Source organism: Rhizobium cauense (assembly GCF_019511525.1).
GTDB lineage: Bacteria > Pseudomonadota > Alphaproteobacteria > Rhizobiales > Rhizobiaceae > Rhizobium > Rhizobium cauense.
This window is the reverse complement of the sequence record NZ_JAEUAT010000007.1, coordinates 225,363-281,767: the sequence shown is the minus strand read 5'-3', so window position 1 is coordinate 281,767 and position 56,405 is coordinate 225,363. Positions and strand designations below refer to the sequence as shown.

Genomic DNA, 56,405 nt, shown 5'->3' with positions numbered 1-56,405 from the left:
GAGTTCTACAAGCTCGGTATCGTGCCGAAGCAATTGAACACCGGCGATATCGTTTGGCGCGCGAAAGCAAGCTGATTTCAGTCCGACAATAAGGAAATACCGTCCATGACCGGCAAACACGATCCCATCAACTTCCTCTGGTTCATCCCGACGTCAGGTGACGGCGCCTATCTGGGCTCGGATGAGCAGACGCGGGCTCCCGAGATCGGCTACCTCACGCAGATCGCTCAGGCCGCCGATCGTCTGGGCTATTCGGGCGTCCTGCTGCCCACAGGCGTTGCCTGCGAAGAATCCTTCGTCACGGCGGCGGCACTCGCTGCCAAGACGGAAAAGCTGCAATTCCTCGTGGCTATTCGACCCGGCACTGCGTCGCCGGCCTACTATGCGCGCCTGACGACGACGCTGGACCGGATCTCCAACGGGCGCCTGTTGCTGAACATCGTTGTCGGCGGCAGTCCTGCCGAGCTTGCCGGCGACGGAATTCATCTTGCGCATGACGAGCGCTATGCTCATGCCGATGAGTTCTTTACCGTTTTCCAAGAACTGCTCGAAAAGGGTGTCGCCAGCTATGACGGCAAGTACATCAAGGCGACGAACGCGCGACTGGGCTTCCCGTCGGTGCAGAACCCGCGGCCGCCGCTCTATTTCGGAGGTTCCTCGGATGCCGGCATCGACTTCTCGGTCGGTCGCGTCGACAAGTACCTGACCTGGGGCGAACCACCCGCACAGGTCGCCGAAAAGGTCGAGAAGGTACGTGCCGCCGCAGCGAAGAAGGGCCGCGACGTCAGCTTCGGTATTCGCCTGCATTTCATCGTCCGCGAGACGGATGAAGAGGCATGGGCAGCAGCCGACCGGCTGATTTCGAAGCTTGACGACGAAACGATACGCGAGGCGCAGGAGCGGTTCGTCAACGAATCCGATTCTGTTGGCCAGAAGCGCATGGCGGCATTGCATGGTGGCCGGCGGGACAAGCTGGAAGTCTCGCCGAACCTGTGGGCCGGCGTCGGCCTGGTGCGCGCTGGCGCAGGCACAGCGCTGGTTGGCTCGCCGAAAACGGTCGCCGCCCGTCTGCGCGAATATCAGGACGTCGGCATCGATACCGTCATTGGCTCGGGTTACCCGCACCTTGAGGAGGCATACCGTGTTGCGGAACTGTTGTTCCCCGAGCTTGGGATCACGCGCCAGGAGCAACGCCACGGCTTCCAGTCCGATTTCGGCAAGCATCAGGTCTTTGGCGGCGGTAGCCACGGCGGCAATCTCAAAGTCGTTTCCGGCTCCTGACCTGCTCTTTTCTGCGCCGCCTGCTTGCCGCCGGCGGCGCAATCACGATCACGCTGAGGGTATCTGCGTGAGGCTTCGATTGACCCCGCGAAAGCAGCACTAGCGAGGAAATCTCATGTCGACATTCGATACGCCAATCGGCCGCGCACTGACCGAACGCGCGGAGGGCAGGGCGAGACCGAGCATATCGCTCCCGGGGCGCGAACGGCTGCTGCCGTATCTCGTACCGATCGCGATCATCGCGGCCTGGCAGCTTGCATCATCGGTCGGCTGGATTTCCTCCCGCATCATGCCATCGCCCGTCGACGTGGCCGCAGCCTTCTGGTCGACGACCGTCACCGGACAGCTTCCGCATGATATTCTGGTCAGCGCCGCTCGCGCCTTTGCCGGTCTGCTGGTCGGCGGCTCCATCGGCTTCCTTCTCGGCATCGCCAACGGCGTCTCGAAAATCTCGGAGCAACTGACGGATACGACGCTGCAGATGCTGCGGACGATCCCGCATCTGGCAATGATCCCGCTCGTGATCCTGTGGTTCGGCATCGGAGAAGAGTCAAAGCTGTTCCTGACATCGCTCGGCGTGCTGTTTCCCGTCTATCTCAACACCTATCACGGCGTTCGAAACGTCGACCGCGATCTGATCGAAATGGGCAAGGTCTACGGGATGGGAAGCTGGACCTTGTTCCGGAAGATCATCTTCCCCGGTGCGCTGCCGTCGATCTTCGTCGGTCTGCGTTATGCGCTCGGCATCATGTGGCTGACGCTGATCGTCTCGGAATCGATCGCAGCTTCGTCAGGCATCGGCCATATGGCGAACAACGCCCGCGAGTTCATGATGACGGATGTCGTGGTGCTGGCGCTGGTGATCTACGCCGTCCTCGGCAAACTTGCAGACGTCATTGCCCGCAGTCTCGAGCGCCGCGCGCTCAAGTGGAACCCGGTTTACCAGAAGTAGGAGAGGCGCATGACCATCGTCGCGCATGAGCGGTTTCAAGGGGCTGCAAACGAGGCAGAATATGAGATCGATCGCAGTGTGCCTGCCGGCACTGGGGCCGTGGCTATTACGGTGAACGGGCTCGAGAAGAGCTTCGGCAGCAACCGCGTTCTGCGCGGCATCAACCTCCACATTCCGGCCGGTCAGTTCGTCGCGGTGATCGGCAAGAGCGGTTGCGGGAAGAGTACCCTTCTGCGGATCCTTCTGGGCCTCGACGAACCGACAAGCGGCGGTCTGCATTTCGAGAACGCCGACGGCGCCGATGCCGAGGCGAATGCGCGGATCGTGTTTCAGGAGCCGCGCCTGCTGCCCTGGCTCGATGTCGCGGAGAATGTGGCAGTCGGTCTCGGGGAAGGGATCGACAAGCGAGCAGCTCGTGCCGAGGCCGAGGCCGCGCTTGCCGAGGTGCAGCTTTCGGAGAAGGCCGCCGACTGGCCGGCCCGTCTTTCCGGCGGGCAACGGCAGCGTGTCGCTCTCGCGCGGGCGCTTGTCAGCAGGCCCGGCGTTCTGGCGCTTGATGAGCCTCTCGGGGCGCTCGATGCCTTGACGCGGATCAGCATGCAGGAGCTGCTCAATCGCGTTTGGCAAGAACTGGGCTTTACCGCAGTGCTCGTAACGCACGATGTCAGCGAGGCCGTACATCTTGCGGATCGTGTCATCGTGCTCGACGAGGGGCGGGTTGCGCTTGACCTGGCTATTCCCTATCCGCATCCGCGCCGACACGGCAATCCTGAACTCGCGGAGCTGGAAGGTCGGCTGCTCGCAGCGATCCTGGGGACCGACGTCGCTCATTGAGCTTCGCCGGTCGGCCACGTCCAGTCGGCTACCTCAGATCGCGCCGTCGACAATGACCATCGGCGTGCCCTGTGAGCAGCGCTCGATACGGGCGTTGATCTTGTAGATGTCTCGCAGCATCGCGTTCGTGATGACATCAGCGGTCGCACCGCTTGCTGCCATCGCGCCATCGGAGATGACGATGGTGTTCTCACAATAGCGCAAGGCATGATTGAGGTCGTGGAGGGCAATGAGCACGATCATGCCTTCCCGGCGGGCAAGATCCGCGACGAAGCTCAGCACCTCGACCTGCCGGTGGAGATCGAGTGCCGATGTCGGCTCGTCCATCAGCAGAACTTCCGGCTTGCGGACGAGGGCCTGGGCGAGGGATACGAGCTGACGCTGTCCCCCGGACAGTTCCCCAAGACCGCGAAAGGCCAGGTTCTGGAGCCGCAGGGCCTTGAGAATTTCGTCGATGCCGTCGAGCTCGTCATCGGCGACACGCCAGCCGCTTCCCTGTTTGGCGGACAGCAGAATCGACTCGTAGACGGTCAATACGGCGTTGGCGCCCGTATCCTGCGGCATGTAGCAGATTGTTCGCGATCCGCGGTCGGTATCGGAAAGCTCGACCAGGCCCGGACCTTTCACCAGGGAAGCAATCCGCTTGAACAGGGTCGACTTGCCGGCGGCGTTGGGGCCGATGATGGCGGTGACGCTCCCGCCCTTGAGGTCGTCGATGCTCACGTTCGACAGAACTTTCGTCCGTGCGTACGAGGCACCGACATCAGTGAGAGCCAGCGCTACCATGCCCGTTTCCTGTTGCTGAAGATGAGGACGAAGAAGAACGGAACACCGACGAGCGCCGTAATGACGCCGATGGGCAGGATCGCACCCGGGATGAGCATCTTGCTGACGACCGATGTCACCGACAGGAGAAGTGCGCCGCAGATGACCGAACCCGGCAGGAAGAAGCGCTGATCCTCGCCGACGACCATGCGGGCGATATGCGGGCCGACAAGTCCGACGAAGCCGATTGTGCCGACGAACGACACCGGGATAGCAGCCAGAAGACTGACGATCATCATGGTTTGGAGACGCAGGCGGCGGACGTTCACACCGAGGCTGGCTGCCTTGTCGTCACCGAGGCGGAGAGCCGTTAGCGCCCAGGCCTGCCGCATGAAGAGCGGTACTGTGACGACGAGAACCGCAGCGGTGAAGTAGACCTTGGGCCAGGTCGCCTTGGTCAGGCTGCCCATGGTCCAGAAGACGACGGCCGCGAGTGCCTGTTCCGAGGCCAGGTACTCCAGCAAGGAGAGCGCGGCGTTGAAGGTGAAGACGAGGGCAATGCCGAGCAGCACGATGGTTTCGACGCTCACCCCGCGCATCGTCGAGGCGAAGTGAATGAAGAGGGCTGCCGCCATCGCCATCAGGAAGGCGTTGAGCGGCACCATGTATTGGATCGCGCCCGGGAAGATCGCAACGCCGGCAACCAGCGCCAGGGCGGCGCCGAAGCTCGCCGCGGCTGATATGCCGAGTGTGAAGGGGCTCGCCAGCGGGTTGGAAAGGATCGTCTGCATCTGCGCGCCGGCGACGGACAGCGAGGCGCCGACCGTCACGGCCATCAAGGCAATCGGCATGCGAATGTCCCAGATGATGACGCGGAGCTGGTTGGCAACCTCCGCGGGATTAAAGAGCGCAGAGAGGACGTCGGACAGGGCATAGTTTGCAGGCCCAAGCGCCATGTCGGCCGAGATGCTGAAACAGAGCGCCACGGTTAGCCCGACGAGGATGAGGATACGGCGAAACGCAAGGGCGCGATATTGCTCGCGCCCTGTCGATTCGGCCTGGACCTGGCTGAACGAGGCCATCAGTTGGAACCCTTTTCGAGAGAAACGAAATATCCCGGCTGGTAGGTTACCGGCAGGAACCGCTTGTGGAATTCCCTGAAATTCGCTTCGGGATCGAGATCGGCGAACAGATCCGGGTGGAACCACTTGGCGAATTGCTGGATTGGGAAGAACTCGTAAGGCGCGCCGTAGAACTGATGCCAGACGGCGTGCACGTTGCCGTCCTTGACAGCTTTCAGTTCCGGGAAGGGCGTGCGCTTCATAAGATTTGCCAGCCGCTCGCGCGCCAATGTCATATCGGCGCCGCGGCCAACGGGCACGAACTGGTTGACATCAGACTCTGCCGCCCAGTTGGATCCGGTGGCGATGATGTGCTCCGGATTGGCAAGCACGAGCTGTTCGGGATTGAGATCGCCGAAGGTGGTCTTGATGACGTCGGCGCCGATGTTGTGTCCGCCGGCCTGTTCGACCATGGCACCGAAATTGATCGGTCCGAAGGTGCGGCAGCAGGTATTCTCGCCTGATATGCCGGGCGAACGTTCGATGAAGACGTTCGGCCGCTTGAGATCCTTTACGGTCGCGAGCCTGTCGGTCACGCGCGCAATCTCGGCGCGGCGGTAGGCGGTAAACTCCTTCGCGCGCTCCTCGGCTCCGAAGAGCCGGCCTAGGATCTCGATCGAAGCCTCGCTGTTCCTGTCGGGATCGATGCGAAAATCGAGGTAGATCACCTTGATGCCGGCGGCTGCCGCCTTCTCCTCGAAACCGCTCTCCTTGGCGGATTTTTCCGCTTCGAGATTGAGCGTGATGACATCAGGTGAGAGCGAGATCGCTGTTTCGAGGCTGAAATCCCCCTGCGGCACATAGCCGAAACGCGGTAGCTTCTCGATTTGCGGGAAACGCTCTGCGTAGGCCTTGTAGCTGTCGGGATCTTTCTTGATGAGGTCGTCGCGCCAGCCGACGATGGTGTCGAATGTCTGCTCGCCCTTGAGTGCTGCAATCACATGGATCTGACGCGCCTCGCCAACGATCATCCGCTTGGCCGGCAGGTCGACCTCGACGGTGCGACCGGTGACATCCGTGATTTCCGCCGACAAGGCGGGCGTGTTCAGGAGCGCAAAGGCAAGAACGGCAATGTGCCGGAGTGTCGTGAGCCGCATGGACACCTCTAGATCTGAAAAAGAAACAACGGAGCCGCTACTTCGCGGCCCCGTCTTGCTATGCCGGCGGGGACCCTCAGTCGTCCCGCCAGGGTCTCTTACTGGCCGTCCTTCAGAGAGACGAAGTAGCCGGGCTTGTATTCCAGAGGCAGGAAGCGTGCGTGCAGTTCCTTGAAGGTCGCTTCGGGATCAAGATCGGCGAAGAGATCAGGATGCAGCCACTTGGCGATCTCCTGGATGGCCACGAACTGGTAGGGGTTGTTGTAGAACTGGTGCCAGATGGCGTGGACGTTCTTGTCTTCGACGGCCTTGACGCCGGTGAAGGCAGGGCGCTTGGTCAGCGCCTCGAGCTTGCGGTGCGCTTCCTTGAGGTCCGAGCCATAACCAACGCCGACCCACGCGCCGCCGGGCACATACTTGTCCCAGTTGCCGCCGGTGATGATGATCTGCTCCGGATTGGAGGCGATGATCTGCTCGGGATTGACGGTGCCGAAGGTGCCCGGAATGATGTCCTTGGCCATGTTCTTGCCGCCCGCGATTTCGACCATCTTGCCGAAGTTCTCGTCGCCGAAGGACATGCAGCAATCGTCGGAGTAGCCACCGGCACGCTCGACAAAGACGACGGGCTTGGCCGGGTTGTTCTTATCGAGAACGTCGGTCACACGCTTGATGCTGTCCGCCCGGAACTTGATGAAGTCCTCGGCTACAGACTCCTTGCCCATCAACTGGCCCATGATGCGCATGCTGGGCTCGGTGTTTTCCATCGGCTTTTCACGGAAATCCACGTAAACCAGCGGAATACCGACCTTGCCGAGCTTTTCGATGTAGCCGGCTTCTTCGGTGGCGGTCTTGGCATCGACGTTCATCAGAATGACGTCCGGCTTGAGCGCCACGGCCTGCTCGATATCGAAGGTGCCGTCCTTCATGCCGCCGAAGGTCGGAAGCTTGGCGATGTCAGGATACTTCGCGAGGTAGGCTGCGTAGGATTCGGGATCCGCCTTGGGCAGGTCGTCGCGCCAGCCGACGACGTGTTCAAACGGCGCTTCCTTGTCGAGGGCGGCCAGGAAGTAGATCTGCCGTCCTTCACCGAGAATCATGTGATTGACGGGCGCGTTCACTTCCACGCTGCGGCCTGTGACGTCCTTGATCGTGATCTTGTCGGCCAGAGCGGGCCAGACCGCGGAGACGAGAAACCCCATTGCAAGCGCTGCAGTTTTGCCTGTAAGTCGCATCGAAAAGTATACCCCCGTGGAAAACTTTTCGTCGTCTAGGATTTTATGACTTAGGTAGTCAAGTTATATCTATTAGAACAATTTCAAACTGGAATCGCATGAGCATGACTGAAACGGGTATCGCGAGCGGACACAATTACGGTCTTCGAGAGGAGATCAAGGCTTATTGGTCGGTGCGCGCGGCGACGTTCGATCTGTCACCTGGACACGAGATTTTTTCCGAACCTGAGCGTCTCGCTTGGCACCGCCTGATTGTGAAACATCTGGGGCCGGGTGACGGCAGGCTGGCACTCGACCTTGCAAGCGGTACCGGCGTGATTTCTCATCTGATGGACGATTTGGGCTTCAAGGTCACCGGGTTGGATTGGGCAGAGCCGATGCTGGACCGCGCACGCGCAAAAGCAAAGGCGAGGGGACGCTCGATTTCGTTCAAGATGGCGGACGTCGAAAACACCATGGAGCCGGACGCCACCTACGACGTCATCATAACCCGCCACCTGGTCTGGACGCTGGTGGATCCGAAGGCGGCGTTTGCCGAATGGATGCGCGTGCTGAAACCCGGCGGGACGATCCTGATTGTCGATGGCGACTTCGTCAATGTCAGCCGTGCGGAGCGGATATTGAAGGCGCTTGCGAAGGCCATGGAGAAAGCCGGGCTCCTGAAGGCCGATCCGCTGCACGCGCCCGCGGAGCTGATGCAAAGCCATAACGACATCGTTTCGCGTGTTCATTTCTCCAACGGCGCGCGCGCAGATCTGGTCGCATCGATGCTCGGGGATGCCGGGTTCGAAGGCATGACGATCGACACGAACCTGCGCGACATCCACAAGAGCCAAGCCAAGCACTGGAATTATCTGAAGGCGCTGTCGCGGGGCATCCAGCATCGCTTTGCCATCAGCGCGCGCAAGCCCGAAGGCTGAAGGCAATCATAGGGAACTGACCTCGGAGACGCGCTGTTAGAATAGCAATGCGTTGAGCGTCACGATCACGACAAAAGCAACGATGACCAAGGAAGCGGCCCAGACAACCGTGCGGTTGGCATTCGCGAGGACTTGCGGTCTCGGGCCGCGCTTCGGATTGAATTTGTGACGCCGTTTCAAGGCGGATCCCGTTTGTGAATGTTGCTTCTCTGCTGTCATGCCACCTCGCTTGCAGCCGAATGAATGTCGTGGTGCAACCTAGCATGAAAGCGGCCCAATATTTAGTGCGCGGTGCTGCCGGGGCGCTCGACATAGGCCTGGATGCGATCGACCAGGATTTCGGTACCCTGCCGGCGAGAGCCGCCGTCGGCGTAGCCGTCGAGGAAGGCGACCTGTTCCGTGAAGAGCATGGTTGTTCCCGAAGACGTTGCCTCGAAGGTGACTGTCGCAAGCGACGCGGAAATACGTGTTTCTCCGAGCTTCATGTCGTAGGCGTAGATGATGCGGGCCTGCGGTACGATATCGAAATAGCGTGCCTCGTAGACGTGCGGAACGCCGTCGCTATCGGCGACACGGTTGTGCTCCTGACCGCCGACGCGGAAGTCGAGGCCGTAGTCGAGGGGAACCCACTCGTCATGGCAGGCAAACCATTGGCGCTTGGCCGCTGGATCGGCCCAGGCACCAAAGACGCGTGAAACCGGTGCCCGGATCTTTCGTTCGATTGTGAATGTCTCGTGTAGGGCGGAATGCCTCGTCATGTCGTTCGTCACTCCGGTTGTTGTTCGTCTGCAAGGAACTGTTCCAGTCGGTCGAAGGCTCTGTTCCAACTTGCCTTGTGTGCCACAAGCCAGCGCTCCATCTCGGCAAGCGCATCCTTTTGCAGCCGGTATGTACGCACGCGGCCACTCTTTTCCGAGCGGACGAGGCCGCTCTTTTCAAGGACCGCGAGGTGCTTCATCACGGTGGGAAGCGCCATCGACAGGGGCTCAGCAAGTTCCGATACCGAGGCAGGACCATGGCCGAGGCGATCGACCATGCCGCGCCGGCTGCGGTCCGAAAGCGCGTGGAACATCTGGTCGAGAACGGCAGGTTCGTGCATCATTCAGCAGCTTCTTCCGGCCGGAAGCGGGCAGGCAGGCGCTCTCGGTAGGGATAAAACTTGAAGTAGGGGCGCGCCTCCTCAAGGACCCGGGCAAAGGCCGGGCGCGTCAGAAGCCGCTCATGGTAGCGCTGCAGCTTCGGCTGGTCTGCGAAGGGAACCAGAGTCTCGGCGTAAAAAAGGGCGGGAGCGGCCGCGCAATCGGCCATCGTGAAGCTATCTCCTGTGATCCACGGGTGATCGCCGAGCTGCCGCTCGATCATTGAGTAGGCTTTGATCAGGGCCGCCTCGGCCTGGCTCACGCGGGTTGGATCTCCGCCACCGCGAAGACGCTCACCGACGATCTGCTGCATCGGTTCCTGGACATGCAGGTCGAAGAAGCGGTCCCACAGTCTGACCTCCAGCGCCGTGTCGAAGTCATCCGGGATAAGGGTCGTCGCGCCCGGATAGTATTGATCGAGATACTCGATGATGATGGTCGTTTCCGGCACCGTGCGGTCCCGCGCGTCGTCGTGCAGAACGGGCATCTTCCCGAGCGGCCAGACGCTGAGAAACGCGGATCTCGAGGCCTCGTTTCCGAGGTCCACATGCACGACTTCGAACGGGGTAGCGTTCTCGTAAAGCGCGATCAGGACCTTGTGGCAGAAAGATGCAAGAGGGTGACTGTGGAGGGTAAGCGACATAGGCCGGCCTTTCACGGGTTTCAAAACTTGCGTGATTGGCTAAGTATCAGGTCGGCAATCTGCACTCAACTAAAAAGTTGCGTGACTGGCTAACTATTGGTGGAGGAGGAGGTCGTCGGCCCGTTGTCCAGCCGCTTTGAACGATGGCCAAGATCATCCGACATTTCCTGCCAAATGCGGCGGAGGCGGCGTACGTGTAGATCATCGGCGATCCATCCCATCAGATGTTCCACGCACGCTTTCGTGGTCGTCGGGTCTGCTGTGACGGTTTGGCAGGCCCACGCGAAGTATGCTTCGACAGTCGCGGCCTCGATTGGCGGAAGAACAGTAGGCGGGGTGCTGCCGCCGCCTGCTGAGGATCGTTCGCCTTCGTTGCGGATGATGAAGGCGTTCAGGCCGCCCAGTTCACCAATCTTGCGCGCATCAGCGGTGATGGCAAACAGAATGCCCGCATAGATCCTATCGAATTCATCAGGCCCTTCTTTCTCACCACGGCTGCCATCCCGTTCTCCGTAGTCAAGGGCACGTTCCAGATCCAGGACGGTTCGAACGTTCATTTGCTTGAGCATCAGAAACTTGGGGAGGCCAAGCATGCTGCAGAGTTGCGCCTGTCCGACCCAATCAATGGTCTGGTAGATCCCATAGGGCGACTCGATATGGAGCTGGATTGGATTGTAGGTGGCAAGGTTTTGCACATCGTAGATGCCGCACTCCTCAAGCCTGAAGCGGGTTGCGTAGTCAATCCCGTCAAGTACGTCGAGAGGGGTGACGCGCGTCACCGGGTAAAAGCGATCGTCGTCCATTTTGATCCAAGACACCAACGATTGCATTTTGATAAGCAAAAACTTCGTAGCGCTTTGCGGTGCAAGACCTAGCAATGGTGCAAGCGCCAGCCACACCCACGAGATATGACCACAGTCACGTGGACCGCTATCTCCCGCGCCGAGCGCACCCAGCACGCGTGTCGGATCAGCCAGGGCGACATAGAGGACGATTACGATCGCAACGGAAGCAAAGATCTCTGCCGTCTGCCAGATGATTGTGTAGGCGGAGAGGTCAAAGACCGCGAGGCTGCGTATGAACTGCCTGATGGCTCCTATAAAGGCGCCAATGAATGCCAGAGTGCCTATGATATGAATTTGACCAGAGAATGCGCCCTCCGGACAGCAATTGTTTGCGACACCGCATATTGGAGCGCCATCTGCGCCGGCGACCTGCAGCCCGTTGCCAAGGGCCAAAAGCAGGTTTGAAAACCCGAAGTAGCAGATGACGACGAAGCCAAGTGCGGAGAGAAACAGCCTGAGATCGCCCACATTGCCAACGATGCGTGAAGCCCGCATTCGTCTCTCGATCTCTTTGATCAGACCTTCGGAATCAAGCCGGATCGGTTGGTCATCCGGCTCGCGCAGATCGGAGAGATATTTCGACGTTACGAACTCGAGGGCGGGATTGTTTCCCGGTCTACCTGATGGAACGCCGGCCCTGGCCGGCTCCTGGTCTCTTGTCGTGGGATAAGATGCAATGAAGTCCGAGATGATACGGAGGCGTCGCACGCGTATGTCGTTGCGTGCATAGATGAGGAGGAGCGGTATGAATACCGCCAGAAGCAAAACACCCCATTGGATTGGCAAGGCCTGCAATGATGAATAGAGCCATCGTAGCAGGCTGGCGATGCTGTGTTGCGACGATCCCATGCGACCTCCCCCCAAGGTGCTGAGGAGAGATTCAGCCGGAAATAGTCATTCGTCTACCAACGCATCGCAATCAAAGATTGTATTTGTTGCGGCAAGCGAGACTAGCCGAGCCGCGCGATGACCAGGTGGCCCGGGCTCGGATGCCCTTCCTGCATACGGACGTTGATCTCGGTCATCTCGACAAGCTTGAAGCCGGTCGCAGAGAGCCTCTCCCTGATATACGCGGCGGAATGGAGGAAACGCTGATGTGGTCCCACCATGTAGCTTTGGCCATTTGCCAAGGGCTCTGGCAGTTCCTCCGATGAGAAGATGAAGAGGCCGCCGGGGTTGAGATTTTCCGCTGCACCGAAGAACAGTGGTTCCAGCGCGCCAAGGTAGGGAAGGACATCGGTTGCAGTGATGAGGTCAAACGGATCCTCATCATTGTCGTCGAGAAAGTCCTCGACTTCCGCGACGAACAGGGTCTCGTAGAGTTCTTTCTCATGAGCGATCTCGACCATTTTCTCGGACAGATCGATGCCGGTCATGTCTTCGCACATGTCGCCGATTGCTTCTGCCGTCAAGCCGGTGCCGCAGCCGAGGTCGAGCATGCGCTTGAAGGAGCCAAGCTTCAGCTCCTGCAGCCGTTGGCGGACCATCATCGGCACGTGGTAGCCGAGCTGTTCAACCAGAACATCCTCGAAGACTTCAGCATGCTGGTCGAACAAGGTCTCGACATAGGCATCCGGCGCCTTGGGCGGCGTCTCGCCGCGTCCCATCGAGGCAATCCTTACGGCGGCGCCGCCATGGTCCTCCGGATCGATGGCAAGCACCTCTTCGTAGGCTTTCACGGCCGCGTCGACATCACCTGCCTTCTCAAAGGCGAGCGCCCGGTTGTAGGCTTCCGCGAGTGCGTCTTCGTCGATCTTCTTGGCCATAGCATTTCACCATCGTTTTTATTCCAAGGTTGCGTCTACGGCGACTGAATGTCTTTTGCAATGGCGACGTTCGGGGAGCAAAATAGGGAACCTCTAATGGACAAGAACAAAATGGAGGAAATGCCATGGTCGCCGAAATCAGCAAACGAAGTTTCGAGAAGGAGCTGGATAGTCCGCGACCAGCGCTGCCGGCGACCCCCGGTGAGATCACGAATACGCTCAGCCACTATTATCGTGGCGAGCTCGGTCGGATGATAAGCTGGCGCGATCGCATCGACCGAACGTCCAACTGGGCCATCACGGTTGCCGCGGCGCTCCTTTCGGTCTCTCTCTCAACGCCGAGTTCGCACCATGGCGTACTGCTCTTCGGCATGATGCTTATTACCTTGCTGCTGCTCATCGAGGCGCGCCGCTACCGCTTCTTCGATATCTACCGCGCTCGCGTGCGAAAGCTCGAGCGGGGATACTTTGCGCAGATTCTTGCGCCGAACGGCGACCTCAAGGGAGATTGGGCTGGCGCCATCGCCAAGAGTTTGCGCAAGCCGCAATTTTTGCTCAGCTACGGCGGCGCGGTGCAGCGCCGACTGCGCCGGAATTATTGCTGGATGTACCTGATCCTTTTGCTTGCATGGTGTCTGAAGATCACCACACCCAAACTGCAAACGGAAGGCAGCTCGTTGACACAGGCACATTCGTGGACCTACGTCATCGACAACGCGGCACTTGGCCCGGTCCACGGTTTGGCCGTGCTTTTGATCGTGACGCTGGCCTATGTCGCCATTCTGTACGGCACATTACATCGCGAAATGGACGAAGACGAATTCGTCAAGGGTGAGGCTCACGTCTGACAGCCGTCTGTGGCTTCATCAGTTGAGGATGAACTCGCCTCTGAGAGCGCGCCATTCCGTGGCCGAGATGAGCTTGCGGTGTATGTAACGCACCGAATGCAGCGGTCCGTCGAGCTTTTCCTGCCAGAATTTCAGGAAGCTGCGCATTTCGGGAAAATCCGGAGCAAGGTCATAGTCCTGCCAGATATAGGTCTGGAGGATCGTTTGATGATCCGGCATGCGGTAGATGATCTGGGCCGTCGTCAGGCCGTAGCCCTGAAGCTGCCTTTCCATGTCCTTGTGCATCGTCGTCTCGCCTCTGGTTCCAAACGATCGCTTATTAGCGATCCAGGAAATGGAACCATTACATGCTTAACCGAAGCTTGACGAAATGCTAGTGGATCATGAATTTGTTTTTTATTTTCAATCTGTTAGCAGCTCTCATTGGTGAGTGCTGCCAGATTGTTATCGCTTCAGATGGCGGGTGAGGCGGCGTTCGATCCAGGCCCAGAGATGACGCAGGGCTTCGACCATCGTGAGGTAGAAGATCGCTGCCCAAAGATATGTCTGGTAGTCGAACGTGCGCGAGAAGGCGTAACGCGTTTCACCCATCAGGTCGAGAACGGTGATGATGGCGACCACGGCCGAACCCTTGATCAACAGAATGATCTCGTTGCCATAGGGCCTCAGGGCGACGATCAGCGCTTGCGGCAAGATGATCTTCCGGAAGGCGTTGACCTTGTGGATGCCAAGCGAGGCTGCGGCCTCGTGCTGGCCACGCGGTACGCTCTGGATGGCGCCACGCAGGATCTCCGCCTGATAGGCGGCCGTATTGATGGTCATCGCGAACAGGCCGCAATACCAGGCATCGCGGAAGAACCACCACAATCCGACGGCTTCCAACTGCGGCCGGAAGCCGCCAAGGCCATAATAGATAAGGAAAAGCTGAGCCAGCAGCGGCGTGCCGCGAAACACATAGACGTAGCCGTAGGCAAGGCCGTTGATGAACCTGTTCTTCGACATGCGGGCAAAAGCCAGCGGCAGCGACAGGATCGCGCCGAAGAATACCGAGATCACCACGAGCATGATCGTCGTGTAGAGGCCATGCAGATAGCGAGGACCGTAGCGGGTGAACTTCTCAGGATCCCAGCCGCTCACGACCATTGCGATCAGCGCGCCGGCTAGCGCGATCCAGAGCGCAACGACGAGGTAGCCGGTAATGCGCGTGCCGGTGATCGGCTTGTGTGCCTCTTTCGGAGCCGGTTGCGCCGGAATGAGTGTCTGAACGTGGCTCATCGGCTGGTCTCCGACCGCTTCGCCCACCGCTCGATGTAGCTCAGTCCGAAGGACGAAATGATGGCAAGGCCGAGATAGAGCGCACAGGCGACGGTATAGAACAGGAATGCCTGTTTGGTCACCTTAACGGCAACACCGGTCTGGCGCAGGATATCCGCAAGACCGATGATCGAGACGTAGGATGTGTCCTTGAGCAGGATCATCCAGAGGTTCACCAGGCCGGGAAGGGCGATGCGCACGAGCTGCGGCAGTATGATCAGGAACAAGGTGCGTCCGCGGTGGAAACCCAGCGCGTCGCCGGCCTCGTACTGGCCTTTCGGGATGGCGCGGAAGGCCGACAGCAGTACCTCCGAGCAATAGGCGGAGAATACGACCGAAAGGGCGATGACGCCGGCCAGGAAGGCATTGATTTCGATGCGACCGTCGTAGCCCATGTAGGCCAGAACCGACTGGATCAGTATCTGCATGCCGTAATAGATGATGAACAGCGTCAGCAGTTCCGGCAGGCCACGAAAGATTGTTGTGTAGATGCCGGCGGCAAGGCGGACCGATTTCTCTTCCGATTGCTGGCCGAGAGCCACGAGAAAGCCGATGATAAGTCCGATCGGCAAGGTAACCAGAGCGACCGCAACAGTAACCTTCAGCCCGGCCGCGATTTCATCACCCCAGCCAGTGTCTCCACAGGCCAGGATCGTCGAAGAGCCGAACCAGGTGAAGAGTCCCGCGGGTCCGCAAAGCGGATCGAAGATATGCCCAATCCAGGCCCAGAATGAGCCTAGCGCGGAAAATAATCCGCCCATGCCAGTTTTCCCCTCGCGGTTTGTACCGCTTTGATCTTTCCATTCTTGTCAAACAAAAATGGCGGAAGAGCAAGCCTTCCGCCATCAGCTTTATGAGCGACCTACAGCTTTTCTTATTCGCCGTAAACGTTGAAGTCGAAGTACTTGTCCTGGATCTTCTTGTACTCACCGCTGGTGCGGATCGCAGCGATCGCGGTGTTCAGCTTTTCGCGCAGGGCGTCGTCGCCCTTGCGAACGGCAATGCCTGCACCAACGCCGTTGATTTCCTTGTCGACCGGAAGCGGCGTCAGGATCTTGCAGCACGCGCCGGCATCCGACTTGACCCACTGCGACAGCACGACGATGTCGTCGATTACTGCGTCAACGCGGCCGTTGGTGATGTCGAGCTTGTACTCGTCTGCCGTCGGATAGAGCTTCAGCTCGGTATCGGGCAGGTGCTTTTCAGCGTAGTTCGAGTGAGTGGTGGAGGTCTGCGCGCCAATCGTCTTGCCTTTCAGGCCCTCGACGTCGGTGATGGTCGAGTCCTTCGGCACGGCGATTGCCGGCGGGGTGTTGTAGTACTTGTTGGTGAAGTCGACGAGCTTCGAGCGCTCCGGCGTGATCGACATGGAAGAGATGATCATGTCGAACTTCTTCGCCTGCAGCGCGGGAATGATGCCGTCCCAATCGCTGCTGACGATGGTGCACTCGGCCTTCATCTCAGCGCAGAGTGCGCGGGCAATGTCCATGTCGAAGCCCAGGAACTGGCCGCTGGCGTCAACATATTCGAAGGGCGGGTAGGTCGAGTCCGTTCCGATGACATACTTCTCGCCATCAGCCATTGCGGCGCCTGCGAAAAGCGACATCGCGGCGACAGAAGCGGCGGCAAGAATACGGGTGGAGATACGCATGTTAGTCCTCTCTGTTGGTGCTGCCGCGCGTGTTCTTCTTTTGGACGGCGGCTGAGCAGGGCGGCGCTGGGCGCTGCCTTGGGGCGATACTCAAACCTTTTTTAGAAGAATTGCAACAGGAATCGCTGTGGCGCGGCGAACGGTCAACTGTGGCGAAGATGAACAATGACGCACTGCCACATTCATACCGGGTTAATAGTCCAGTTCCTAAGACTCGTGGAACAAATGCAGTCCCCGCGCGATTGTCGCTGTGGGTGAGTGCCCCAAAATCGGACGCGGCCACGACCGCGTCTCAAGAACATAAAGTACAATGAGGAGCCCCTATGGGAATGAAATCCAGATTGTTTGCAAGTGCCGCCTTTCCGCTGTTGTCGCTGTCGCTCGTAATGCCTCCGGTGCATTCGTTTGCGGCAGTTGCCAGCGTTGATCAGGTTCGCACAGCACCGCAAGCGGTCGCGGGCAGCTTTGAGGTTGCGCAGGATGCACCCTCCGACGAAGAACTCCTGAAGAAGCGTGCGCAGCAGGAGGGTGGCGGCGAGCAACAGCCGCCGGCTCCCCAGGAGCCGCCACCACAACAGGAGGCGGCGCCGGCTGCCGAGCAGCCGCAGCAACAGCAGGAAGCACCAGCCGAAAAGCCCCGCCAGCAGCGTGAGCCGGCGGCCGAGGTGCAGCAACAGGAAGCTCCTGCTGAACAGCCGCAGCGCCAACAGGAGCCTGCCGCCGAACAGCAGTCTCAGCAGCTGCAGGAGGAAGCTCCTGCCGAAAAGCCTCGCAAGAAGCGCCAACCCGCCGCCGAACAGGCGGAGCCTGCCGCGCCGCAGGAGCAGGTAGCTCCGGCACAGGAACAGCAGCCGGCGGAGAACCAGGAAAAACCGCGCCGCAAGCGCGACAAGCAGCCATCGCAGGAGGAGGCTCAGCCGCAGCCTCAGACCGAACAGGTTGCCCCGCAGCAGGAGCAGGCTCAGCCGCAAGGTGAAGAGCCGCAGCCCAAGCTCGTGAAGCCACGGAAGAAAGCCGCTCAGCAGCAGGAAGAGCCTCAGGCCCCCACGGCTGAAAAGACGCCTGTCCCGCTGGAGTCGCCAGCGCCTGAGCAGGCTCCGAAGCCGCAGGAGGCGCCGACGGCTGAAAAGCCACCGGTTCCCGCACAGGAACCGGCGACCGAGGCCCAACCCGGCACGCAGCCGATCCAGCAGCAGGGCGAGCAGGTGCCCGCACCTCAGCCTGGCGACCAAGCGCCCGTCCAGCAAGGCGAACAGGTTCCGGCGCAGCCGAGCGATCAGCCTGTAACGGGCCAGGCCGAACAGCCAATCCCTGCTCCGGAGAAGATCACGCCCAAGGAGCTCGAGCGCCGCAAGGAGATTGCCGCCGATCCGAGCAAGAGCACGGAAACCGTGGTTCTTCCGGTTGAAAACGGCGCTGCCGTCCTCGACAGTGACAAGGACGCCGATCGTTCCGGCGGCATCCAGTCGCGCCGCGACCGCGACAGGCAGCGCGGGCAGGAGCAGAATTTCCGTGTGCCGAAGTCGGATGCCGACGCCCAGATCGTAACGGAAGGCGCCAAGGCTGCTCCGATCAAGATCGAAGCTGTGACCAGCGAAGAGGGGCGGCGTCTCGACAGGCGGCCGCAGTTCGACAGGCCGGAAGGCGCGCGCTTCGGTGAGCGTGGCGACGACAATCGCGTGATCATCCAGATCAATAATCAGACGATCATTCGTGGTGACGACGACCGACGCTTCCTTCGCGACGGCGAACGTCCGCTCTATGAGCAGCTCCCCCGGGATCGCTACCGCGAGACGATCGACCGTGACGGCTATCAGATCGTGACGATCCGAAATCGCTATGGTGATATCATCCAGCGGTCGCGCATCGACAATCGCGGGCGAGAGTCCGTTCTCTACTATTCGCCCGACCTCTATGAGGATCCGGATCGCGGCTACTTCGAGGATCCGGGCCGCGACCTGCCGCCGATGCGTCTGCGCATTCCGCTCAACGACTACATCATGGATACGAGCAGCGACGATGACCGCGACTACTACGACTTCCTGCGCGAGCCACCGGTGGAGCCGGTCGAGCGTGTCTACTCGCTGAACGAGGTGAAGTACTCTGCGCGTATCCGCGACAAGGTTCGTCGTATCGACCTCGATACGATCACCTTTGCAACGGGTAGCGCGGAGATCCCGATGAGCCAGGCGCGCAGCCTGCGCAAGGTTGCTGATGCGATCAACGAGGTACTACGCAAGGATCCGTCGGAAACCTTCCTGATCGAAGGTCACACGGATGCTGTCGGTTCCGACCAGAGCAATCTCGTCCTGTCGGACCAGCGGGCGGAATCGGTGGCGAACGTCATGACCGACGTTTACGGCATCCCGCCCGAGAACCTTGCGACACAGGGCTACGGCGAGCGTTACCTCAAGGTCAACACCCAGGGACCGAACCAGGAGAACCGCCGCGTCACCGTTCGTCGCGTGACAGCACTGGTGCGCCCGGTTGCCTCGCGCAACTGAGCTGATAGCCAGAACTGATCGGAAGCCGCCGGGAGACCGGCGGCTTTTTGCTGTGCGTTGCGCGAATGGTCATCAGCGCCGTCCGGCCTGCACGAGTCCTGGTGTCGCAGCAATTCTGGCCTGTGCCTCGTCGGCCAGGCGCTGCAAGCGCTGCTGTCTTTCGGTGCCGTAGTAGTTCATTGCGCCCCCGCAACAAGTTTTCCTACTTTGCAGGCAGTTCCACGATTCCAGAAATGAAATCTGCGATCGCCTGGGTATCATCGAGGTTGAATACCGGCAGAAAGCCTTCGGCAATCGGGTGATCGGCAGCGATGGCCGCGATAAAGGGATCCGTTGGCGCAAGCGGCTCCCGGTTGGCTGCTTCCAGTCGGCGGGCTTCAATCTTCGGGATCGGCTCGCGCTTGTAGCCTTCGATCAACACCAGGTCGCAGGGCGCAATACGGGAAAGAATCTCTTCGAAAGTCGGTTCGGGGGCGCCGCGCAATTCGTGCATGATGGCGTAACGCGTGCCCGATACGATGGTGACTTCGTGTGCGCCGGCCTGTCGATGCCGGTAGCTATCGGCACCGACCTTGTCGATGTCGAAGTCGTGATGGGCATGCTTGATGGTCGAGATTGTATAGCCGCGACGGGTAAATTCCTCGACAAGCCGGACAGCCAGGCCCGTCTTGCCTGAGTTCTTCCAGCCCGCGATGCCAAAGACCTTCGGTTTATTCATTATGCAAGAACCTTCAGCCAGCGTTCCGCCTCAACGAGATCGTCTGGCGTGTTGACGTTGAAAAACGGATCGAGCAGGCTCGCCCGTGTGGGTCTAAGCGGGAAGGCAACTTCCGTAACGTCATGCCGTAACAGGAAGTCCCGAACGCGCCGCTTTTCGTCCGTAGTGATCCACGTTTCGAGGTCGCCGGCAAGGTTGACGGGCCAAAGGCCGAAGACGGGGTGGCTGCGGCCTTCGGACGTAGCGATGGCGATCTTGTCTGGTCCATCGACGGCAGCGGCAAGCCAGTCCACGAGGTCGTGGGGAAAGAATGGGCTGTCGACAGATACAGTGACCACGTGCGTAACTCCTCCGAGCGTCGCGCCATAGGCCATCGCGGCATGGATGCCGGCCATCGGTCCCGCTTTACCGGGAACTATATCAGGAATGAACGTATGGCGGCAATTTTCCGGCGTCGTATCAGCGTTGACGGCGATGATGCTCACCTGTGGCTCCAACTGCTCGATGACTCGCTCCAGCAGCGTTCGACCGCCAAGCTGGACCGAGGCCTTGTCGCGCCCCATCCGCGAGGAGCGACCGCCAGCCAGCACCACGCCGGGGATATTGGATCTATCGAGCGCAAAATCAGTCATATCTGCCTCAGACGGGTGTTCTCGGCTCGGATTCCTGCGCGACCGCCGGTACATGGCGCTTGGCCTCACGATAGAACGTGTAGAGACCAGACGCTATGACGATGGCGGCGCCGGCAAGTGTCCAGAGATCCGGAAATTCCGCGAAGAAGACGAAGCCGAGCAGGGTCGAAAAGATCAGGCTCGTGTAGCGGAAGGGGGCCACGAAGGAGATTTCGCCGGTTCGCATGGCCATGATGACCGACTGATAGCCGATCAGGACGAGAATGGCCGCGAGCAGCAGATGCGAGAGCGACGTAAGGCTCACCGGCTCCCATCCACCCAACAGCGGTGTCAACAGAGCGCCGACGATCGTCACTGAGACGGCGGTGACGACGGTGATCATCAGTGAAGGGATCTCTGGGCCGATGCCGCGCGTGGCAAGGTCGCGCCCGGCTGTCGTGAGGACGCTGCCAACGCAAAGAAGCGCAGCCGCCGTAAAGCCGTCCGGTCCCGGCCGAATGATGATCAGCACACCGATCAAGCCGACGAGGATGGCCGACCATCGACGCCAGCCGACCGGTTCGGAGAAAAACAGCGCCGCGCCGAACGTGACGACGAGCGGCAGCGATTGCAGGATGGCCGAAGCGTTGGCGATCGGCATCATGCCGAGTGCGGTAATGTAAGTGACCGCTGCCAATATCTCGCAAACGACGCGGATCATCACCATCGGCTTGAGGACGATTCGCCATGAGCGCAGTGCGCCCATGTGGCGTGCAATAAAGTAGACCAAAATGCTGGTAAAGAAGCCACGCAGGCACATGATCTGGCCGGCATTCATATAGGCGATGACTGATTTGGAGAGTGCGTCGCTGCAGGAAAATCCGGCCATGGCCGAACTCATGTAGATGGCGCCCTGGGTATTGCGGGACCGCGGCATGTCGATATTCCGATTCTCGTACAGCCCCTTTTAGAAGCAGACCGGCGCTATGGGAATCAATCCAAAGACACAGTCGAGATAATTCGATTGCGCAGTGCACAAAAACGTATCTGGTGGCTCGGCAGGAAACGGGTGGTTGCCAGCCTGGATGTCTGAGATTTGGAAGGCCGTGTTCAACAAACGGAGGTTCCGACATGAGACATCTGGATGGCAAGGTTGCGATCATCACGGGCGCGAGTTCCGGCATCGGCCGGGCGGCAGCCAGACTATTCGCAGCGGAGGGAGCCCGGTTGGTTGTCGCAGCGCGGCGCGCGGCAGAACTCGGCATGCTGGTGGAGGAAATCGGCGAGGCGGGCGGTGAGGCGGTTGCGGTCGCCGGGGACGTGCGCGAGGAGGCGCTCAACAGGCGGTTGGTCGACGTGGCGGTGGAGCGCTTCGGCGGACTCGATGTCGCCTTCAACAATGCCGGCAGCACCGGCGAATCCGCTCCGGTAAGCGAACTCTCACTGGATGGCTGGAACGAGATGCTAGCCGTCAACCTGACCAGTGCATTTCTGGCGGCGAAGTATCAGGTGCCGGCGATGATTGCGCGCGGTGGCGGATCGATCGTCTTCACCTCCACCTTCGTCGGGCATACCGCCGGAATGCCTGGCATGGGAGCCTACGCGGCAAGCAAGGCAGGACTGACCGGCCTGGTGCAGGTACTTGCAGCGGAACTCGGTTCGAAGAACATCCGCGTCAATGCGCTGTTGCCCGGTGGCACCGACACCGCCATGAACCCGGCAAATTTCGAGAATCCGGACAAGGACCTCGTCGCCTTCATTCACGGTCTGCATGCGTTGAAGCGACTGGCGCAGCCGGAAGAAATCGCGAGAGCGGCACTCTTCCTCGGATCCGATATGGCAAGCTTCGTGACTGGGACGTCGATGCTCGCGGATGGCGGGGTGTCGATCAACCGGACGTAAGCTGCCCGAAACCAGTGGGCGTCACCCGCCGGTGACGCTCATGTGGCGGGCGACGGCAGGCCGATTGTGGGTGCGGTCGATGATGAAGTCGTGGCCCTTCGGCTTGCGCGAGATTGCCTCGTCGATCGCTGCATAGAGCAGTCCGTCGTCGGCGGTGGCGCGGACGGCAGAGCGCAGGTCGGCGGCATCGTTCTGGCCGAGGCACATGTAGAGCGTGCCGGTGCAGGTCAGCCGCACGCGGTTGCAGCTCTCGCAGAAATTATGCGTCATTGGGGTGATGAAGCCGAGCCTGCCACCGGTTTCCTTGACCTCGACATAGCGGGCTGGGCCGCCGGTACGATAGCCGATGTCGGAGAGGGTAAACTGCTGCTCCAGATCCGCCTTGAGCTTTGAAAGCGGCAAGTAGCGGTCGGTCCGGTCTTCCTCGATTTCGCCCATTGGCATTGTTTCGATGACGGTCAGATCCATGCCGCGGCCATGCGCGAAGCGGATCATCTCGGGCATCTCGATGTCGTTGAAATCCTTCAGCGCCACAGCATTGAGCTTGACCTTCAGACCAGCCTTCTGCGCTGCCTCGATACCTTCCATCACCTTCTGGAAATCGCCCCAGCGGGTGATCTGACGAAACTTGTCGGGATCGAGCGTGTCGAGGGAGACATTGATGCGCCGTACGCCACTATCGTAGAGTTCGTTGGCAAAGCGGGAGAGCTGCGAGCCGTTGGTGGTCAGGGTCAATTCGTCGAGGCCGGAGCCGATCTGTTTGCCGAGTTCGCGCACGAGATACATGATGTTCTTGCGCACAAGCGGCTCGCCGCCGGTCAGCCGGAGCTTGCGGACGCCCTTGGCGATGAAGGCGGAACAGAGCCGGTGCAGTTCTTCGAGCGTCAGAAGTTCCTGCTTCGGCAGGAAGGTCATGTGCTCGGCCATGCAGTAGGTGCAACGGAAATCGCAGCGATCGGTGACGGAGACGCGCAGATAGGTCACGGCCCGCTGGAACGGGTCGATCATCGGTTTCGCCTCAGCGACCAGTGGCGATGCGTTGCCTGTTGTTCCGACGTTGCTGTTCACGAATGCCTCCGTAATGCTAGTAATGTGCGCACAGGCTATCGCTGCGTCAAGGGAAGTGAGCCTGGATCGCGACAAATTGCGCTTGCCTCGCCAAGCGCCATTGCCTACTCGTGATTTTGAAGGGGAATGGGATCATGGGCGATATCTGGCCGACTGAACTCAGAGTTTCGAAGGACCGGCAGCACCTCGTCGTGACGTTCAACGACGGGCAGAGCTTCGATCTTTCCGCCGAGATGCTGCGCGTGCTTTCGCCGTCGGCGGAGGTGCAGGGGCACGGTCCGGGGCAGAAGGTAACGGTGCCCGGCAAGCGCAATGTTGCAATCATGTCGCTGGCGCCCACTGGCAACTACGCCGTGCGTATCGGATTCGACGACATGCACGACACAGGCATTTACACCTGGACCTATCTGCGCGAACTCGGCGAGCGCGGCGAAGAGCTGTTCGGCGCCTATGAAGAAGAACTGCGCGAGAAGGGCATGAATCGCGACACGTCAGAAAAACCGCGCTGAACGACCATAACCACGAGGGGGGAATGCATGACGGGACCGAGCAAGCGAAACTGGCTGCGCGCCAAGGGCAGTAGCAGGGTCAGTTTTCTTGAACTTTTTTTCGATCTCGTCTTCGTTTTCTCGATCTCCCAGCTTTCGCATGCGCTGGCGGCGCACTATACGCCGCTCGGCGCCGCCGAAGCTGGCCTGATGACCTTCGCGGTCTGGTGGGTTTGGATATTCACTGCCTGGGCTACGAACTGGCTCGATCCCGACAGGATGCCTGTCCGGATCATGCTTGTGGTTTTGATGCTGCTCGGCCTCGTTCTGTCCGCGTCCATTCCCGAAGCTTTCGGCGACAAGGGACTGCTGTTTGCCGGCGCTTACGTGTTGATGCAGGTCGGACGATCGCTTTTCACCACCTATGCCTTTAGGGCGACGAGTGCTTCCAACTACCGCAACTTCCTGCGTATCAGCACGTGGTTCATCGTTTCCGGCGTCTTCTGGATCGCAGGAGGCATCCTGGAGCACGAGGCGCGGCTGATCGCGTGGGTGATCGCACTCGGAATCGAGTATGCCGGGCCGGCGAGTGGCTTTGTCGTGCCGGGACTTGGCAAGTCGACTGCGACCGAGTGGGATGTCTCGGGGGCGCATATTGCCGAGCGTTGCGCGCTCTTTGTCATCATTTGCCTTGGCGAGGCGGTTCTGGTTTCGGGGCGGACATTCTCGGAAATGCCGTTCTCAACACTGACGGCGGTCGTCTTTGTCACCGGCTTCGTCGGCACCGTGGCGATGTGGTGGCTTTATTTCCGCTTTGGTCACGAGCGGGCGGCCCATCGGATCGAGCACGAGGAAACGCCGGGAAGCTTGGCGCGGCAGGCCTTCACCTATGCTCATATTCCGATCCTGGCAGGCATCATCGTTCACGCCGTTGCGGTCGAGTTCATGTTTTCGCATCCGCACGACACCGGCAATCTCGGTGTCCTCGTTTCGGTCCTCGGTGGTTCAGGTCTGTTTCTTGCAGGCAATCTTTGGTTCAAGGGGGCGACCAGCGGACGCTTGCCGCTCTCGCACCTTGCGGGCCTCGTACTGCTGATATTGCTTGCCTTTGTTGCGCCGTTCATCGAGGTCTACCTCGCCGGCATCCTCGCGACGCTGGTGCTCATTGTCGTCGCGACCTGGGAGTTCAAGTCGCTTGGCGGGCAGACGGTCGGTCACACCGTCCACTGAGCTCAGTCTTCATCGACAAGGTCATGCTGCAGCACGCGGATGATGCGCTCCATAGAGCCTGCCATCGCCATGCATTGTTCGATGGGTTCGGGTGAAAGGACGCGCTCGATAAGGTCGGTCTGAATGACCATGGCCTTTTCCGTGACTTCACGGCCCTCCTGGGTGAGGAAGAGGCGCAGCACGCGCTTGTCCTTCTCATCGCCGCGCCGTTCGATCAGCCCGCGCTTTTCCATCTGTGGCAGGAGCATACTCATGTTCGAGCGGCCGACCAGCAGCTTGCGCGCGAGCTCCTGCTGCGAGATGCCCTCAAAGCGGTAGAGGTTGATCATAATATCGAGATGCGGCGTCTTGATGTCGAGTTCGGCGAGCGAGCGGCCCAGCGATTGCTGCATGAGTTGGCAGGCGCGGGCGACGGCAATCCAGCTTCGAAATCGCGGATGATCCCAGGGGAGGGATTGATTTTTGTTCATCGTTGTACTTTATTGTTCAGTGTTGAACATTATCGGATTCCCACTATGGCAAACTTTGCGCTGAAGGTCACCCGCCTTGGATTTTCGCTGTTGCAGTCGGTCTCGCCCCGCACAGCCGGAAAGGTAGCGTTCCGTCTGTTCTGCCTGACACCATCGCGCAAACCCAAGGGCGAGAAGGCGAAGGCGGCGCATGCAGCAGGTGCTGCAAAGCTGGCGGGAGCGGAGCGATTCGCGCTTCCCCTTGCCGGTCGCGGCCAGGCCCATGCCTCTCGGCTGAATGGCGGCGCGCTGGGACGCCGGCCGCGCTACCTCGTGACGCACGGCTGGGGATCGAGCGGCGAATACATGGCTGATCTTGTCGAGACACTGGCCGCGACCGGCGCGGAGGTCATCGTCGTCGACTTTCCCGGCCATGGCCGGGCACCGGGGCGGTTTCTCCACATGGGGATGGCGGTGAAGGCAATTGCGGCAGCCGAACGTCGGTTCGGAGCCTTCGACGCCACAATCGGTCACTCCTTCGGCGGCGCAGCGCTGATGGTGGCTGCGTCAGGCATGCTGCCCGGAACGTCCGCTGTGCTACCAGAGAAACTTGTGCTTATCGGTTCGCCCAGTGAAATGCATTGGCTCTTCAAGGATTTCGGCAAGATGATCCGACTCGGGAAGCCTGCGCAGCAAGCGTTGGAGAACGAAGTGCGCCGTGTCGCCGGCCGGAGCCTTGAGGAGTTCGATGCGGGAAGTGCTGCAGGCGCGATCGGACGGCCGGTACTGGTTGTCCACTCAGAGGACGACAAGGAAGTGGGCGCCAACCATGCGCGGCGCTACGCCGCTGCAAGCGATGACGTCATACTTCATTGGGCGAATGGGTTCGGCCATCGTCGAATTGTCAGCGCGCAGCCTGTTCTGGATGCGATCACGGATTTTCTAGGCAATGGGACATCGGGCAAAGATGCTGAGATCGTTCCGCTTTTTGACCTTTCCGCGAGGCGTGCGTCATTGTAGCGTCACGTTCGGCAGCTAAGGGCTGCCACCACAACGCGGCAGGACGATCATGAAAATAATCGAAACGGTAGAAGAGCTCGCGGCGATCTATGCCGGTGGGCTGACGCAGGCATCTGTGGCCAAGGTGACGGACTATCTGACGCCGCTTTACCGTGAAATGATCGAAGCTTCACCTTTTGTGGCGCTTGCAACGGTAGGCCCTGAAGGTCTGGATTGTTCGCCGCGGGGCGATATCGGCGGCGTCGTACGCATTGTCGACGAACGGACGCTGCATCTGCCGGACTGGCGCGGCAACAACCGCGTCGATTCGCTCTCGAACATCGTTCGCGACCCGCGCCTGGCGCTGATGTTCCTTATTCCCGGTTCGAATACCACGATGCGTATCAACGGGCGTGGCGTGGTCACCAACGACGAGGAAGTTCTTTCCAGCTTCGAGATGGACGGAAAACATCCGCGGACGGTGATCGTCATCACGATCGGCGAGGTCTATTTCCAATGCGCCCGCGCACTGATCCGTTCAGAGCTCTGGAACCCGCAGACCTTCGTCGATCCAAGGAGCCTGCCGACGCCAGGGCTGATGCTGAAGGCGGCGACCGGCGATTTCGATTATGAAACCTATGATCGGGAATGGCCGGAGCGCGCGGCGAAGACGATGTGGTGAAACGGTAGCCGGTAGGGTCGAGGGTGGCAACCGTTCCCAGCGTGGTCAGGCCTTGTAGATCAGCCAGCTCTTTGTGAAGTCTTTTTGCATGCCGTCTTCGAAGAGGACGCTGCAGTTGCGGCCGGAATTCTTGGCGCCGTAAAGTGCGACGTCCGCCCTGTGGTAGAGTTCCCCGGCATCCTGTGCGTGCGACGCCATGCAGACGCCTACCGAAACGGTGACCGGGCCGTAATTTATTCTTGTCCGCGAGTTCGTGAAGGGCGTCGTTTCCAGCGTGCGGCGGATGCGCTCTGCCGTGCCCATCACTTCATCGGCGGTGTTGCCTTCAATGATCAAAGCAAACTCCTCGCCGCCTGTCCGGGCGACGAAAACATCGCGGCGGACGTTGGCGCGGATTACTGATGCGACGGTCGCAAGGACCTTGTCACCGACCGGGTGACCGTAGGTATCGTTGATCTTCTTGAAGTTGTCGATGTCGGCCAGCACCAGCGCAGTGACGGGACGCATGGCCGGATTGTTGAAGACAGCGGCAAGCTTGTCGTCGAAAGCGCGGCGGTTCGAGAGGCGCGTCAACGAGTCAGTGTTGGCAATGCGCTTGTACTCATCAAGTTCCTTGCGGACCTGATCCATTTCCTGTGAACGCTGCACGACGTTTTCCACCGTGCGTTCGCCATGGGCCATGGTGTCGCCAGTTGCCTCGGTCAGCAAGGTGAGGGCGCTTTCAATCAGCTCCACACTCGTATGGTTCTTCGAGCTGATCCGCTTGTAGGTTTCGCCGAGCAGCTTGTTGTAGCTCTCCAGCGACGTCTGCTCCTGGCGCAAGACACGCAGCAGCGTCTCTAGCTCGGCGGCGATCCGGCCGTGGGCGTCATCGAAGACGCGGGCGGGACTTTGCGCAAAATACTGCGTGGCAAGGGTGTCCAACTCTTCCTGCGTCGCCTGGCTGCCGAGCGCTGCCAGATCCCGCGTCAAAGCCGGATTGGAGCCGATGTAGGCTTCGTAGAAGAGCTCGTAGTTGCGCGGTATCGGCGCAACGCCCATGGAGCGCATGGCGAACGTGATCTGGCCTGCCACGTCTGGAACCTGCGCCCTCGTTGGCGCTGCGGCCGTCGTCATGCGACTACTCCTCAATCCAATATCAAATGCAGTCTTTATTTGGTTAGCCTACAAATATTGGGAAATGATTAAGGGGGTATACACCAATGATTACATGTGAAATTTACTCTATGTTCTCCGCTGGCCATGCATCGCATTGATTTTTATCTGAGATTTTTCTCTTGCGCGGCTGTTTTTGCTCTTAAGGCGCGAGTGCGGAAAATAAAAAATACAAGAAATCTGTGCCGCTTCGGTTTTTTATTGTCTCCGAGCTGTTGACAGTCGGTCTTGGTTGGCCGGGCGATCAGAGCCCGCGGAAGAGGTGCTCGGTGCTGTCGACTTCGCCAGCCGAAAGGATGGCGCCGCGGTCGACCATGGGACAACCGCGGGCGATCCGTTAGGCCGGTCACCCCAGATTGAATTCCTGGAAGAAGTCGTTGCCCTTGTCGTCAGTGACGATGAAGGCCGGGAAATCTTCCACCTCGATCTTCCATACTGCTTCCATGCCGAGTTCCGGATATTCCAGCACCTCGACCTTCTTGATGCAGTCCTGTGCCAGTCGGGCTGCCGGCCCGCCGATGGAGCCGAGGTAGAAGCCGCCGTGCTTGTTGCAGGCTTCGCGCACGGCGCGGGAGCGGTTGCCCTTGGCAAGCATCACCATCGAGCCGCCGAAAGACTGGAACTGATCGACATAGGAGTCCATCCGACCGGCCGTGGTCGGGCCGAAGGAGCCGGAGGCATAGCCAGCCGGTGTCTTGGCGGGGCCGGCGTAGTAGACCGGATGGTTCTTCATATACTCGGACATGCCATCGCCGTTTTCCAGCCGTTCGCGGATCTTGGCGTGCGCGAGGTCGCGCGCGACGATGATGGTGCCCGTCAGAGACAGGCGGGTCTTGACCGGGTGCTTGCTGAGCTCGGCCAGAATTTCGGACATGGGTTGGTTCAGGTCGATGCGGACCATCGAGTCCGACAGCTTCGACTCGTCGATCTCGGGCATGTACTTGGAGGGGTCCGTCTCAAGCTGTTCCACGAAGATGCCGTCGCGGGTGATCTTGCCCTTTGCCTGGCGGTCGGCGGAACAGGAAACACCGAGACCAATCGGCAGCGAGGCGCCGTGGCGCGGCAGGCGGATGACGCGGACATCGTGACAGAAATACTTTCCGCCGAACTGCGCGCCGACGCCCATCTGCTGCGTGAGCTTGTGGATCTCCTTCTCCATCTCGATATCGCGGAAGGCGTGGCCGCTTTCGGAGCCTTCGGTCGGCAGATCGTCGAGGTAGCGTGTGGAGGCGAGCTTGACCGTCTTCAGGTTCATCTCGGCCGAGGTGCCGCCGATGACGATCGCCAGATGATAGGGGGGACAGGCTGCCGTACCTAACGTGAGGATCTTTTCCTTAAGGAAGTCGACCATGCGATCGTGCGTCAAGAGTGACGGGGTACCCTGATAAAGGAAGGTTTTGTTCGCCGAGCCGCCGCCCTTGGCAACAAAGAGGAAGTCGTAGGAGTCCGTGCCTTCCTCATAGATGTCGATCTGTGCCGGCAGGTTGTTCTTGGTGTTCTTCTCTTCGAACATCTTGATGGGGGCGAGCTGCGAATAGCGCAGGTTCTTCTTCTCGTAGGCGTCCATGACCCCCTTGGCGAGGGCTGAATAGTCCTCGCCTTCGGTCCAGACGCGACGACCCTTCTTGGCCATGATAATTGCCGTGCCGGTATCCTGGCACATCGGCAGGACACCGCCAGCGGCGATGTTGGCGTTCTTTAGGAGATCGTAGGCAACGAAGCGATCATTGTCGGTCGCCTCCGGGTCCTCGAGGATCGAGGCAAGCTGCTTGAGGTGTCCGGGCCGCAGGAGATGGTTGATGTCGGCAAAGGCGGTTTCGGCAAGCAGGCGGATGCCTTCCGGCGCGACGGTCAGGATATCCTGTCCCTTGAAGCTGTCGACAGAGACGTAGTCGCTGCTGATCTTGCGGTATTGGGTGGAGTCTTTGCTGAGGGGGAAAAGATCGTCAGCCATCGAAGGACCTTTCATGCGGACCGAAATCGCAGATGGTCTATTCGGGCGTCTTCGCAATTGCAATAATTCTAAAACTAGTCTGTTTTAGTCATGAAAATCGCGAAAAACACCGCCGCAGAAGCGGCGGTGTGAACTGTTGAGCGAGGCCGGAAGGCGGACTTACTTTGGGCCGATCATGGTTTCCGGGCGAACATACTGGTCGAACTCCTCGTTCGTCAGATAGCCGCCGCCGACGGCTTCCTCGCGAAGCGTCGTGCCATTCTTGTGGGCGGTCTTGGCAATCTTGGCGCAGATGTCGTAGCCGAGCCTGCCGTTCAGCGCGGTGACCAGCATCAGCGAGTTCTCGACGCCTTTCCTGATGTTGTCCTCGCGAGCCTCGATGCCGACGACGCAGTTGTCGGTGAAGGAAACGGCGGCGTCGCCGAGCAACTGGACCGACTGCAGGAAATTGTAGGCCATCATCGGATTGTAGACGTTGAGCTCGAAGTGGCCCTGGCTGTCGGCAAAGGTCAGTGCTGCATTGTTGCCGAAGATGTGGACGCAGACCTGGGTAAGGGCTTCGCACTGTGTCGGGTTGACCTTACCCGGCATGATCGAGGAGCCGGGCTCGTTTTCCGGCAGTGCGAGTTCGCCTAGGCCGGCGCGCGGGCCGGAGCCCAGCAGGCGGATGTCGTTGGCGATCTTGAAGAGCGCGGCAGCAGCGGCGTTGATGGCGCCGTGGCTGAAGACCATCGAGTCGTGGGCGGCCAGCGCCTCGAACTTGTTCGGAGCCGTCACGAAGGGCAGGCCGGTGATTGCTGCAATCTCTTCCGCAACCTTCTCGGCAAAGCCGACAGGGGCGTTGAGGCCGGTGCCGACGGCGGTGCCGCCCTGCGCCAGTTCGCAAAGACCAGGGAGCGTCATTTCGATACGCTTGATGGCGGAGCCGACCTGAGCCGCGTAACCCGAAAATTCCTGGCCAAGGGTCAGAGGCGTCGCGTCCTGCGTATGCGTCCTGCCGATCTTGATGATGTGGCTGAACTCAGTCACTTTCATGTCGAGTGCTGCGTGCAGATGCTTCAGGCTCGGAAGTAGGTGGCGAACGATCTGTTCAGCGCAGGCGATATGCATCGCCGTCGGATAGGTGTCGTTCGAAGACTGGCTCATGTTGACGTGATCGTTCGGATGCACCGGCTTCTTGGAGCCCATGACGCCGCCGAGCATCTCGATCGCGCGGTTGGAGATCACTTCATTGGCATTCATGTTCGACTGCGTGCCGGATCCGGTCTGCCAGACGACGAGCGGGAAGTGGTCGTTGAGCTTGCCGTCGATGACTTCCTGTGCGGCATCAACAATGGCGTTGCCAATCTCGGGATTGAGCTGGCCGAGGGCCATGTTAGCGCGGGCGGCCGCTTGCTTGACGATACCGAGGGCCCGGACGATCGACAGCGGCTGCTTTTCCCAGCCGATCCTGAAATTGCCAAGCGAGCGCTGCGCCTGCGCACCCCAGTACTTGTCGTTTTGCACGTCGATCGGGCCGAACGTATCCGTTTCGGTGCGGGTGGAAGTCATGGCCATGCCTTTCTGTCGCGAGTACGTCTCAGAGATGCGGTCTTATAGGTCTGAAACGGCTGGAAGAAAACTGTTCAGATTGAATATATGAGTGAGCAAATCATGTTATCTGCGACGATAAGTGATCTTTTAGACACGGCTGAGTTTTTATCTTCGTTCGGCGTTTTGCCCATTGTCTCCCGGCACGAAAATACAGTAAAAAATTAACCAATAATTTCATAATTTTGTGTGAACTGTAATCGGCGTAGGCGTTGTTGGCGTTACTGCAGGTTGAGTTCGTCGAGGCTGGTGGTGAGGCTTGCTTTCTGCCATGTGACGCTCGCGCCGGATGAAACGAGTTCTGAGGCGGGTCACGCCCGCGATTTTGAATACAGCATGACACTGGGACTGGATAAAAGCATGACATTCCTTCTGAAAGGTGCGGCTTCCGCACTCGCGCTTTCCTGTGGCATGGCCGCGATGGGTGTCACGCCCGCGCATGCCTACACGTTGATGGATATGATCCGCGGGGATCAAGCTCGGACCCAGAGAACGATTGTCAATCCGAGGCCATCGGTTCCGGCGGTTCTTTCGGCCCCTGATGCACCGCTGCCGAAGGTGTCGAGCCCGCAATATTACACCTACAAGCCCGATGCGATGCGCTTCGTCGATACCGGCAAGTTCACGGATCCCGTCGTGACGGGCGCCGTTGCCAACGTGTCTGCAACCACCGAGGTCGAACCCTCGGTGCAGCGCCGCTTCCTCATCGAGGCGAAGGTGCGGGCGCCGGCGGCGGTCGCGCAGGCTCTTGAGAGCTATTATGGTGACGTGAAGAATCCGTTGGTTTGGCTTAGCGGCACTGATGTCAGCGACCGTGCCAAGGCGGCGATGGACGTGCTGGCAGATGCTGCTTCCGTTGGTCTTGACCCTGCCGATTATGCCGTCCAGGTGCCGTCCGATGATCCTGCCAATCCGGATCCGGCGAACCGCGATCGCGCCCTGACACAATTCGAGCTCGAGCTGTCCGCAAAGGTGCTGGCTTATGTCCAGGATACCGTTCGCGGCCGTGTCGATCCGAACAAGCTCTCCGGATATCACGATTTCAAACGCAAGGATGTCAATCTCGCGCCGGTTCTCAAGCTCGCGCGCATGAGCCCTGATACGGCTGCATATCTTCGAAGCCGCACACCCGATGGTCCACAGTTTGTGGCGCTTCGCGACGAATTGACGAAGCTGCGGGCGGAAGGTGCCGAGGACGACCGCATCAGCATCACACTCACCGGCCTGCTTCGCCCGGGTGACAATTCGTCCGAGATACCAAGCATTGTGAAGGCAATCGACAAGCATGGCTCCGCCGCGCTGAAGGCGGAGCACGCGACAACGCTTGCTGCCTATGCGGGCAGCACCGACTATTCCCCGGAGATCGTCTCGCTTGTCGAAGGCTTCCAGAAGGAGCACGGGCTGAAGCCGGACGGCGTTGTCGGTCAGGCTACCGTTCGAGTGATGCTCGGTGGCGACAGCAACGCTTCGAAGCTCGAAAAGCTGATCGTTGCCATGGAGCAGGCACGCTGGCTGCCGGCTGACCTCGGTTCGCGCTACGTGTTCATCAATCAGCCGGCCTACATGGTCTACTACCACAACGACAACAAGGAACAGTTGTCGATGCGTGTCGTGATCGGCCAGCCCTCTCACCAGACCTTCTTCTTCCAGGATCAGATAGAAACGGTCGAGTTCAATCCATTCTGGGGCGTTCCGCAGTCGATCATCATCAACGAGATGTTGCCGCGCCTGCGGTCCGATCCGAGCTATCTGGACCGGATGGGTTACGAAGTGGCAGTCGGCGGTCGTGCCGTGCCGTCGTCCAGCGTGGACTGGTACGGCTCGACGACCAATGTCTCCGTGCGTCAGCCGCCGAGCGACGACAATGCTCTTGGCGAACTCAAGATCCTGTTCCCGAACGCGCACGCGATCTACATGCACGACACGCCGTCAAAGAGCTTCTTCAAACGCGATATGCGTGCGCTCAGCCACGGCTGCGTGCGCCTCGCCGAGCCACGTGCGATGGCTGCCGCTGTCCTGAACACGACGGTCGACCAGATCGGCAAAGAGATTGCGACTGGCAAGAACCACGCCCAGCAGGTTCCGCAGAAGATTCCGGTGTATGTGGCTTACTTCACGGCCTGGCCGAACAAGGATGGTGTCGTACAGTATTTCGACGACGTTTATGGGCGCGACGCTTACGTCAAGAAAGCGTTTGATGCGACGACGAAGGCGCGTGGCGCGCAAATCTGACGCAGTCAGCAGGAGCGATGTTTGAGGCGGCCGAAGGGCCGCCTTGCTTGTTTCAGCCCGCGGCTTCGGCGGGCACGCGAGCGGCAAATTCCCGGATCAGATCATCAATAAATGCCGGTGTCAGTTCGCTGAAATGAGCGATCACGCGCGTCGGCTCGAGGTTTTCGACAGGGACGTCGGAATAGCCGAAGGGCACGGCAACCGACGGTACGCCGGCGTTTCGGGCGACGAGAATGTCGTTGATGCTGTCACCGATCATGACTGTGTTTCGGACTTCGCCGCCGGCGAGTTCGATGGTTCCGAGTAGATGACGGGCATCCGGCTTTCTGACCGGGAAGGTGTCGCCACCGGTGATCGCGTCGAAATAGTGCGTCAGATCGAGCTTCGCGATCAGGCTGCGTGCCAATCCTTCGAGCTTGTTGGTGCATACGGCGAGCTTGCAGCCTGCGGCTTTAAGCTGATCCATCGCCTGGATGAGGCCTGGGTAAGGCTTCGTGTGGCCCGGCATATTGTCGGTGTAGTGAACGATGAAGCGGTCCAGCAACGCCGGCAGGGCCTCCGGCTGCAACTCGTGCCCCTGAAGCTTGCAGGCACGTTCGATCATGACTTTGGCGCCATGTCCGACCAGATGCGTGAGGTCATCGTAGCTGACGGGTGCCAGGCCGAGCGCCGCTATCGTGTGGTTCAGGCTCTCCACGAGGTCGGCGTGAGTGTCGAGCAGCGTACCGTCAAGATCAAAAACAACCAGGGCAGGGGTCAAGGATTCCGCCTTTCAGAAATGATGTCTTTCGGCAGTAGGCGATGGGCGTGTGAAAAGCAACGTTCCGCGGCAAGATCACGGTGTTGCGGATGCCCACGCTTTTCGAAAATCATCGCGCTATTTTGGCTTTCGTTTGGCAAGCGAGCCGTGTAAACAGCACATCCAACGTAACAATCGGAGTAAGCGGCGCATGGATGCCCGCGAAATGAAGATCAAAGCCGCCGAGGCTGCACTGGCGCATGTCGAATACGGGATGCGGCTCGGAATCGGAACGGGAAGTACCGCCGAAGAGTTTGTCCGGTTGCTTGCCGAGAAAGTCGCCGCCGGTTTCAAGGTCGAGGGCGTACCGACATCGGAGCGCACGGCGAGGCTATGCGTTGAGCTCGGCGTTCCCTTGAAGTCGCTCGACGAATTGCCGGAACTCGACCTGACGATCGACGGGGCTGACGAGGTCGATTCCGATCTGCGCCTGATCAAGGGCGGCGGCGGAGCGCTGTTGCGCGAAAAGATCGTCGCGGCGGCATCAGAGCGCATGATCGTCATTGCCGACGATAGCAAGCTGGTTCCCACGCTCGGCGCCTTTGCATTGCCGATCGAAGTCAATTCATTCGGCCTCGTATCGACGCGGATGGCGATTGAAAAGAAGGCCTCGAAGCTGGGTCTGAACGGCGCTCTGACGCTGCGCCAATCTGGCGGCGGCGATTTCATGACGGACGGTGGCCACTACATTATCGATGCATCTTTTGGCCGCATTCCTGATGCAGAGGCGCTTTCAAACGAGCTGAATTCAATACCGGGAGTCGTTGAACACGGACTCTTTATCAATATGGCGGCGCTTGCGATCATTGCAGGTCCAACAGGCGCACGCACGCTGCGGGCGAACAGGTAACAGGAGCATTGAAACTCATGATTAAATTTGCAGGTCTTGGCCGTTTTGCTGCTGCGACCGTTCTTATTTCGGGCGTTGTATTGGGTTCCGCACAGGCGCAGGAAGCTTCTCCGGAGCAGTTGAAGGCGGCCCGCGCCGCCATCGATGCAATCGGCGCTACCGCGCAGTTCGACAACATCCTCCCGGGTCTGGCCGAACGTTTGAAGGCTGACCTCATCCAGGATTCGCCGAACTATCAGGATGCGATCACCGCTGAAGTCGACAAGCAGGCACTGGCCCTTGCTCCGCGTCGCGCCGACCTCGAGAAGGAAGCCGCGAACACTTATGCAAAGGCGTTTTCTGTCGAAGAGCTGACGGCGATCGCCGACTTCTACAATTCGCCAGTAGGCAAGAAGCTTCTCAAGGACGGCCCCATCGCATCGCGCGAGACTGTCAAGGCTGCGGATATCTGGGCCCAGGGCATTTCCCGCGACCTGCAGAGGCAGACGAGCACCGAGCTCAGCAAGGTCATCAAGGCACCGCCACCGGCTGCCGATCCGGCGAACCCGGCTGCAACGACTGCCCCGAAGGCTGCCACCCCGGCCGCCAAGCCGAAGCAGTAAAGAGCTCAACAAAGATCGAAAGCCCGGCATCGTCCGGGCTTTTGTTTTTGCTGCGGCCGATACTATATCACTTCCAACCTCTCCAGCCGATTCCATCGGGAGTTTTCTCATGACGTCCTACGACTACGACCTCTTTGTCATCGGCGGTGGATCCGGCGGCGTGCGTAGCGCCCGCGTTGCGGCCGCTCTTGGGAAGAAGGTCGCGATCGCGGAGGAATACCGCTATGGCGGAACGTGCGTCATCCGCGGCTGCGTTCCGAAGAAGCTCTTTGTCTATGCGGCGCAGTTCCACGAGCACTTTGAAGACGCGGCCGGCTTCGGTTGGACGGTCGGCGAGAGTTCGTTCGATTGGAGGAAGCTGATTGAGGCCAAGGACGCCGAAATCGCGCGTCTGGAAGGCCTCTACAAGAAGGGGCTTGCGGGCGCCAACGCCGAGATCCTGGAAACGCGCGCCGAGCTGGTCGATGCCCACACCGTTCGATTGGTCAACACCGGCAAGACCGTGACGGCTAAGACGATCGTAATCGCGACGGGTGGGCGACCGAACCCGCACGCCGCCTTGCCGGGGAACGAGCTTTGCATTTCCTCGAACGAGGCCTTCCATCTGGAAGATCTGCCAAAGTCTATCGTGATTGCCGGCGGCGGATATATCGCGGTCGAGTTTGCCAATATCTTTCACGGTCTCGGCGTCGAGACGACCTTGATCTATCGCGGGGCCGAGATCCTGTCGCGCTTTGACCAGGATCTTCGCCAGGGGCTGCACGAGGCGATGGTCGCCAAGGGCATTCGTATCCTCTGCCACGACACGCTGCAGAAGGTTTCAAAGAAAGACGGCCGCCTTTCGGTCGAAACACTGAAGAACGGTGTGCTGACGGCTGATGTCGTCATGCTGGCGCTCGGGCGTATCCCCAATACCGAGGGCCTGGGGCTGGAAGCCGCCGGTGTGAGGACCGACGACCGCGGCGCGGTGGTCGTTGACGAGTATTCGCGTACCAATGTCCCGAACATCTACGCTCTCGGCGATGTCACCGACAGGGTACAATTGACGCCGGTCGCGATACATGAGGCGATGTGCTTCATCGAGACCGAGTACAAGAACAACCCGACCAAGCCGGATCACGAGACGATCGCAACGGCGGTCTTTTCGCAGCCGGAAATCGGTACCGTTGGTCTGACTGAGGAGGAGGCGGGCAAGCGCTACGCTGAACTCGAGGTTTATCGCGCTCAGTTTCGTCCGCTGAAGGCGACCCTGTCAGGACGCGGTGAAAAGATGATCATGAAGCTGATTGTCGATGCCGCAAGCCGCAAGGTCGTCGGCGCACACATCCTTGGCCATGATGCCGGAGAGATGGCGCAGATCCTTGGGATCACGCTGAAGGCCGGCTGCACGAAGGACGATTTCGACCGGACCATGGCCGTGCATCCGACGGCGGCGGAGGAGCTCGTCACAATGTATGCGCCGAGCTATCGCATTCGGGACGGTATTCGCGTCTGATGCCGGTCAGCCTGTCAGCCGGTGATGCGGGGCATGCGGACGACCTTGAGGAAGAGGGCCTGCATGGCCTCCGTGATGCCCTGGGTCGGCGTTACCTCGAAATACAGGCCGGGCGAAGCGCAGGTCTTCATCCGTGTCGGGATTTCAGCCTGGAACGGCTTGATCCAGTCGTTGTACCAGTCGTTGGTCGGTAGCGGCAGGTACGTTGTGTAGAGAACGGCAATCTTGATGCCGCGATCCTTGGCTTCCTTGCAGAAGGATGTGTCAATCGGTTCCTGGCAGCGGCGTCCGGTTATCTTCTTCGTGCAGGTCGAGGCCTTGTAGCTGTCGCCGACGCCATCGGACACGAAGAAAATGATCTTTTGGGTGTCGGCAGACGTCGCTCCCGACCCCCCCGTTCCGATTTTCTTCCTGAGTTCCGTAAGCGCGGCGTCAAAGTTCGTCTGGGTGTCGTCGTTGTAACCTTGCTTTGGGATGGTCATGAGGTCGAGGACGTACTCGCTGTCACCCAATTGGGGATTCGGTGTCTTTTCGGAGACCTTGTTGCCGACGCTATCGAGATTGGGTGTAAGCGACACGATTTCACTCAATGCGGCGCTCTCTGCCTTCGCGCCAAAGCTGTAGACCGCCATTTGAAACTGATTGTCCGTGTCCGCTTTGGCCGTTGCGGTCAAGGCCTGCGTTGCCTGACGCACCACGTCGATGCGCATCGTCACATTGTTCTTCTTGGCAAGCGTATAATAGTCGTTGCCCTTGTTGGCGCCGCTCTCATGGCAGGCAAAGGCGCAGGATGCATTCGACTTGTTGTTCTTCGTGAGACTTACCATCTTGTCGACGTCGGTCGGTGTCGCGCCGACGCCCATGGACGGTGTGTTGTCGATCAGGATGTAGAAATCCATGAAGGAGGCCGTCTGGACCGTGGCCGTGGCGGTGCCCGATATTTCCACGTTCTTGCGACCGAAGATCTGCATGAACGTCGTCGGCACGGTCGCGCTGAAAGAGACAGACGAATTCAGCTTGTTCGATGCCCGGCTCACCTGAATGTTGACGGCAACATCGCTTACAGGCAGTTCGCCCTGCATCTGGCCAAGGAAGATGTCGCGTGCTTGTGTCTGTCCGGCCGAGACGGGTCCGTCGCCGGTCATCTTTATGGCCGCGGCTGCCGCATCCGATTTTGCCGAGATGGCGCCGACGGCCGCGGCATCGGCTGCGGCATAGAGTTGGGTGCGCAGGCTCAGCGCGTGCGCGAAATCAACAGCCAGGCCCGCAGAGCCGATGAGCGGCACCATGAGAATGGCTGTGAGGATGCCGAAATTTCCGGAACGGTCATTACAAAAGCGATGCAAACTGCGCACGAGGTCGGTCCCACGGTTCCACCAAGCATCGGTGAACAAAGCGAGCCGTCATGCCACGCCATTAGAATTAAGGGTGTCTTCTAGCGGACAAGCTTAAATTAGATACAAAGTGTCTTGGTATATTGATCGTTAATCGCGATCCGACTGTTTGAAAATGAGCCGACGAGTTCCTTTATATCTCCCGGTGCTCTTCGACGGAATCGCAGAGCCAAAGGGCGGAAACGGCGCTATGCAAGATGGCGCTAAAGGTTTATAAGCCGCCGAACATTTTTAGGACGTGACATCCGGATCAGACCGGATGCTGGAACAGGTGAGTGAGATGGCACAGAATTGGACTCCGAACAGTTGGCGGCAAAAACCGATCCAGCAGGTTCCGGACTATCCGGACCAGGCGGCATTGGCAGCAACGGAAGCCCAGCTCGCATCCTATCCGCCGCTCGTTTTTGCCGGTGAAGCACGCCGGCTGAAAAAGCACCTCGCCAACGTCGCCGAAGGCAACGGTTTCCTGCTGCAGGGCGGTGACTGTGCGGAGAGCTTTGCCGAACATGGCGCGGACAACATCCGCGACTTCTTCCGCGCGTTCCTGCAGATGGCCGTCGTACTGACATTCGGTGCGCAGCTTCCGGTCGTCAAGGTTGGCCGCATCGCGGGCCAGTTCGCCAAGCCGCGTTCCTCCGGGATCGAGACCCAGGACGGGATTTCGCTGCCGAGCTACCGTGGCGACATCGTCAATGGCATCGAGTTCACGGAAGAGGCCCGTATTCCCAATCCGGAGCGTCAGGCGATGGCATATCGCCAGTCGGCCGCAACGCTGAACCTTTTGCGCGCTTTCGCGATGGGCGGTTACGCCAACCTCGAGAACGTGCATCAGTGGATGCTTGGCTTCGTCAAGGATAGCCCGCAGGGTGAGCGTTACCGCAAGCTTGCCGGCCGTATCAGCGAAACCATGGATTTCATGAAGGCGATTGGCATCACCTCGGAAAACAATCCGAGCCTGCGTGAGACGGATTTCTTCACGAGCCACGAAGCCCTGCTGCTCGGCTACGAGGAAGCGCTGACCCGCGTCGACTCGACGTCTGGCGACTGGTACGCGACTTCGGGCCACATGATCTGGATCGGTGACCGCACGCGCCAGGCTGATCACGCGCATGTTGAATACTGCCGTGGCATCAAGAACCCGATCGGTCTCAAGTGCGGCCCGTCGCTGCAGGCTGACGATCTGTTGAACCTGATCGACATCCTGAACCCGCAGAACGAAGCGGGACGGTTGACGCTGATCTGCCGCTTCGGCCACGACAAGGTTGCCGAGCACCTGCCGCGCCTCATCCGCGCCGTTGAGCGCGAAGGCCGCAAGGTCGTCTGGTCCTGCGACCCGATGCATGGCAACACGATCACACTCAACAACTACAAGACCCGTCCGTTCGAACGGATACTGTCGGAAGTCGAGAGCTTCTTCCAGATCCATCGCGCCGAGGGTTCGCATCCGGGCGGCATCCACATCGAGATGACCGGCAAGGACGTTACGGAGTGCACCGGCGGCGCCCGTGCGGTGACGGCAGAAGACCTGCACGACCGTTACCACACCCACTGCGACCCGCGCCTCAATGCCGATCAGGCATTGGAGCTTGCGTTCCTGCTTGCCGAGCGCATGAAGGGCGGCCGCGACGAAAAGCGGATGGCCGTGAACGGCTGATCAATCAAGACGACCAAAAAAGGCCCGGCAATGCCGGGCCTTTTTTGTTTGGAGCGAGGGGCGTGGTATCGATACGCCAATTGCCGGCGTTAGCGGATTTGCCCGGCTGCCCAATGGATAGCGCTGTCCAGTTCGGCAAATTTCGCGGACTGCCAGTAGAAATAATCTTCGATGAATGTCCGGGAGAGCCATAGCGCGCCGCGGTTGCGCGGGTTTTCCCAGCCAAGCATGCCGTCCGTCTCAGCCTTCTTGAACATCCGTTTCACATTGGTGAGGGAGATGCCGAATTCGTGCGCGATTTCGCTGATCGTCACGCCTTTCAGCAGTGTGCGCTCGTGCTGGCGTGCATCATCGGGAAGGCGACTGATCAGGTCGTGCAGCACGAGACCGCCGACATCGGACCAGAGGAAGTGGCCGATACTGCTCCGTGGCTCCTTCCAGATCGGTTCCTGGATGAGAGCGCGTGCCGCGCGCGGCTGCGCGAGAAGAAACAGTCGCGGGTCGCCTGCGGTTCGACTCGCCCGACTGCCTCCATCGAGTTGATCGAGGCAGGCCATATGTCCCTGGAACCATGAAGCCATGGCCTCCTCGCTCGTCTCTGTCGTTTCGAGGCGACGCATGCGCCGATCAGGCGTTTCATCGGGAGCATCCCGCAGAAACCTGTAGGCGATGAGTTCGGCAAGGAACGAGGCCGCCGTGTTCTTGCTGGCGAGATTGAACTCCTTTGCCGCTTGCATCATGCGACCAGCCGTGAGGCCTGAGCGCGGATTGCCTTTGTCGCGCGAGGCGTGCATGGCGAAGAGTGTTTGCGTCAGAAGCCACTTTCGGTGCGAAGCGGCGAGGCGGGCTAGACGCGGAGCGCGTTTATGGATGCCGATAAGATGCAATGCTATCTGGCGTTCGATCGACAGAAACAGAGGGTGATGAAGAATTTCATCGCGTGTGTGCGGTCGGCCAGTGAGCATGATCTTGTGCGGTCGGATCGGATAGGTTCCCGTTGCTCCTCTTACATTTGTAACGGTGTTTCAATGCGGGACTTGGTTAGTGGATCGTTAATCGCTTGGTATAGTTAAATTCAAAACATCGCGGATCGGGCCATCAACTCGGCAGGCGCTGGTTCAGGCGCTCGATGTCTTCGCGCAATGCTGCGATTTCGGTAAGCACGCGCATGTCTATCTTCTGATGCAGGGAAAGGACTTCCAGTTCTGCTTTGAGGTTGACTTCATAGTCTTTGGCCGCCTCGAAACGATCTCGCTCGGCCTGCCGGTTCTGCGACATCATGATGATGGGAGCCTGGATCGCAGCAAGCATCGAGAGCACGAGGTTGAGGAAGATGAACGGATAGGGGTCGAAGGCGCGTGTCAGCAATATGATCGTGTTTACGACACACCAAAAGACCAGGAACAGCAGGAACGCAATAATAAAGGACCATGAGCCGCCCACCCGGGCAATCGCATCCGCCAAGCGCTCGCCAGTGGAGGACTCCGCCCGAAGAGCGGCATTGATGTCGGTCGAAATTATCTTGCGTTCATGCGCCTTTGCGAGAACGCGCTTCTCAATGTCGTCGAGTTCATCGACCGGCTTGTCGAAGTGGTGGTGGATGAAGTCCGAGAAGTTATGCATGGCCGACTCCGAATGCTAGATCGCTCGGGCGCCAGTATTCCGTAATGTTTTCAAATTGCAATGCGGGCTTGTGCCGCTCTTCTAGCTGCCCGGCGCATACAGCCAGGCGTGTTGCGGGAAGAAGCGCTCGAGCGTCTGAGCCTTACCGAACATGATGTCATGCTGGAGGTATCGATAGTCCCGCACAAGGGGATCGAGGTTCTTCGGCTTCAGCACCCAATCTGGAGACGGCGTGTTGTCGCGCGCAATCAGTTGGTAGCGATCGATGACGCTGTACTTCTTCTGCACGCGACCGAGGAAGCCCGTGTAGTAGGGGTGCTCGAAGCCGGCGAACTTCAGGAGATGGTAGGGCAGCAGCGACGGGCTGATTGTACCGACATCCTTCTTGTTGCCTTTCTTGTTAGACCAGATGACGAGCGGAGTCTCATGCTCCTGCTTCATGACGCTGACAGATGCCTTGCGGGTGGCAACCTGATCCGGCATGTAGCCGGTCGCCATGTAGACATTGCCAAGCGGCGGCAAGTGGTCGCCCCAGAGCACGATGATCGTTTCACGCTCGCGTTTTTCTGCCCAATCCATCAGCATCTTCAGGCTGTCGTCGGCTTCCTTGACGCCCTGCGTGTAGGTGGCAAGCGTCGCCCGGTCGGCGTCGTTCAGGTTGCCTTGTATGTCGATGGTGTTGTGTGCGTAGCGGTTCGGCTCGTACGGTCCATGTCCCTGGAGGGTGACAGCGAAGAAGAAGAATGGGCGATCCATGCCGTCAGCTTCGTTCATGATTTCTTTCATGAGCGAGTCGTCGGAAGCGAAGATGCCTCTCTTTTCCATCGGAGGCATGGTTTCCTCCGAGCGGAACTGCTCAAAGCCGAAGTCCTTGTAGACTTCGTTGCGGTTCCAGAACCAGCCGCTGAACGGATGCAATGACCGGGCAGCATAGCCTTCACCGCGGAAGAACGTGGCAAGCGAGGGGAGGTTGCCGCGAATGTACTGTTGATAGGGAATGCTGCCGTACGGCAGGAACGCATTCGAGAAACCTGTCAGCGCCTCGTATTCGACGTTGGCGGTCATGCCGCCGAACTCGGGCGAGAATACATGGCCCGACTGCTCGGCGCGGATAGTGGGCATGGGGTCGGCCGACAGGCTGAGCGTCTTCAACCGGGTCGGATCCCAGAACGATTCACTCATCAGCATGATCACGTCCGGCTTTTCGCGCGGACCGCTGAGATAGCCATAGTTGCGACCCGGGATAGCATCAAGCGCCTGTGTGCCGAAGCCGGCGGGTGCCGCCACGTCGGCCATCGGAATGTTGAAGATGAAGGCGAGAATGAAGCCGTTGCTGCGGTAGTTCTCGTGCTGGTCCCACATCATGGGCACCACCTGAAGTCGGTCGCGTATGTAGGAATATTGGGAATAATCCATCAGCGACCCGAAGGCGGCAATCATGGGCAGGCCAAGGCACAGGCGCCTGAGGCGAGATGCCTTCGAAAGCTGTGGGAAGCGACGCCAGGCGAACCGCCACAGGATGACAATCCCCGCAACGGAGAGAGCGATGCCGGCGACCATCGCAACCGCCGTCCATGGGCGGTCGCGTACCATAACGGGCAGCAATTCCATGATCTGGCGGCCGAAAAGGACATCGGACGGATAGAGTGGGTCAGAGAGGTAGTGCTGCTTCTGGTTGGAGACGATCGCGGGAACGAGCACGACCGGCAGAACGATCAGCGCTGAAATGAAGCGTCTACCCAGTGCCGCATCCAACGAAAGCATGAGTACCGTGAGCATCACCACCGTCGTCATGCCTGGACGAGCAGGTGATGTCAGGAACTCGCGTACATCGGCAAGCCCGTCGCGGGCGACCATTTCAACTGTTGCGGTGGCGAAGAGAGCAAGGAGGGCGGAAATGCCGACCCCGAGCGCCGAGCGTATAGCGGGCGACCGTACGCTTCCCCCAAAACCGGTGGAACGCGACGCAACACGTGCTGCCGCTGCAGACTTCATTACCAACGCGATCAACCGGAAAACTCCAACGTCATAAAAGCTTCACCGAACTGTCACACCTTTGTCATGAACGCTAGATGAACCATGAAGTTTCCCGCATTTGTGATTGGTGGATAACCGGAGACCGCCCGCTATTGCAGCTCGATGTGAGCCGGCCGGTTGCTTGTGCTCAGCAACCAGTCGTCGTAGTTCAGGGCAAGTTAGATTCATGGAGGATTTGGATTGCGCAGTTCCGTCGAGATCTACAACATCAGGACAGGCCAGGCGCGGGTTGTCTGGAAAACCACGCAACTGGTCGAAGCCCCGAATTTTTCGCCTGACGGAAGCTATCTGCTGTTGAACGGCGACGGGCTTCTCTATCGGCTGGCGCTTGATGGTTCAGGTGAAGTCGTGAAGGTGGATACAGGTTTTGCGACCGCCTGCAACAACGATCACGGCATTTCCCCCGACGGAAGCCAGATCGTCATTTCGGACAAGACTGAGTTCGGCAAGTCGACAATCTATGTGCTGCCCGCCCAAGGCGGCGCGCCGCGCCTCGTGACTGAGAACCAACCGTCGTACTGGCATGGCTGGTCGCCAGATGGGAAGGAGCTTGCCTATTGCGGGATCCGTAACGATCTCTTCGATATCTACACGATTTCCGTCGACGGCGGTGAGGAGAAGCGGCTCACGCACGGGGAAGGGCGTAACGACGGGCCGGACTATTCGGCGGATGGCAAGTGGATCTACTTTAATTCCAGCCGTACGGGGCTCATGCAGATATGGCGCATTCATCCCGATGGGACCGGTCTCGAGCAAATCACGAGCGACAACTATGGGAACTGGTTCGCCCATCCGTCGCCCAACAATGACAAGGTGCTGATCCTTTCTTACGACCCTGACGTTTTCGACCACCCGCGCGATCTCAATGTACGCCTGCGGCTGATGGACATGGACGGGGGTAACCTGACGACGCTCTTCGACCTCTTCGGCGGGCAGGGAACGATCAACGTGCCCAACTGGTCTCCATCCGGGGACGAATTCGCTTATGTGCGTTACTATCCGGTCTCCTCGTGAAGGATTGCGTCCAGCGACTTTTATCGGCATAGATCGCCCGTCGGGTGCCCGCCTAGGCGGGAGAATCGGGAATTCGGTGCAAGACCGGAACGTGCCCAACGCTGTAAGGCTGACGCCTGCCGCAACAAGCCACTGGCTAAACCGCCGGGAAGGCGCGGCAGTCGGATGACGCCAAGTCAGAAGACCGGCCCGACATCATAGACTGCCCCGCGCGGACGGCGGGCGGTTGTGTTGTTGGGGATTGACGATGCGACCAGACCATTCAGGCTCTCTGTCGGGAGCTGCTGCCTTTTCGACCGAGGAGCGCGACGCCGTATACAGGGCAATCTCCACGCGCCGTGATGTGCGATCGGAGTTCCTCCCGGATCCTATACCGCAAGACGTTGTCAACAGGCTGCTGACCGCGGCGCACCATGCGCCGTCTGTCGGATTCATGCAGCCCTGGAACTTCATTCTGGTTAGCGACCAGCAGGTGAAGGAGGAGGTGTGGCAGGCGTTCGATCGCGCGAACCGAGAGGCCGGCGAGATGTTTCAGGGGGAGCGACAGATGCTTTACCGGTCGCTCAAGCTGGAGGGCATTCGAGCCGCGCCGCTGAGCATTTGCGTTACCTGCGATCCGGATCGCTGCGGAGATGTCGTTCTCGGGCGAACGCACAACCGGCGGATGGATTCCTACTCGACGGTCTGTGCCGTGCAGAACCTTTGGCTTGCCGCTCGGGCCGAGGGCGTGGGAGTCGGCTGGGTGAGCATCTTTCACGAGTCAGACATAAAGAGGATCCTCCGCGTGCCCGAGCGGGTGGAGATCGTGGCGTGGCTGTGTCTCGGCTACGTCGATCAGCTCTATGAACAGCCGGAACTGGCGGTCAAGGGCTGGCGCCAGCGACTGCCGCTGGATGAGCTTGTATTCACGGATCGTTGGGGCAGTCCTGCGGACTAGGCAGTTATTGCTGCTGTGGCTGCGGGCCCGGCTTTGCCGGGTTCTTGAGGTCGATGGTGCCCTGGTCGCCTGCGAGGAACTGCGGGCCAATCTGGCGGACCTTGCTTGCCGGGTCGTAGGGCCTGTCCGGCACCTGAGGCTGCGGAGTGGCCGGTGTAGCAGTCTGGATCTTGGTTTCGGGTTTCTTGGTTTCGATCGTGGTGATCGAGCCCTGTTGCGGCGGCTCGCTGATCGATTGGCCCTTCCGCGTTCGTTCGTAGTAGGCGCTAAGATCGCAACTGCAGGACGATTTTTCGCCAGGCTTACGGTTCTTGTACGCGAAGGCATTCGGCATGGAGCTGTAGGGAGCGCCGGTTGCAGCCGAGATCATCTGAGATGTCTCTGTGCTGGAGACGTCGTGATAGAAGAGCTCGGTGTCGATGCCGGGGCACATCTTCGAGCAGGTGTCGGCATCGCGCGCAAAGTCCTGCGAGGTTGCGTTCGAGCTCAGCGGAAAGAAGCCGCCGTCGCAGGTTCGCACGCAGACCGTGTTGAGGTGCGAGAGTGTCGACATGCCCGGAATGCCGTAGCGGCGCTGATTGGGATCGCCACCCAACGGAATGAAGGTATCGTTTCGGCGCGCCTGATCCTCGATGCTTGGCGGCGGGTCGTAGCCGTCTGCGCTGTCCGCCGGCCACTGTTCCTCGTGGCACCCGTTGTCATCGAGCGCGGCAAGAAGTTCGTTCCTTGCGCGAACATCCTCGCTCTGGCCGCGCAGTTCGTCACGACGCTGCTGGAGGTAGCGTATGTTGTCGACCATCTTGGACTCTGCGCGCTCGAGCTCGCCGCAGTATCCGTCGTCATCGCCGATTACGACCATGCTGCCGCTCGTGCAGCCATTCTGGCGCAAATCGCTGCGGACCTTGCGAAGCTCAAGGTTCTGTTCGGCGATGGCGCTGGCGTACTTGCGTACCTCGGGCGTGCTGCCGATGATTTGCGGCAAGTCGGCAAGACGGGCGCGCAGATCGCCACAGATCGCCGGGACCTGGGCGTGGGCCGGACCGGCCAAAGCAAATGCGGTTGCGAGTGACAGAATCCAGCGGTTCAAGGCATCGTCCCATCGGTGAGCAGGTCATGAGGCGCAGCGTCAAGCCGCGCCTTCATCATTAGCTCGTTTGCTTTAACGAGTTACGTTGGAGTCTTAGCGCATTTTCTCGATCGGTCGCAAATCACGCTGGCTGTGAAGCCTCGACGACGGCGAGGGCTGCCATGTTGACTACACCGCGGGATGTCACCGAAGGGGCCAGGATGTGCGCCGGGAGTGCAGCACCAAGTAGGATCGGCCCGACATGCAGTCCGTCGATCATCGACTTCACGACGCCGAGGGTAATGTTTGCCGCATCGAGGTTCGGGAAGACCAGCAGGTTCGCCTCGTCATGAAGGGTGGTGTCGGGCATGACGCGCTTGCGCAAGGCGTCGGAGATCGCGCTCTCGCCATGCATCTCGCCGTCCACTTCCAGTTCAGGCGCCGCTTCACGCACGAGCTTGAGGGCGGCGCGCATCTTCGTCGCACTCTCGGACTCACGTGAACCGAAGTTCGAATGGGATACGAGGGCAGCCCGCGGCGTGATGCCGAAGCGCTTGATTTCCTCGGCAGCAAGAACCGTCGACTCGGCAATCTCTTCCGCGGTCGGATTGAAGGTGACGTAGGTGTCAGTGAAGAAGGTGGCCCCGCGCTGCGAGATTAGCAGGCTGAGCGCCGAGAAGTCGCAGACGTCGTGTCGCTTGCCGATGATCTGGCGGACATCGCGCAGATGCTTCTCGTAGCGGCCTTCGAGGCCACAGATAAGTGCGTCCGCTTCGCCGCGCTTCAGCGCCAAGGCGCCGATGACAGTCGTGTTCGTACGAACGATGGTACGCGCTGCCTCGGGGATGACGCCGCGACGCCCAACGAGCGAGAAGTAGAGATCGACATATTCGCGGAAGCGTGGATCGTCCTCCGGGTTGATGACGTCGAAATCGGCCAGCGGACGAATGCGAAGGCCGTAGCGCTTCAGGCGGGTCTCGATGACTTGCGGGCGGCCGATCAGGATCGGTTTGGCAATGCCTTCTTCCAGCAGGACCTGGGCGGCGCGCAATACCCGCTCGTCCTCGCCTTCGGAGAAGATGACACGCTTGCTTTCGGCATTCTTCGCTGCCGCGAAGATTGGCTTCATGATGAAACCGGAGCGGAAGACGAAGCGGTTGAGCTGGTCGAGATAGGCGTCGAAGTCACCGATCGGGCGCAGGGCGACACCGCTCTCGGCAGCCGCCTTCGCGACCGCCGGAGCGATACGCAGGATCAGACGCGGGTCGAAAGGCGATGGGATCAGGTAGTTCGGGCCGAAGACCGGCGTCTCGCCCGAGTAGGCGCGCGCGGCGACGTCGGAAGGTTCTTCGCGGGCAAGTGCGGCGATGGCGCGCACGGCCGCCATTTTCATTTCTTCGTTGATCGTGACCGCACCGCAATCGAGCGCGCCGCGGAAAATATAGGGGAAGCAGAGAACGTTGTTCACCTGGTTCGGGAAGTCGGAACGACCCGTGCAGATCATCGCATCGGGCCGCGCAGCGCGGGCGAGATCGGGCATGATCTCCGGCGTCGGATTGGCGAGCGCCATGATCAGCGGTTTATCGGCCATCTGCGCCAGCAATTCAGGCTTGAGCACACCGGCGGCGGAGAGACCGAGGAAGACGTCGGCACCGCCGATGTTATCGGCAAGCGTGCGCGTGTCGCTCTTCTGCGCGTAGACGCTCTTCCATTCGTCCATGAGTTCGGTGCGGCCTTCGTAGACCAGACCTTCGATGTCATGGACCCAGATATTTTCGCGCTTGGCGCCGAGCGTCACGAGCAGATTGAGGCAGGCGAGGGCGGCAGCACCCGCGCCGGAGGCAACGATCTTGACCTCGTCAATCTTCTTGTTGGCGAGTTCCAAGCCATTGAGGATCGCGGCAGCGACGATGATGGCGGTGCCATGCTGATCGTCATGGAAGACCGGGATTTTCATGGTTTCGCGGAGCCGGCGTTCGATCTCGAAACATTCCGGCGCCTTGATGTCCTCGAGATTGATGCCGCCGAAGGTCGGTTCGAGCGAGGCGACGGTCGAGACCATCTGGTCGACGCTCGATGCATCGACTTCGATGTCGAAGACGTCGATGTTGGCGAACTTCTTGAAGAGAACCGCCTTGCCTTCCATCACCGGCTTTGACGCCAGCGGGCCTATATTGCCGAGACCGAGAACGGCCGTGCCGTTGGAAATGACCGCGACGAGGTTGGCGCGCGACGTATAGTCCGCCGCTGTTTCAGGATTGTCGCGGATCGCGAGACAGGGCGCAGCAACGCCGGGGGAGTAGGCAAGAGCCAGGTCGCGCTGGTTTCCGAGTGGCTTGATCGCCTGGATCTCGAGCTTGCCCGGACGCGGATAGCGATGGAAGTAGAGCGCCTGCTCGTCGAGGCTTCCACCTGCCAAATTCTTTTCCGTCTTGGATTTTTCCTGATGATCCATCATCGCCTCCGGGCTGCCGCACATGCTGTCTTTTAACTGCCTTCAATACATCAAACGGGATGGCGGAACAGTCGGAATTTCCATTCGCAATGCGAAAACAGCGCAAATCAGCCCTGACCGCGGCGCAGGTCTGGAAGGACCAGAAAAATCAGGCGTGGCAACGGCATGTCATCTTCCTGAAACACGACTCTGGTTTTGGAAGGACAGGTGAACGATGGGACACGAGCAGGATGCTTGTGAGGGATAACATGGATACGCGGCACTTCCGTACGCTTTTCATTTCCGATGTGCATCTCGGCTCGAAGGCCGCGAAGGTGGATTTCCTGCTCGATTTTCTGAAGCACCACGACGCGGACACCATTTTCCTGGTCGGTGATATTATCGATGGCTGGCGGTTGAAGCGCAGCTGGTACTGGCCGCAGGACTGCAACGACGTGGTTCAAAAGCTGTTGCGCAAGGCCCGCAAGGGAACCCGTGTCATCTACATCCCAGGCAATCACGACGAATTTCTCCGCGATTTTCCGGGTACGCATTTCGGCGGCATCGAGGTCGCCGAGCGGATGATGCACGAGGCGGCCGACGGCAAGAAATACCTGGTCCTGCATGGCGACGAATTCGACGTCGTCGTCCGCAATGCGCGTCTGCTCGCCTATCTCGGCGACTGGGCCTACGACATGGCGATCATGATCAACATCGGCCTCGCAGCCATCCGCCGCCGGATGGGAATGCCATACTGGTCGTTTTCCGCGTGGGCGAAGCTGCAGGTCAAGCATGCCGTCAATTTCATAGGCGAGTTCCAGCGCGTTGTCGCCGACGAAGCCCGCAAGCATGGCGCCGACGGCGTGATCTGTGGCCACATTCATCATGCCGTCATGGAAGACATGGATGGCATCCGCTACATCAATACTGGTGACTGGGTCGAAAGCTGCACGGCGATCGTTGAACATCAGGATGGTACATTTGAACTGATCGAATGGCGTTCCATGAGCGGCACGCAACCGATCCCGATGGCGATCGGTCATCGCGAAAAGGACGTCGCGCCGCAGGCCGCCTAGCCGCTTTTTCTCAATCTGAAAATTCCAAACATCAATTTAGCCCGTTGTGTCTTTGCGACAGGCCCAATTTATTTTTTAAAACGTTTTCAAATGGCAATTTCTTGCCATAGTCGCTCTTTGGTTGACGTGTTAGGCAACGATCAGTTTCCTTCAGGTCAAACCATGATTCCCGCTCAAAATCCTCCGATGGGTGAGGGTGCGCCACCGCGCTTCCGGCTTCTCAGCGCCTTGTCCTACTGTGCGCCGTTGCTCGTCAACGGCGTGGCGCTGCCGTTCTTCCCGATGTGGCTTGCGCTGCACGATTTCAACGACCACGAGATCGGCGTCATCCTGGCTGTGCCCATGGTCGTACGCGTGCTCGTCGCTCCCATCGTCGCGATGTATGCCGACCGGATGAAGGAGCGGGCGGATGTGCTGCTGTTTTCCGGGATCCTGTCGCTACTCACGGCAGTTGCGCTCTATTGGACGAGCACATTCTGGCCGGTGTTGATCGTCTACACGATCCAGGGAGCAACTTTTGCCTGCTATGTCCCGGTCGTTGAATCGATCGTGATCTCGGGGGTTCGGCGCTGGGGTCTGGACTACGGTTCGATGAGGGTCTGGGGCTCGGTCGCCTTCATTGTTTCCACCCTGATCGGTGGGGAGTTGATAAGGTATTGGGGCGGCGAGATGGTGCTGCCCGTCATGATTTTCGGCTTCGTCATGACCGTGGTGATGGCGGTCTATTGCCCTCGGATCGGTCCGACGCGCCGGCGCGGCACGCCCGTCGATATCTCAGCCGCCACGGGAAGCTCGCTGCGGCAACCGCATCTGCTGGCATTGCTGATCGGCGTCGCAATCCAGCAGTCGAGCCACGCGGTCCTACAGGCCTTCGCGACGCTGTATTGGCGTGATCTCGGCTTTTCCGGCACACAGATTGCGTTGCTGTGGAGTGCCGGCGTTGCCGCAGAGGTAACTGTCTTCTTTCTGTCCCGGCGGCTCAGCCGTCGCTTCAGCGCCTGGACCCTCATTCGGTTCGGTGCGGCGGTCAGCGTCTGTCGTTGGATCCTCTTTCCCATGCATTGGAGCTTCTGGGGCTTCTTCCTGCTTCAATGCATGCATTCCTGCACCTACGCCTTTGTGCACACGGGCGTGCAGAGACGGATCGTTGCCTCGGTGCAGGAGACACAGGAATCATCGGCGCAGGGAGCCTATTTCTTCTATAACGGCATGTTCATGGGGCTGATGACCATCGCCTCTGGCTACATTTACGCCGCGCTCGGGCTCGCAAGCTACTACGTCATGGCGGTGGTCGCGCTCGTCGGGTTGGGGCTCGTCATTGTTGCCTACTATCTTCAGCCCCAAAGCGCCGCATCCGGTGGCCAAACCAGAGAGGCGGCGTAACGCAGACCAGGTTCGCGGTCGCGTGCGAGGAGCAGCGGACCGTCGAGATCGACGAAATCGACGCCCTGTGCCAGCAGCACGGCAGGCGCCATCGCCAGCGAGGTGCCGACCATGCATCCGACCATGATCCTGAAATCAAGGCGTTGTGCCTCCTTCTTCATGGCCAGCGCCTCGGTAAGGCCGCCGGTCTTGTCGAGCTTGATGTTAATCGCGTCATAGCGGTCGCGAAGGCTCGCGAGGTCGCCTGTGTGGTGAACACTTTCGTCGGCGCAGACGAGGACCGGTCGCTGGATCTCGGCCAGCAGCTCGTCCTTGCCTGCCGGTAGGGGCTGTTCGACCAAGGCAACGCCGACCTCGGCGGCAACGCGAAGATGATGCTCGAGCGCGTTTTCCGGCCAGCCTTCGTTGGCATCGAGGATGATGGCTGCATCGGGTGCAGCAAGACGAACGGCACGGATGCGACTTTCGTCGTCACCGGTACCTACCTTGACCTTCAGCAGCGCGCGATCAGCGTTCGCACGTGCCTGGGCCGCCATGACTTCGGGCTCGCCGAGCGAGATCGTAAAGGCGGTCGTTAGCGGCTGGGGCCGTAGGAGACCCAATCGAGCGACGACCGAACTAGCAGAGCGCTTGGCCTCCAGGTCCCAAAGGGCGCAATCGACCGCGTTGCGTGCGGCTCCCGGGGGCATTGCGTGCTGTAGCTCCTCGCGCGTCAGGCCAGCCTCTACAAGTGGTCTGACGGCCTCGATCTGAGCGGCGACGCTTTCCAGCGTCTCTCCATAGCGGCGATAGGGGACGCACTCGCCTCGGCCAATCATTCCGCCGTCGCCTATCGTGCAGAGGGTCACCTCAGCCGATGTTTTGGCGCCGCGAGAGATCGTGAACGTGCCTGCGATGGGGAAGGAGTCCGTCTGAATTTCAAGTGACCGTGGCATATTTGCAATCCTGCGCGCATGGAAATTTGGTGCGGCTTGGGTATAGTGATCCGAAGCGGCGAACCGTTAGTTCGCGAGTCGGCAATGTCGCCGTAAGCCTTGAAAGACACAAGCGTTTTGAAGTCGGAAACCCGTAGCGCTGCCTCTCTGCATGTGGACGATCGTGGCCATGGTTCGGGCCAGTACGTTCATCTCGATGGAAATTGGCGAAGTGCAAACCTGCATCTGGTTCTGCGCGACTTCGAAAAGCTCACCCGCGGCAAGAGCGACCTGACCCTCGACCTTTCCGGCGTGACGGATATCGATACGGCAGGCGTCTGGCTGCTCTGCCGGCTGAAGAAGCAGGTGGAGGGGGCGGGCGGAAGCGTGCGCTTCGAAGGCAGCAACCCGCATATCGACGAAATGATTGCGGAGTTCTCGCAGGAGCCACCGCAACCCGAGCAGGAGCCGCAGCAAAAAGCGAGCTGGCAGGAGAAGATCTTCGCCCCGATTGGCAAGATTTCCCTGGATATCTGGAACAACCTTGCTGCTGCGATGTACATCCTGGGGTCCGCGGTTCGCGGCGCGCAGATGAAATTCGGGCGGGGCAGCGGCGTCTCGCCCGCGTCGATCGTCAACCAGATCGACCATATGGGCGTGCGCGCGGTTCCGATCATCCTGCTGATGTCGTTCCTGATCGGCGCGATCATTGCGCAGCAGGGCGCGTTCCAGCTGCGCTACTTCGGCGCCGAAGTTTTCGTCGTCGATCTCGTCGGCATTCTTCAGCTTCGTGAAATCGGTGTGCTTCTGACGGCCATCATGATCGCCGGCCGTTCCGGTAGTGCGATCACGGCCGAAATCGGCTCGATGAAGATGCGCGAGGAAGTGGATGCGTTGAAGGTGATGGGGCTGAATCCCATCGGCGTCCTCATTTTTCCGCGGCTGGTTGCGCTCACTGTGGCGCTACCTCTTCTGACCGTTATCGCGAACTTTGCGTCGCTCTTCGGCGCGGCGGTGGTGGCATGGGGCTACTCCGGTATCACCTTCGCCAACTTTGTCGCGCGCCTGCACGAGGCCATTACGTTGTCGACGGTGCTCTCGGGGATGATCAAGGCACCTTTCATGGCGTTGGTTATCGGTATCGTCGCGGCTGTAGAGGGCTTAAAAGTAGGCGGTAGCGCTGAGTCGCTTGGCCAGCATGTCACGGCTTCGGTGGTGAAGGCGATCTTCGTCGTTATCCTCATGGACGGGCTTTTTGCCATGTTCTATGCGGCGATCAATTTCTAAGGATTGTACGTGGACGGACTGCAGGTAGAGACCGGAAACAATGAAGGACGGGATGTCGTGCTCTCAGCGCGCGGCGTAACCGTGGGTTTCGGGTCGAAAGTCGTTCTCGACAATCTCAATCTCGATATCTATCGCGGTGAAATCCTTGGCTTTGTCGGAGCGTCGGGGACGGGCAAGTCTGTTCTGATGCGGACAGTGCTGCGCCTGCTGCCGCGCCGCTCAGGCAACATCACGATATTGGGTCAGGACTTCGACGATCTGGACGAACCGCAGCGCAATGCGCTCGACATGCGTCTCGGTGTGCTGTTTCAGCAAGGGGCGCTGTTTTCTTCCCTGACAGTCAAGGAGAACATTCAGGTTCCGATGCGCGAGTATCTGGACCTGCCGCAGTCGCTGATGGACGAGTTGGCGCACCTCAAGATCCGGCTCGTTGGGCTGGCGGCAGATGCGGCGGACAAATACCCGTCCGAGCTTTCCGGTGGCATGATCAAGCGCGCAGCATTGGCGCGCGCTCTTGCGCTCGACCCGGAACTGGTTTTCCTCGATGAGCCGACCTCGGGCCTCGATCCGATCGGTGCCGCGGAGTTCGACGAGCTGATTGCGAGGCTCAGGGATACCCTTGGCCTGACCGTCTACATGGTCACCCACGACCTCGACAGTCTGTTCTCCGTCTGCGACCGCATTGCCGTGCTTGGCAAGAAGCGGGTGATGGTCGAGGGAACGATCGACGACATGCTGGCCTACGACGATCCATGGGTTCAGGCTTATTTCAAGGGCAAGCGGGCGCGTTCGATCGTGCCACAGAGTGGCCACGCCGGCGAAGACAGCCTGGCGCAAGATAGCCGCGGGAAGTGAGCGGATACGATGGAAACAAAAGCGAACTATACGATTGTCGGCTTCTTCACGGTGCTTGTCATCGCGGCGGCGTTCGGCTTCGTCTATTGGATGGCCGAGTACGGGCGGGGCGGGCCGATGGCCGAACTGATTGTACGCATCCCCGGCTCCGCCAACGGCTTGAGCGTCGGTTCGCCGGTGCGGTTCAACGGTATCCAGGTGGGATCGGTCAAGTCTCTGTCGATTGATGCGGACGATCCGAGCTTCTCGCTGGCGTTTACGGAAGTCCGGGTAGATGCGCCGATCTATCCTTCAACGAAGGCCATTCTCGAAATCCAAGGTCTGACCGGTGCGGCTTATATCGAGCTCTCCGGTGGTAAGATCGGCGAGAAGAACATCCTTCAGCAATCGATCGATACGGGCAAACGCGCGGTCATCGTCGCTGACCAATCGAGCGTGACGAACCTTCTGGCGACAGCGGACAAGATCCTGGACCGGGCGAACGATGCAGTTGGCCAAATCCAAGGGTTTGTGAAGGATGCGCGCGGACCGCTGACGAAGACATTGCAGAATGCCGAGACGTTCTCTGACGCGCTGGCGAAGAACTCCGGCAACATCGATTCGTTCCTGCAGAGCGTCGGACAGCTGTCCGAGACTGTCCGGAAAGTCTCAGGTCGCGTCGACTCGACGCTGGAGGCGGTTGAAGCGCTGGTGAAAGCCGTGGATGCGAAGAAGATCGATACGATCCTCAGCAATGCGGAGAAAGTCAGCCGCGACGTCGCGGATGCGTCGGGCAACCTCAAGGGAGCGATCGCGACGTTCCAGGAAACGGCGACGACCTACAACAACCTCGGCAAGAAGGCGCAGGCAACGCTTGATCGGGTGGATACATTGGTAGCGCAGATCGATCCGGCGAAGCTCAAGGGATCCGTCGACGACATCTCGCAGGCAACCAAGGACGCGCGCACTGCCGTGGCATCGATCAAGGATGTGGCGAATACCGTGTCGGCTCGCCA

General features: G+C 59.8%; 53 protein-coding genes and 1 riboswitch (2 of these 54 cut by a window edge). Of the genes, 24 read left to right on the top strand and 29 right to left on the bottom strand.

Annotated features, from left to right (window positions below):
- From JNB88_RS15925 to JNB88_RS15910, 4 genes are all read left to right on the top strand, one after another.
- On the top strand, positions 1 to 75 hold the 3' portion of the coding sequence (locus JNB88_RS15925; RefSeq protein ID WP_037129189.1) for an aliphatic sulfonate ABC transporter substrate-binding protein. It extends 891 nt beyond the left edge of the window; the window shows 75 of its 966 coding nt (coding positions 892–966); its start codon lies beyond the left edge, outside the window; it ends in the stop codon at positions 73 to 75.
- 30 nt (positions 76 to 105) lie between these two features.
- On the top strand, positions 106 to 1,281 hold the full coding sequence (ssuD, locus tag JNB88_RS15920; protein WP_220356291.1) for an FMNH2-dependent alkanesulfonate monooxygenase: 1,176 nt from the start codon (positions 106 to 108) through the stop codon (positions 1,279 to 1,281).
- A gap of 115 nt (positions 1,282 to 1,396) precedes the next feature.
- Positions 1,397 to 2,233, top strand: a complete 837-nt coding sequence (locus JNB88_RS15915) for an ABC transporter permease subunit (protein WP_220356290.1) — start codon at positions 1,397 to 1,399, stop codon at positions 2,231 to 2,233.
- 9 nt (positions 2,234 to 2,242) lie between these two features.
- Positions 2,243 to 3,067, top strand: a complete 825-nt coding sequence (locus JNB88_RS15910) for an ATP-binding cassette domain-containing protein (RefSeq protein ID WP_220356289.1) — start codon at positions 2,243 to 2,245, stop codon at positions 3,065 to 3,067.
- Between the two features lie 33 nt (positions 3,068 to 3,100).
- Here JNB88_RS15910 and JNB88_RS15905 read toward each other — a convergent pair whose 3' ends face one another.
- From JNB88_RS15905 to JNB88_RS15890, 4 genes are all read right to left on the bottom strand, one after another.
- A complete protein-coding gene (locus JNB88_RS15905; protein ID WP_220356288.1) occupies positions 3,101 to 3,853 on the bottom strand; it encodes an ABC transporter ATP-binding protein in 753 nt (250 codons plus the stop codon).
- Positions 3,847 to 4,914: a FecCD family ABC transporter permease gene (locus tag JNB88_RS15900; protein ID WP_220356287.1), complete on the bottom strand. Its 1,068-nt coding sequence runs from the start codon at positions 4,912 to 4,914 to the stop codon at positions 3,847 to 3,849. Before JNB88_RS15900 ends, JNB88_RS15905 begins: the two co-directional genes overlap by 7 nt.
- Entirely contained in the window at positions 4,914 to 6,050 is a 1,137-nt protein-coding gene (locus tag JNB88_RS15895; RefSeq protein WP_220356286.1) for an ABC transporter substrate-binding protein, read from the bottom strand. Before JNB88_RS15895 ends, JNB88_RS15900 begins: the two co-directional genes overlap by 1 nt.
- Before the next feature lie 98 nt (positions 6,051 to 6,148).
- Positions 6,149 to 7,282, bottom strand: a complete 1,134-nt coding sequence (locus JNB88_RS15890) for an ABC transporter substrate-binding protein (RefSeq protein ID WP_220356285.1) — start codon at positions 7,280 to 7,282, stop codon at positions 6,149 to 6,151.
- Between the two features lie 104 nt (positions 7,283 to 7,386).
- Between JNB88_RS15890 and JNB88_RS15885 the strand changes: the two genes are divergently transcribed.
- Positions 7,387 to 8,202, top strand: coding sequence for a class I SAM-dependent methyltransferase (locus JNB88_RS15885; protein ID WP_220356333.1), 816 nt, complete (start codon positions 7,387 to 7,389; stop codon positions 8,200 to 8,202).
- A gap of 281 nt (positions 8,203 to 8,483) precedes the next feature.
- On the opposite strand, the gene JNB88_RS15880 is transcribed toward JNB88_RS15885, so the two are convergent.
- From JNB88_RS15880 to JNB88_RS15860, 5 genes are all read right to left on the bottom strand, one after another.
- Complete coding sequence (locus tag JNB88_RS15880; protein ID WP_220356284.1) at positions 8,484 to 8,960, bottom strand: SRPBCC family protein; 477 nt, start codon at positions 8,958 to 8,960, stop codon at positions 8,484 to 8,486.
- Positions 8,961 to 8,968: 8 nt separating this feature from the next.
- The gene (locus JNB88_RS15875) at positions 8,969 to 9,304 is read right to left on the bottom strand and encodes an ArsR/SmtB family transcription factor (protein ID WP_220356283.1); all 336 of its coding nucleotides are present in this window, start codon (positions 9,302 to 9,304) and stop codon (positions 8,969 to 8,971) included.
- Complete coding sequence (locus JNB88_RS15870; RefSeq protein ID WP_220356282.1) at positions 9,301 to 9,984, bottom strand: glutathione S-transferase family protein; 684 nt, start codon at positions 9,982 to 9,984, stop codon at positions 9,301 to 9,303. Before JNB88_RS15870 ends, JNB88_RS15875 begins: the two co-directional genes overlap by 4 nt.
- A gap of 89 nt (positions 9,985 to 10,073) precedes the next feature.
- Positions 10,074 to 11,678 (bottom strand): hypothetical protein, encoded by a 1,605-nt coding sequence (locus tag JNB88_RS15865; RefSeq protein ID WP_220356281.1) that lies wholly within the window; start codon positions 11,676 to 11,678, stop codon positions 10,074 to 10,076.
- 101 nt (positions 11,679 to 11,779) lie between these two features.
- Positions 11,780 to 12,595 carry a class I SAM-dependent methyltransferase gene (locus JNB88_RS15860; protein WP_220356280.1) on the bottom strand — a complete coding sequence of 272 codons (816 nt, stop codon included), beginning with the start codon at positions 12,593 to 12,595 and terminating at the stop codon, positions 11,780 to 11,782.
- Positions 12,596 to 12,720: 125 nt separating this feature from the next.
- Here JNB88_RS15860 and JNB88_RS15855 point away from each other — a divergent pair, with 125 nt between their 5' ends.
- A complete protein-coding gene (locus tag JNB88_RS15855) occupies positions 12,721 to 13,443 on the top strand; it encodes a DUF2270 domain-containing protein (protein WP_220356279.1) in 723 nt (240 codons plus the stop codon).
- Positions 13,444 to 13,461: 18 nt separating this feature from the next.
- Here JNB88_RS15855 and JNB88_RS15850 read toward each other — a convergent pair whose 3' ends face one another.
- The 4 genes from JNB88_RS15850 to JNB88_RS15835 all read right to left on the bottom strand — a co-directional run bounded on the left by JNB88_RS15850 (position 13,462) and on the right by JNB88_RS15835 (position 16,408).
- Positions 13,462 to 13,728 carry an usg protein gene (locus JNB88_RS15850; protein ID WP_037128380.1) on the bottom strand — a complete coding sequence of 89 codons (267 nt, stop codon included), beginning with the start codon at positions 13,726 to 13,728 and terminating at the stop codon, positions 13,462 to 13,464.
- 159 nt (positions 13,729 to 13,887) lie between these two features.
- Positions 13,888 to 14,718: an ABC transporter permease gene (locus JNB88_RS15845; protein WP_220356278.1), complete on the bottom strand. Its 831-nt coding sequence runs from the start codon at positions 14,716 to 14,718 to the stop codon at positions 13,888 to 13,890.
- Positions 14,715 to 15,518 (bottom strand): ABC transporter permease, encoded by an 804-nt coding sequence (locus tag JNB88_RS15840; RefSeq protein ID WP_037128376.1) that lies wholly within the window; start codon positions 15,516 to 15,518, stop codon positions 14,715 to 14,717. Before JNB88_RS15840 ends, JNB88_RS15845 begins: the two co-directional genes overlap by 4 nt.
- Positions 15,519 to 15,631: 113 nt before the next feature.
- Positions 15,632 to 16,408, bottom strand: a complete 777-nt coding sequence (locus tag JNB88_RS15835) for an ABC transporter substrate-binding protein (protein WP_037128374.1) — start codon at positions 16,406 to 16,408, stop codon at positions 15,632 to 15,634.
- 323 nt (positions 16,409 to 16,731) lie between these two features.
- Between JNB88_RS15835 and JNB88_RS15830 the strand changes: the two genes are divergently transcribed.
- Positions 16,732 to 18,912 (top strand): OmpA family protein, encoded by a 2,181-nt coding sequence (locus tag JNB88_RS15830; RefSeq protein ID WP_220356277.1) that lies wholly within the window; start codon positions 16,732 to 16,734, stop codon positions 18,910 to 18,912.
- 202 nt (positions 18,913 to 19,114) lie between these two features.
- Here JNB88_RS15830 and mobB read toward each other — a convergent pair whose 3' ends face one another.
- Genes mobB through JNB88_RS15815 form a run of 3 tightly spaced genes read right to left on the bottom strand, consistent with a single transcriptional unit; the run spans position 19,115 to position 21,178 of the window.
- The gene (gene mobB / locus JNB88_RS15825) at positions 19,115 to 19,630 is read right to left on the bottom strand and encodes a molybdopterin-guanine dinucleotide biosynthesis protein B (RefSeq protein ID WP_220356276.1); all 516 of its coding nucleotides are present in this window, start codon (positions 19,628 to 19,630) and stop codon (positions 19,115 to 19,117) included.
- Complete coding sequence (gene mobA / locus JNB88_RS15820; protein WP_220356275.1) at positions 19,630 to 20,262, bottom strand: molybdenum cofactor guanylyltransferase MobA; 633 nt, start codon at positions 20,260 to 20,262, stop codon at positions 19,630 to 19,632. Before mobA ends, mobB begins: the two co-directional genes overlap by 1 nt.
- A 7-nt stretch (positions 20,263 to 20,269) precedes the next feature.
- The gene (locus JNB88_RS15815; RefSeq protein ID WP_037128364.1) at positions 20,270 to 21,178 is read right to left on the bottom strand and encodes a DMT family transporter; all 909 of its coding nucleotides are present in this window, start codon (positions 21,176 to 21,178) and stop codon (positions 20,270 to 20,272) included.
- Positions 21,179 to 21,372: 194 nt separating this feature from the next.
- On the opposite strand from JNB88_RS15815, the gene JNB88_RS15810 reads away from it, so the two are divergent.
- Positions 21,373 to 22,143, top strand: a complete 771-nt coding sequence (locus JNB88_RS15810; protein ID WP_220356274.1) for an SDR family oxidoreductase — start codon at positions 21,373 to 21,375, stop codon at positions 22,141 to 22,143.
- Positions 22,144 to 22,164: 21 nt separating this feature from the next.
- On the opposite strand, the gene moaA is transcribed toward JNB88_RS15810, so the two are convergent.
- Entirely contained in the window at positions 22,165 to 23,211 is a 1,047-nt protein-coding gene (gene moaA / locus JNB88_RS15805; RefSeq protein ID WP_220356273.1) for a GTP 3',8-cyclase MoaA, read from the bottom strand.
- 134 nt (positions 23,212 to 23,345) lie between these two features.
- Between moaA and JNB88_RS15800 the strand changes: the two genes are divergently transcribed.
- Both JNB88_RS15800 and JNB88_RS15795 read left to right on the top strand, forming a co-directional pair.
- Positions 23,346 to 23,720, top strand: a complete 375-nt coding sequence (locus JNB88_RS15800; RefSeq protein ID WP_037128358.1) for a gamma-butyrobetaine hydroxylase family protein — start codon at positions 23,346 to 23,348, stop codon at positions 23,718 to 23,720.
- 27 nt (positions 23,721 to 23,747) lie between these two features.
- Positions 23,748 to 24,929 (top strand): low temperature requirement protein A, encoded by a 1,182-nt coding sequence (locus JNB88_RS15795; RefSeq protein ID WP_220356272.1) that lies wholly within the window; start codon positions 23,748 to 23,750, stop codon positions 24,927 to 24,929.
- A gap of 2 nt (positions 24,930 to 24,931) precedes the next feature.
- Here JNB88_RS15795 and JNB88_RS15790 read toward each other — a convergent pair whose 3' ends face one another.
- Complete coding sequence (locus JNB88_RS15790; protein ID WP_220356271.1) at positions 24,932 to 25,399, bottom strand: MarR family winged helix-turn-helix transcriptional regulator; 468 nt, start codon at positions 25,397 to 25,399, stop codon at positions 24,932 to 24,934.
- A gap of 45 nt (positions 25,400 to 25,444) precedes the next feature.
- Here JNB88_RS15790 and JNB88_RS15785 point away from each other — a divergent pair, with 45 nt between their 5' ends.
- A complete protein-coding gene (locus JNB88_RS15785; RefSeq protein ID WP_220356270.1) occupies positions 25,445 to 26,398 on the top strand; it encodes an alpha/beta hydrolase in 954 nt (317 codons plus the stop codon).
- Between the two features lie 49 nt (positions 26,399 to 26,447).
- The gene (locus tag JNB88_RS15780; RefSeq protein WP_220356269.1) at positions 26,448 to 27,059 is read left to right on the top strand and encodes a pyridoxamine 5'-phosphate oxidase family protein; all 612 of its coding nucleotides are present in this window, start codon (positions 26,448 to 26,450) and stop codon (positions 27,057 to 27,059) included.
- Positions 27,060 to 27,104: 45 nt separating this feature from the next.
- On the opposite strand, the gene JNB88_RS15775 is transcribed toward JNB88_RS15780, so the two are convergent.
- The 3 genes from JNB88_RS15775 to fumC all read right to left on the bottom strand — a co-directional run bounded on the left by JNB88_RS15775 (position 27,105) and on the right by fumC (position 31,719).
- A complete protein-coding gene (locus JNB88_RS15775; RefSeq protein WP_037128348.1) occupies positions 27,105 to 28,175 on the bottom strand; it encodes a GGDEF domain-containing protein in 1,071 nt (356 codons plus the stop codon).
- A gap of 385 nt (positions 28,176 to 28,560) precedes the next feature.
- The gene (locus tag JNB88_RS15770) at positions 28,561 to 30,168 is read right to left on the bottom strand and encodes a fumarate hydratase (RefSeq protein WP_220356268.1); all 1,608 of its coding nucleotides are present in this window, start codon (positions 30,166 to 30,168) and stop codon (positions 28,561 to 28,563) included.
- Between the two features lie 159 nt (positions 30,169 to 30,327).
- Positions 30,328 to 31,719, bottom strand: a complete 1,392-nt coding sequence (gene fumC, locus JNB88_RS15765) for a class II fumarate hydratase (RefSeq protein ID WP_220356267.1) — start codon at positions 31,717 to 31,719, stop codon at positions 30,328 to 30,330.
- A 399-nt stretch (positions 31,720 to 32,118) separates the two neighbouring features.
- Here fumC and JNB88_RS15760 point away from each other — a divergent pair, with 399 nt between their 5' ends.
- A complete protein-coding gene (locus JNB88_RS15760; RefSeq protein ID WP_220356266.1) occupies positions 32,119 to 33,990 on the top strand; it encodes a L,D-transpeptidase family protein in 1,872 nt (623 codons plus the stop codon).
- A gap of 52 nt (positions 33,991 to 34,042) precedes the next feature.
- Here JNB88_RS15760 and JNB88_RS15755 read toward each other — a convergent pair whose 3' ends face one another.
- Positions 34,043 to 34,750, bottom strand: coding sequence for an HAD family hydrolase (locus JNB88_RS15755; protein ID WP_220356265.1), 708 nt, complete (start codon positions 34,748 to 34,750; stop codon positions 34,043 to 34,045).
- Between the two features lie 190 nt (positions 34,751 to 34,940).
- Between JNB88_RS15755 and rpiA the strand changes: the two genes are divergently transcribed.
- The 3 genes from rpiA to gor all read left to right on the top strand — a co-directional run bounded on the left by rpiA (position 34,941) and on the right by gor (position 37,736).
- A complete protein-coding gene (gene rpiA, locus JNB88_RS15750; RefSeq protein WP_220356264.1) occupies positions 34,941 to 35,639 on the top strand; it encodes a ribose-5-phosphate isomerase RpiA in 699 nt (232 codons plus the stop codon).
- 17 nt (positions 35,640 to 35,656) lie between these two features.
- On the top strand, positions 35,657 to 36,241 hold the full coding sequence (locus JNB88_RS15745; RefSeq protein ID WP_220356263.1) for a DUF2059 domain-containing protein: 585 nt from the start codon (positions 35,657 to 35,659) through the stop codon (positions 36,239 to 36,241).
- A gap of 109 nt (positions 36,242 to 36,350) precedes the next feature.
- Entirely contained in the window at positions 36,351 to 37,736 is a 1,386-nt protein-coding gene (gene gor / locus JNB88_RS15740; protein ID WP_220356262.1) for a glutathione-disulfide reductase, read from the top strand.
- Between the two features lie 14 nt (positions 37,737 to 37,750).
- On the opposite strand, the gene JNB88_RS15735 is transcribed toward gor, so the two are convergent.
- Positions 37,751 to 39,025: a hypothetical protein gene (locus JNB88_RS15735; protein WP_420832192.1), complete on the bottom strand. Its 1,275-nt coding sequence runs from the start codon at positions 39,023 to 39,025 to the stop codon at positions 37,751 to 37,753.
- Between the two features lie 385 nt (positions 39,026 to 39,410).
- On the opposite strand from JNB88_RS15735, the gene JNB88_RS15730 reads away from it, so the two are divergent.
- On the top strand, positions 39,411 to 40,784 hold the full coding sequence (locus JNB88_RS15730) for a class II 3-deoxy-7-phosphoheptulonate synthase (RefSeq protein WP_037129175.1): 1,374 nt from the start codon (positions 39,411 to 39,413) through the stop codon (positions 40,782 to 40,784).
- 89 nt (positions 40,785 to 40,873) lie between these two features.
- Here the strand turns inward: JNB88_RS15730 and JNB88_RS15725 are convergent, their stop codons facing one another.
- The 3 genes from JNB88_RS15725 to JNB88_RS15715 form a co-directional block, all read right to left on the bottom strand.
- The gene (locus tag JNB88_RS15725) at positions 40,874 to 41,749 is read right to left on the bottom strand and encodes a hypothetical protein (RefSeq protein ID WP_220356261.1); all 876 of its coding nucleotides are present in this window, start codon (positions 41,747 to 41,749) and stop codon (positions 40,874 to 40,876) included.
- 133 nt (positions 41,750 to 41,882) lie between these two features.
- Positions 41,883 to 42,407 carry a DUF1003 domain-containing protein gene (locus JNB88_RS15720; protein WP_220356260.1) on the bottom strand — a complete coding sequence of 175 codons (525 nt, stop codon included), beginning with the start codon at positions 42,405 to 42,407 and terminating at the stop codon, positions 41,883 to 41,885.
- Between the two features lie 81 nt (positions 42,408 to 42,488).
- Positions 42,489 to 44,417: an LTA synthase family protein gene (locus JNB88_RS15715; RefSeq protein WP_223217219.1), complete on the bottom strand. Its 1,929-nt coding sequence runs from the start codon at positions 44,415 to 44,417 to the stop codon at positions 42,489 to 42,491.
- Between the two features lie 207 nt (positions 44,418 to 44,624).
- On the opposite strand from JNB88_RS15715, the gene JNB88_RS15710 reads away from it, so the two are divergent.
- Both JNB88_RS15710 and bluB read left to right on the top strand, forming a co-directional pair.
- Entirely contained in the window at positions 44,625 to 45,458 is an 834-nt protein-coding gene (locus tag JNB88_RS15710; protein WP_220356259.1) for a TolB family protein, read from the top strand.
- Between the two features lie 25 nt (positions 45,459 to 45,483).
- A riboswitch (cobalamin riboswitch) is annotated at positions 45,484 to 45,665 on the top strand.
- Between the two features lie 40 nt (positions 45,666 to 45,705).
- Positions 45,706 to 46,395, top strand: coding sequence for a 5,6-dimethylbenzimidazole synthase (bluB, locus tag JNB88_RS15705; protein WP_220356258.1), 690 nt, complete (start codon positions 45,706 to 45,708; stop codon positions 46,393 to 46,395).
- Positions 46,396 to 46,399: 4 nt separating this feature from the next.
- On the opposite strand, the gene JNB88_RS15700 is transcribed toward bluB, so the two are convergent.
- Both JNB88_RS15700 and JNB88_RS15695 read right to left on the bottom strand, forming a co-directional pair.
- Entirely contained in the window at positions 46,400 to 47,482 is a 1,083-nt protein-coding gene (locus JNB88_RS15700; RefSeq protein WP_220356257.1) for a DUF2865 domain-containing protein, read from the bottom strand.
- A 121-nt stretch (positions 47,483 to 47,603) separates the two neighbouring features.
- Positions 47,604 to 49,916: an NADP-dependent malic enzyme gene (locus JNB88_RS15695; protein ID WP_037128324.1), complete on the bottom strand. Its 2,313-nt coding sequence runs from the start codon at positions 49,914 to 49,916 to the stop codon at positions 47,604 to 47,606.
- Positions 49,917 to 50,146: 230 nt separating this feature from the next.
- Here JNB88_RS15695 and JNB88_RS15690 point away from each other — a divergent pair, with 230 nt between their 5' ends.
- Together JNB88_RS15690 and JNB88_RS15685 are read left to right on the top strand one after the other, a co-directional pair.
- Positions 50,147 to 50,971 carry a UDP-2,3-diacylglucosamine diphosphatase gene (locus JNB88_RS15690; protein ID WP_220356256.1) on the top strand — a complete coding sequence of 275 codons (825 nt, stop codon included), beginning with the start codon at positions 50,147 to 50,149 and terminating at the stop codon, positions 50,969 to 50,971.
- Positions 50,972 to 51,133: 162 nt separating this feature from the next.
- Entirely contained in the window at positions 51,134 to 52,354 is a 1,221-nt protein-coding gene (locus JNB88_RS15685) for an MFS transporter (protein ID WP_220356255.1), read from the top strand.
- On the opposite strand, the gene dgcA is transcribed toward JNB88_RS15685, so the two are convergent.
- Positions 52,306 to 53,289 (bottom strand): N-acetyl-D-Glu racemase DgcA, encoded by a 984-nt coding sequence (gene dgcA, locus JNB88_RS15680; protein WP_220356254.1) that lies wholly within the window; start codon positions 53,287 to 53,289, stop codon positions 52,306 to 52,308. The genes JNB88_RS15685 and dgcA overlap by 49 nt on opposite strands.
- A 99-nt stretch (positions 53,290 to 53,388) precedes the next feature.
- On the opposite strand from dgcA, the gene JNB88_RS15675 reads away from it, so the two are divergent.
- The 3 genes in view from JNB88_RS15675 to JNB88_RS15665 are tightly spaced (at most 9 nt apart) and all read left to right on the top strand, a layout consistent with a single transcriptional unit that may run on beyond the window.
- Positions 53,389 to 54,555 carry an ABC transporter permease gene (locus JNB88_RS15675; protein WP_220356253.1) on the top strand — a complete coding sequence of 389 codons (1,167 nt, stop codon included), beginning with the start codon at positions 53,389 to 53,391 and terminating at the stop codon, positions 54,553 to 54,555.
- A gap of 3 nt (positions 54,556 to 54,558) precedes the next feature.
- Positions 54,559 to 55,410 carry an ABC transporter ATP-binding protein gene (locus JNB88_RS15670; RefSeq protein ID WP_220356252.1) on the top strand — a complete coding sequence of 284 codons (852 nt, stop codon included), beginning with the start codon at positions 54,559 to 54,561 and terminating at the stop codon, positions 55,408 to 55,410.
- Positions 55,411 to 55,419: 9 nt separating this feature from the next.
- Positions 55,420 to 56,405, top strand: partial view of an MlaD family protein gene (locus tag JNB88_RS15665; RefSeq protein WP_220356251.1) — the 5' portion only. The gene runs 385 nt beyond the window's last position; 986 of the gene's 1,371 nt are visible here — the first part of the coding sequence; its start codon is at positions 55,420 to 55,422; its stop codon lies off the right edge, out of view.

Coding starts and splice junctions, on each gene's coding strand:
- ssuD (WP_220356291.1), top strand. CDS start 106: ATGACCGGCAAACACGATCCCATCAACTTCCTCTGGTTCATCCCGACG.
- JNB88_RS15915 (WP_220356290.1), top strand. CDS start 1,397: ATGTCGACATTCGATACGCCAATCGGCCGCGCACTGACCGAACGCGCG.
- JNB88_RS15910 (WP_220356289.1), top strand. CDS start 2,243: ATGACCATCGTCGCGCATGAGCGGTTTCAAGGGGCTGCAAACGAGGCA.
- JNB88_RS15905 (WP_220356288.1), bottom strand. CDS start 3,853: ATGGTAGCGCTGGCTCTCACTGATGTCGGTGCCTCGTACGCACGGACG.
- JNB88_RS15900 (WP_220356287.1), bottom strand. CDS start 4,914: ATGGCCTCGTTCAGCCAGGTCCAGGCCGAATCGACAGGGCGCGAGCAA.
- JNB88_RS15895 (WP_220356286.1), bottom strand. CDS start 6,050: ATGCGGCTCACGACACTCCGGCACATTGCCGTTCTTGCCTTTGCGCTC.
- JNB88_RS15890 (WP_220356285.1), bottom strand. CDS start 7,282: ATGCGACTTACAGGCAAAACTGCAGCGCTTGCAATGGGGTTTCTCGTC.
- JNB88_RS15885 (WP_220356333.1), top strand. CDS start 7,387: ATGACTGAAACGGGTATCGCGAGCGGACACAATTACGGTCTTCGAGAG.
- JNB88_RS15880 (WP_220356284.1), bottom strand. CDS start 8,960: ATGACGAGGCATTCCGCCCTACACGAGACATTCACAATCGAACGAAAG.
- JNB88_RS15875 (WP_220356283.1), bottom strand. CDS start 9,304: ATGATGCACGAACCTGCCGTTCTCGACCAGATGTTCCACGCGCTTTCG.
- JNB88_RS15870 (WP_220356282.1), bottom strand. CDS start 9,984: ATGTCGCTTACCCTCCACAGTCACCCTCTTGCATCTTTCTGCCACAAG.
- JNB88_RS15865 (WP_220356281.1), bottom strand. CDS start 11,678: ATGGGATCGTCGCAACACAGCATCGCCAGCCTGCTACGATGGCTCTAT.
- JNB88_RS15860 (WP_220356280.1), bottom strand. CDS start 12,595: ATGGCCAAGAAGATCGACGAAGACGCACTCGCGGAAGCCTACAACCGG.
- JNB88_RS15855 (WP_220356279.1), top strand. CDS start 12,721: ATGGTCGCCGAAATCAGCAAACGAAGTTTCGAGAAGGAGCTGGATAGT.
- JNB88_RS15850 (WP_037128380.1), bottom strand. CDS start 13,728: ATGCACAAGGACATGGAAAGGCAGCTTCAGGGCTACGGCCTGACGACG.
- JNB88_RS15845 (WP_220356278.1), bottom strand. CDS start 14,718: ATGAGCCACGTTCAGACACTCATTCCGGCGCAACCGGCTCCGAAAGAG.
- JNB88_RS15840 (WP_037128376.1), bottom strand. CDS start 15,518: ATGGGCGGATTATTTTCCGCGCTAGGCTCATTCTGGGCCTGGATTGGG.
- JNB88_RS15835 (WP_037128374.1), bottom strand. CDS start 16,408: ATGCGTATCTCCACCCGTATTCTTGCCGCCGCTTCTGTCGCCGCGATG.
- JNB88_RS15830 (WP_220356277.1), top strand. CDS start 16,732: ATGGGAATGAAATCCAGATTGTTTGCAAGTGCCGCCTTTCCGCTGTTG.
- mobB (WP_220356276.1), bottom strand. CDS start 19,630: ATGAATAAACCGAAGGTCTTTGGCATCGCGGGCTGGAAGAACTCAGGC.
- mobA (WP_220356275.1), bottom strand. CDS start 20,262: ATGACTGATTTTGCGCTCGATAGATCCAATATCCCCGGCGTGGTGCTG.
- JNB88_RS15815 (WP_037128364.1), bottom strand. CDS start 21,178: ATGCCGCGGTCCCGCAATACCCAGGGCGCCATCTACATGAGTTCGGCC.
- JNB88_RS15810 (WP_220356274.1), top strand. CDS start 21,373: ATGAGACATCTGGATGGCAAGGTTGCGATCATCACGGGCGCGAGTTCC.
- JNB88_RS15800 (WP_037128358.1), top strand. CDS start 23,346: ATGGGCGATATCTGGCCGACTGAACTCAGAGTTTCGAAGGACCGGCAG.
- JNB88_RS15795 (WP_220356272.1), top strand. CDS start 23,748: ATGACGGGACCGAGCAAGCGAAACTGGCTGCGCGCCAAGGGCAGTAGC.
- JNB88_RS15790 (WP_220356271.1), bottom strand. CDS start 25,399: ATGAACAAAAATCAATCCCTCCCCTGGGATCATCCGCGATTTCGAAGC.
- JNB88_RS15785 (WP_220356270.1), top strand. CDS start 25,445: ATGGCAAACTTTGCGCTGAAGGTCACCCGCCTTGGATTTTCGCTGTTG.
- JNB88_RS15780 (WP_220356269.1), top strand. CDS start 26,448: ATGAAAATAATCGAAACGGTAGAAGAGCTCGCGGCGATCTATGCCGGT.
- JNB88_RS15775 (WP_037128348.1), bottom strand. CDS start 28,175: ATGACGACGGCCGCAGCGCCAACGAGGGCGCAGGTTCCAGACGTGGCA.
- JNB88_RS15770 (WP_220356268.1), bottom strand. CDS start 30,168: ATGGCTGACGATCTTTTCCCCCTCAGCAAAGACTCCACCCAATACCGC.
- fumC (WP_220356267.1), bottom strand. CDS start 31,719: ATGACTTCCACCCGCACCGAAACGGATACGTTCGGCCCGATCGACGTG.
- JNB88_RS15760 (WP_220356266.1), top strand. CDS start 32,119: ATGACATTCCTTCTGAAAGGTGCGGCTTCCGCACTCGCGCTTTCCTGT.
- rpiA (WP_220356264.1), top strand. CDS start 34,941: ATGGATGCCCGCGAAATGAAGATCAAAGCCGCCGAGGCTGCACTGGCG.
- JNB88_RS15745 (WP_220356263.1), top strand. CDS start 35,657: ATGATTAAATTTGCAGGTCTTGGCCGTTTTGCTGCTGCGACCGTTCTT.
- gor (WP_220356262.1), top strand. CDS start 36,351: ATGACGTCCTACGACTACGACCTCTTTGTCATCGGCGGTGGATCCGGC.
- JNB88_RS15735 (WP_420832192.1), bottom strand. CDS start 39,025: ATGGTGCCGCTCATCGGCTCTGCGGGCCTGGCTGTTGATTTCGCGCAC.
- JNB88_RS15730 (WP_037129175.1), top strand. CDS start 39,411: ATGGCACAGAATTGGACTCCGAACAGTTGGCGGCAAAAACCGATCCAG.
- JNB88_RS15725 (WP_220356261.1), bottom strand. CDS start 41,749: ATGCTCACTGGCCGACCGCACACACGCGATGAAATTCTTCATCACCCT.
- JNB88_RS15720 (WP_220356260.1), bottom strand. CDS start 42,407: ATGCATAACTTCTCGGACTTCATCCACCACCACTTCGACAAGCCGGTC.
- bluB (WP_220356258.1), top strand. CDS start 45,706: ATGCGACCAGACCATTCAGGCTCTCTGTCGGGAGCTGCTGCCTTTTCG.
- JNB88_RS15695 (WP_037128324.1), bottom strand. CDS start 49,916: ATGGATCATCAGGAAAAATCCAAGACGGAAAAGAATTTGGCAGGTGGA.
- JNB88_RS15690 (WP_220356256.1), top strand. CDS start 50,147: ATGCTTGTGAGGGATAACATGGATACGCGGCACTTCCGTACGCTTTTC.
- JNB88_RS15685 (WP_220356255.1), top strand. CDS start 51,134: ATGATTCCCGCTCAAAATCCTCCGATGGGTGAGGGTGCGCCACCGCGC.
- dgcA (WP_220356254.1), bottom strand. CDS start 53,289: ATGCCACGGTCACTTGAAATTCAGACGGACTCCTTCCCCATCGCAGGC.